This window comes from Myroides indicus, from assembly GCF_004364575.1.
Lineage (GTDB): Bacteria > Bacteroidota > Bacteroidia > Flavobacteriales > Flavobacteriaceae > Flavobacterium > Flavobacterium indicum_A.
On record NZ_SOAG01000024.1, the window covers coordinates 1 to 49,966 of the forward strand.

Sequence of the window (49,966 nt, forward strand, 5' to 3'; positions counted from 1 at the left end):
TTAAAGCAAGACTTATCAATTCCAAATCCTTCAATTTTGGTGTTCGTCTTTGGTAGGGCAATAAATTTTCATTTGATATTTTTCGTAAAACTTCCAAAATTCTTTCGTAATTTGCACCTAAGTTGTTCATTGTAAATGGTTTTGTAGTTAATTCAATTTACTGATTTTAAATCAAATGAACAACTTTTCTCTTCTTTAATTCATAATGCACAACGGGTAGCTACTATTAAGATTTACTTCAAACTTACCATTATTAAAAACACCAGTCAATACGTAAAAACACGTACCCCACTGTTAATTAGTAATTTAAATATAGCTTATACGTAAAAACACGTACTTAAAGCTTTATCATTTTGTGTTTGATGGCATACAGCACTACACCCATAAAGCTTTTGGAGTTAGTTTTGTCTATCAATTTTGCTTTAAAAGTTTCTATTGTTCTATAGCTTATTCCCAGTTCTTCTGCCACTTCTTTAGTACTGTAATCTTTAGCTGATAAACGGATTATCTGATGTTCGCGTTTGGTAAAATCAACCACAACATCGTCGTTGTCCAATGCATTTAATGTGGCAGCTACTTCTTTGTCCAGATAAAACCCATTTATATTTATCCGTTCCAATGCCAGTTTTAAAACAGAAGGTTCTGTGTTTTTGGTCAAATAGCCATCTGCGCCCCATTGCAAAGTTTTGAGAACAGATTCTTTGTCGTTGAGCAAGGTTAGTACCAATATTTTTATTTGGGGGTAAAGCAACCGCAGCTGCTGCCCTGTTTCAAAACCGTCCATTACGGGCATTTGCAAATCCAGTAATACCACATCAACCGAGATGTTTTTTAGCTTTTGCAGTAATTCTGCTCCGTTTTCTGCTTCTAAAACCACCTGCATACCTCCAAAATAATCAATGAGCATTCTTAAGCTTTTTCTAAACAAGGCGTGGTCATCTGCAAGGGCTATCCGTATCATATACTTTTTGTTTTTGTATTACAATTATGTTTCCAGTGTTAGACTGTTGTTGCTTTAAAGTTGCTTTTGAATTAGATAACCGTGTTATTATATTTTTAATTCCCATTCCTTTGCTTTCTTTTTCTGCTGTATAAAAATCGTATGCTTCGCCGTCATCTTTAAAAGTAAATATATATTGGTCTGCGGTCTGCTCTACAATAAAAGTTATATGCTTGGCTTTGCCGTGTTGCAACGCGTTATCTGTTAGTTCTTGTATAATTCGGTATAAATCATAACTTTCAGAATGGGACAGACGGAGTTCCTGCACTTGATAATCTTCGCGTACGGGAATACCGTACCAATTTTGTGTTCGGTGAAAAAAATCTTTTAATACCGGAAGCAAGCCCTGTTTTTCTAATAAAGGAGGCATCAAGGTTATAGCTAATTCGCTGTACACCGTTTAGCGAGGTCTCTAAAGCTTTTTTTATTTCTTTAGTCAGCTCTACGACAGCCTCTTTTTTTTCTGTTACTTCCAGCAATCTCACAAGATTAAGAATAGCACTGAGATTTCCGCTGATACCGTCATGTAAATCCGCTGCCACCCTATTTCGCTCCTTTTCTTCAGCTTTTAAAGCTGCTTTTATACTTACGGCTGTTTCTCGTTGCGTTATTTCAAAAACCTTTCGTTGATAAAATACAGCCAAAAATATTACGCTTACAGCCAAAAACGACATCATTAATGTGCCTAACCAAAATACCCACTCTAAACTTTGTCCATTTTCCATACACCAAAACTTAATAAAGCTCGTAAAAACAACGTAGCTACAACATTTATCATCCAGTAATCGTAAAAATAAGACGTTGTTTCCAGCAAAAAACTACTCAATATAAACAAACAAAATGTAGAAGCATAATAAATGAATAATCCCGATACAAAATAAAAATCTGCACTTTGCCAAAGATTCTTAATCTCTACTTTCTCAAACAATTGTTTAAACCATAAAAATGTGGCAGTAAAAACTAGTAAAGAAATTACAGTTTTATTAATTGTTTTTGCTAACAATGCATTTTGTTCACTCCAATAGCTGAAAGAATAGATATAAAAAAGAATAAAAACAATTCTATATACATTAAAATAAATTTTATACTTTTTATCCAAAGAAGATATATAAAAATAAAATATTGTAACAAATTCAAGAAGGGAATATACCTGAGTCCAATATGAAGTATTTAGTTGTAACCACTCTGTTCCTATTTGCTCATATAACGTTGCTAAAGCCGTTAACAGTAGAAAAGGGAATATTGCCTCCGTACACAACTTTTGTTTTTTGCTTACAAAATACAGCAGTGCCGGAAGCAATCCCGCATAAAGTGCTATATAGTACAGAATGCTATACAACAAACAATTTTTATATTTTAATTAAAACACTTTTTTTAGGACAATGAGGTGGGCAAATACTTAAATCCTCCAGAATAACGCCTTCTGTCATATCTTCTCCTGTACTGTCAACTCCCACTAAAACCAAATTGTTTTTTGACGAATTACCGTCTGTACCATTGTATATTCTTATTCCTTTACAATCTTCTTGTTCCAAAATCAACATCAGTTTATCCTTAGACACAGTATATGCCTTTATACTGTCCGGATTATTTTCCTGAAATGTATGCGTAAATTCAATTGCCTCTTCTAAAGTAATTACTTCTCCGTATGTATTCATTTTTTATGATATTAAATATTACAGTAATCAAAGTTGCACATTGTTTACTTCTTTTGAGTAAGTAAAAACACGTACCTGCTGTGTTAAAAGCAGATTTAAAAAGTATATTACCAATCTAACCTCATCTTTTCCCTTTCAAAACACTTTATTTGAAAAATAAAAGTCCCGCCATTTTTAAGATGGCGGGACTTTGGTATAGTTTAAAAAGTATACTATTTATTTTGCTATTCTGGAGCTAACTCTACAATTAGCCCAGCCAAAGCCGGTTCTATTGCCAGCTGACATCCCAATCTGCTATTGTCTTTCACGTTAAACGCTTCTGACAACATTGCCTCTTCATCCGGGTTCATTTCAGGCAATTCTACCTCGTCGCCATTAATTACATAACACTGACAAGAGGCGCACATTGCCATTCCGCCACAAATACCTATTGTTCCTTCCGGAGCTAATTCATAAGCTCTGACCAACTCCATTATGTTCATATTCATATCTGTTGGCGCGTCTACCTCGTGCTTTTCCCCCTCTCTGTCAATAATAGTTATTTTTATATCTTGCAGCATACAGTCTTATATTATTGATTTAACAACGGCTTTTTCTGCCTCTTTTCTGCTTCCGTCAAAACCATTGATACCCGAAACAGTTGTATATTTCAATACATATTTTTTACCGGGATTCAGCATATTATAAACACTTTGACACATGAGAGTAGCTTCGTGGAAACCGCATAAAATAAGCTTTAATTTGCCCGGGTAGGTATTTACATCGCCAATTGCATAAATACCCGGAATATTAGTTTGATAATCCAGCGCATTGTTTACTTTGATGGCATTTTTTTCTATTTCCAAGCCCCAGTTAGCTATTGGTCCCAGTTTAGGCGTCAACCCAAACAGGGGAATAAAATAATCACATGCTATCTGTTCCTGCACTCCTTCTTTTTCTATTACCAAAGAATTTAACCTTTCTTCTCCCTGTAACGCTATAACTTCGGCAGGAGTAACTAAATTTATCTTGCCTCTGTTTTTCAAGTCCTGTACTTTTTCCACCGAATCTAAAGCTCCTCTAAATTCGTTTCGGCGGTGTACCAGATGTACCTCTTTGGCTATATCTGCCAGATAAATACTCCAGTCCAAAGCAGAATCTCCGCCTCCGGCAATTACGATTCTTTTGTCTTGAAACATGTCGGGATTTTTCACAAAATATTCCACTCCTCTTTCTTCGAAGAAAGCAAGGTTTTCCAGTTCCGGTTTTCGTGGCTCAAAAGATCCTAATCCCCCGGCAATTGCTACTGCTTTTCCGTGGTGTTTAGTGCCTTTGTTAGTAGTTACAATAAAAGTTCCGTCTTCTAATTTTTCAATTTCCTCGGCAACTTCATTTAAGGTAAACCCCGGTTGAAATTGTTTAATTTGCTCCATCAGGTTATCTATGAGTTCTGCTGCTCCCACAGAAGGATAACCCGGAATATCAAAGATTGGTTTTTTGGGGTACAGCTCTGTCAGCTGTCCTCCCGGCTGGGGTAAGCCATCTATCAGATGGCATTTTAACTTTAAAAGTCCAGCTTCAAAAACAGCAAAAAGCCCCGTTGGACCTGCTCCAATGATTATTATATCGGTTTGAATCATGATGTAGTTCTTTTGTGCAAAGTTCAACTTTGCGGAAGTTATTAAAAATGATAAAAATCAATTTTAATCTCTTAGTACAGAAATTAAAATTGATTTCTATTTTTTTATCCGACATTAACTACAGTTTCAATCTCCGGTGCATATTTTTTTATGGTAGTTTCTACACCGATACTAAGCGTCATCTGATTAACACTGCATGAGGTACAAGCGCCTTCCAAACGCACCTTAACGTGTTTATCATCTTCAATTGCTATCAAAACAATATCTCCACCATCTGTTTGAAGAAACGGACGGATTTCGTCCAACGCTTTTTCTACATTTTGTTTGATTGTTTCTGATGTCATATCTTTTTATCTATTTTTCGGATTAATTTTTCTTTACAGCAGAGCAACCTGCCATCGTAGTTATTTTTATAGCTTCAGTCGGAGGTAAAGATTCGTTTCTTGCTACCACTTGCTCCACCACATTACGGGATACTTCTTCAAAAACTTTAGCTACCACAGTATTGTCCTGAAACGCTGCCGGACGACCGTAATCGCCTGCTTCACGTATACTTTGCACAATCGGAATCTCTCCCAAAAATGGTACTTGTAAATCTTCCGCTAGATTTTTAGCACCGTTTTCTCCAAAGATATAATATTTATTATTAGGCAGTTCTGCCGGTGTAAAATATGCCATATTTTCAATAATTCCCAACACGGGAACGTTGATACTTTCTGACATAAACATCGACACTCCTTTTTTAGCGTCTGCCAGTGCTACTGCCTGAGGAGTTGATACAACGACTGCTCCGGTAATCGGCAACGACTGCATGATAGACAAGTGAATATCTCCTGTTCCCGGAGGAAGGTCTAACAACAAAAAGTCCAATTCGCCCCAATCTGCATCAAAAATCATTTGATTTAAAGCTTTGGAAGCCATTGGTCCTCTCCAGATAATTGCCTGATCCGGTTTTGTAAAAAAACCTATAGACAATATTTCTACGCCATAGGAAGAAATAGGTTTCATTTTGGATTTTCCGTTTACCTCAACCGTAATAGGTTTGGCATTCTCCACATCAAACATTATCGGCATAGAGGGTCCGTAAATATCGGCGTCCAGAACTCCTACTCTAAATCCCATATTTGCCAAGCTACCCGCAATGTTAGCGGTTACCGTTGATTTTCCAACTCCTCCTTTTCCGGAGGAAATAGCTACTATATTTTTAATCCCGGGAATTGCTTTTCCTTTAATTTCAGGTTTTTCAGGTGCATCTACCCGAATATTTACTTTTACTTTTGCTTTGTCATATACTTGGTCGTGAATGACTTTCATCACATCCACTTCTGCTCTTTTTTTAATGTGTAATGCAGGCGTGCTCAAAACCAGATCAACCACAACCTCATCACCAAATGTCATAACATTACTAACCGCACCGCTTTCGACCATATTTTTTCCTTCTCCAGCTACAGAAATGGTTTCCAGTGCTTTTAGTATTTCCTTTCTATCAAGTTTCATTATATACAATTAGTTTTCAATAAATTAATACAATATAGGTATCGTACAAAGATAGTGGGAAATATTGAGACTTTAGTGTTAATATATTCTAAATAAGAATAACATAAATAGGCTGTTAAAGCGCATTTGTATTGTTTAATTTGAGTCTCTTTTGCAGTAAAGAGCGCGTCAGATTATTTTTGATAAGTGCAAATTGAGAGTTAAGCAATTCATTTTTTGCCTGATTAAATGAAAAAACATCTGCTTTTCCATTTTCGTATTTTACTTGTGTAGTAGCAAAGGATTTTTGTGCAAGATCAATACTGCTAATCAATTTGTCCGCCATTAACCCTAACTGCTTTATTTCCGTTTCTATTTCTTTATTCTGGTTGTTTAACTGTGATTTACTTTCCTCTATTTTCAGTTCACTGAGCTGTTGCTCCATCTGGTTTTTGCACAATTTCCGAATCACTGATCCTCCCTGAAAAACAGGAATAGATAATCTAAAGCCAACATAGTGACTTTTATTATCATGCAGTTGATCGCTAAATGAAGGAGCGGATATAAGATTATCGCTATTCACCAATTTGGAATAAAACGATCCAAAAGAATAATTTGCCTGTAATCTTGGTGCTTTCTCCGCTTTTAATAGCTGTCTTTCTTTTTGCAGAATCCGCTGATTTATTTTAAATTTCTCCACTGTTGGATTATACAAATAGTCCGTTTCGCCCTCTTCGAATTCTTCTGTTAAAACCAGATTAAAATCTGAAGGGGTCAATTCTGTTTCATTCAGCCAATGCAGCAATTTTAGTTTTTGATTGTATAGCAAATTTTCCGTTTCTTTTATATTGATTTCATCGCGTTTAAAAAGGTAATCTATGTCATACAAATCACTTTGAGGTTTAGCGCCAGCATCTACTTCCTTAAAAATTCTACTTAAATTATTACTGCTGTTTATCATCTGTTGTCGCTGAATGATAAGCCACTCCTGTGTAGTCAGCACTTCATAAAACTGAATTAATAATTCAGTCTGGTAATTATAGGCTACCTCTTCTTCTGACATTTGAGCTAATTCTGTATCTAATTTTTGCCGTTGTAAAATATATAGATTTTGCAAATTGAACAAATCCATAGAAGCGTCTATCGAAAACTGATCAGACAATATATTGGATGCAACTCTGCTATTGGTGCTTGGATCTATTGTAGATCCAAAATTATAAGAGTGTATTCCGTTTAATGTAACATCGGGCAGATAAAGTGAAGTCAGTGATTGTTTTCGCTTTTCGGCAACTTTGGTTTCCAACGCAGCAACTTTAAGCGGATAACTATTTACTTCTCCCTTTTCCACACAGTTTTTTAACGTCCAGCTTTGCTGTGCAAAAACAGTACTAGAAATCAAGGTGAATATCAGCAAAAATATAAGCTTATTCATAATTGATATATTTTAAAATGTTAACGCGCGTAGCGCTGTAAGCTCTGCTTAAAACAACTCCTAAAACTAATACCATGATACTGATAAAGCTATATACATAAGTTTCCCATCCTATAGATATGCGATAGGCATAATTATTTAACCATTGATTTAAAAAATAATAACTTGGAAAAACGGACAATACAAATCCAACGACGCAATAAACCATGTATTGATACGACAATTTTTTAAGCATACTTTGAGTATCTGCTCCCAATACTTTTCGGATAGCAATTTCTTTTAAACGGGTGCCGATTGTAAAGGAAGAAACTGCAAATAAACCAAACAATGCCACCATCAATACAATATAATTAAGTATTGAAAACACTTTTTTCTCTAACAGAATCTTGTCAAAAGTTTTTGCAAACTGCTTATCAGTAAACTCGTACTTAAATAGCTCCTTAGATTCAATATTCCATTTGTCCCAGACTGTTTCAATCCGCTTTATTGTATTTTCAAAATTGTCCATATCCAATTTTGCCGACACATAATTAAACTGTCCTTTTGAATTTGATAAAACATTGTGGTGTGCAAAAAGCAATGGAGGAACTTCTTGATCCAAGCCTTTAATATTAAAATCGTTAACTACACCAATTACTGTGTATTTATTTTTACCGCTTTCTATCTGTTTTCCCAAAATATCCGATTCATTTACTGCTCTTACAAAACTTTCGTTTACCACAACATTATCAATGCTGTCCGTTGAAAATCCCTCTGAAATATTTCTACCATGCTTTATCTGAATCTGATGAGTATCAAAATATTCATAATCCATGGCCACTGTCCCCGTTAACTGTTTTTCATCTTTATACGTACAAAAAGTAAAAACACCCGGATTACCATATATGCCAAAATGGGAAGTAGCTGCAACTACTTGTTCTACTCCTTTTACATGAAGCAATTCTTCTTTAAAACGATAATATTTATCCAATCGTTCTTCTCCGTAATCACTGTTTTCCAGAAATGAAAAATTAATAATCTGGTCACCTTTAAAACCTAAGTCTTTATTCAGCATATAGCTTACTTGCTTATTGACCAACAAGGTACTTACAATAAAAAAGCAAGCAATAGTAAACTGCAAGACCAAAAACGTATTTTTGATTGCCGTTCCCACTTTATTTCTGTGAAAGTTGCCTTTTAATACCTTCAAAACCTTATAATTTGCAATATACACAGCGGGCAATATACCTACCAGAAATACAATTCCGATAAAAACCGGCAATAATACGGGAACAAAATAAGACAGCGAAAACGCCATATTAGAATTGACAAACACATTGACAAAAGGCAAAATTAATTCTACAATAGTAAGGCTTACCACAAAAGCTATTAGCGTTGTTATACAAGACTCAAAAAGACTTTGCAAAATAATGTTTTGCCTCGTGGCTCCTATTGTTTTTCTTATACCAACTTCTTTTGCCCGATGAAGCATCTGCGAAAGCGTTAGATTAATGTAGTTAAAAACCGATAAAATCAATATTAAGGCTGACAATCCAATCATAATATGCATCATCTGCATATTCGCAGTTCCTTCCGGTGTAGTAAAATAAACTGAAGTGTTTGTTCTCACATTTTCCAATGGATTCATTAAAACTTCCATTCTGCCGTTTTCTTCAATAAATTTTTCTACCGAAACTCCTGTAGCTTCTGCTTGAGGTTTATAATAGTTATCCAAAAACAGCATGTCAATCACATGCTTCACCGCATCAGGTTTTTTTGTTTTTATAAATATATTACCATAAAACGAGAACCAATCATCATTTTCCAGCGCCTTCTGCGTATAAACATCTCTTACAATATCGGGTTGCACGGAACTTCTATTGTCGTTAAGCGTATATACACCCGAAACCACATAAAGTTTATCTTCTATCACAACCTGTTCGCCAACCGGATTTACATCCTTTCCAAATAGCAGTTCTGCCGTATTTAACTCTATAGCTATATCATTAGGATTAAGCAATGCGGATGCTTTGCTGCCATACACAAACTCAAAGGGGAAAAACGAGAAAAAGTTTTTTTGACCGTCAAAAATCTTATCAATTTTAAACGTTTTATCTCCGTATTCTACTTTTTCATCAACATATCCTCCAAAAAAATACATGTAATCTTCCAACTCAGCACACTGCTCTTTTAAGTTATGTCCCAAAGCATACGGAAAAGCTGAAAATGCAGTATATTTATCTTTGTTACTTCCTACAAAAACTTCACTTTTGTAAGGATTCCACTGGTCATAAGAATGCTCTTCCAGATAAAACAATACCGACAGAACAACCGAAGCAATACCGATGGCAAGACTTAAAACGGTCAACAAAAAGTAAAATTTGTTTTTGAACAGATGGTAAATGTATATTTTAAACCAATTTTTAATCATTTTTTAATCATTTTTTAAGTTTTAGAAACAAATTATAGGTTCTGAATCCTGTTTAAAGCTTTTGAATTTTTCCCGAAGAAGAAGTTTTGGCACTTATAATCTGTGCCTGTCCGGTAAATTCTATTTTTCCAGAGGAAGAAGCTCTACCCGTTACTTTTTCAGACACATCGAAAGTCATTTTTCCGGAGGATGAAGCTTTTCCGTTTAGCGTTTTAACCTGAAAACCGACTGCGTTGATACGCGCTGAACTTGAAACAGATGCACTTGCTTCATTTGCTTTGCCATTTACCGTTATAGACGAAGAGCTTCCACCATCAAATTCTGCTGTTTTTGTATTTAACGCTATATTTATTTTTGATGAAGAACTCGCACTTAAAACACTTTTATTCATCACTTCAAAGCCACCTTCTACTTTAGAGGATGAGCTTGAAGAAAGGTATAAATCGTCTGCCTGAACGGAACCCGAAAAGGAAGAGGAAGAGCTGGCAAACAGGTTAAACGTTTTTGCCTTTACTGTATTATTCAATATTGCTTTTGCAGAGGATGATATTAATATACTTTCTAAAACAGGATTGCTTACCCGAACTACAATATTTTTAAACGTGAGCCTCTTCATATTTCTAGGTGTATCGATAAAAATTTTCAATTCTCCTTCCGGATTTACTTCTGTATTAATGTACTTAAGCAATTCCTTAGAATCCGCACTAACTTCCATACTTTTGGCTTCGCCATAAATAAATTGCAACTGAATGCCCTGCGAAACACTTATCACTGAAAAATCTTTAATCTGACGTGATTCTTTTACCTGAGCCCAAGCCGAACCGCAGGCTAACAATAATAACAATACTATTTTTATCATGATTTTTTTATGTTTAACAACTTATATTTTATCTTATAAGGCTATTAATTACTCATATTTAATGTATTTCAATATACTCAATTGGGTTGCAGCATACGCTTTTAACAACACAATCAATAAAGTGAGCCCGAGAATAACGACTAAACACACGATAAACGGCAAGACGCTGACATCAATTCGGAAAGCGTAATCGCTGAGCCATTGATTTAAAAAGTAATAACTTGGGAAAACGGCAATAACAAAACCTATAAAACAAAAAACAACATATTGTTTTGACAATTGTTTTAGTAATTCTAGTGTTGATGCACCCAGCACTTTTCGGATAGCCACTTCTTTTAAACGTGTATTTATCGTAAAGGAAGCTAAACTGTATAATCCGAAAAGAGCTATAAAAATAACAATGGAATTTAATACCAAAAATACATTTCGCTCCTGAATGGTATTAGTAAAAGTTCGGGCAAAATCCTGATCTACAAAACTGTAATCAAAAGGCACATCCGAAATATCGCGCTGTTTCCAAATCGCTTCCAATTCTTTTATCGTCTGCTCTGCGTTTTCTCCTTTTATTTTTACTGATATATGTTGAATATTTTCACCTGCCCAGGGTTGTGTTTTTAAGGATAGAAAAATAATAGGCGGATAGTTTGCCTGCAAACCGTAAAGGTTAAAATCCTTAACCACACCTACCACATTATACGTATCGTCATTCCACGCAATTTGTTTGCCTAAGACGTCAGGCTCTTGCATCATTCGTACTGCTGTTTCGTTGAGTAAGATGTTATTAATACTGTCTGATGCTAAACTTTCGGTAAGCTGTCTCCCTTCTTTTAAGTCAACCTCAAATACTTCCAAAAAATTGTAATCCATAGCGCCAATTACTGCCTGAACATTATTTCCGTTGTGTACAAAACTACTTGAAGCTCCATTACCACTTCCCATTTGAATAGCTGCAGTAGTCACTCCTTCAACGCCTTTTACCTTTAAAAACTGTTCTTTTACGGACTCGTACACCTTCACTTTATCTTCTCTTTTTCCTTTGTAATAATATCCGATTCTGACAACTTGGTCGCCTTTAAAACCCAAATCTTTATTGAGCATATAATTTACCTGCTGATAAACAATATAAGCTCCTATCATAAAAAAACAGGCGACACCAAACTGAATAATTAAAATTGCATTTTTAAAACCGGTTCCTTTTTTGCTTCTGCCGATCTGCCCTTTTAAAACTTCGAGCGTTTTAAAACTTGCGGTAAACAGTGCCGGAATAATCCCAACCAACAAAACAATCAACACCAAAATGACCAAAATAAGCGGCAAAAATTCCCAAAAATTCAATTCCATTTTAGAGCTAAAAAATACCTGCATCCACGGCAACGTTATTTCTGCCAACATCAAACCTATCAACATGGAAAGCAGAGAAGTCAACAACGCTTCAAACATTCCCTGACAAGCCAAATTAAATTTACCTGCGCCTAATGTTTTTCGTATTCCCACTTCTTTTCCTCTGCCCATCGCTCGTGCAGTGGTTAAATTAATATAGTTAAACACCGATAAAATCAATATTAAAACAGACAATCCCATCATAATATACATCCGCTGTACACTTGCTGCACCTTGCTCCGTTCCGTTTAAGTTCGGATTAGCTATCATTCGCTGTCCTGCCAAATCATGTAAATAGTACATTTTATTCTCCATGCCCCATTCTTTCATGAGCTCTTCAGTCGTGATTCCCTTTTCTTTGGCTATTGGTTTAAATTGATATTCTATTCGTACATCAAACATCAATTGCTCTATATCCTTTTTATATGCCGGATCATCTAATTTTATCCACGCTACATAATTATGATTTCCCCAATTTTGATTTTCCACTCCTTCTTGTACTCGTTTATCAAGATTGTTAATAATCAATTCGGTTTGATAAGAACTTCGTTCGTTACCCAAAGTATATACTCCGGAAACTATATATTTATCTTCGCCAATCGAAAAAACTTCGCCAATCGGGTCTTTGTCACCAAACAAATATGCGGCATACGTATCCTTAACAACCGCACTATTAGGCATAGCAAAAGCTTGCGCTCTGTTGCCTTTGACAAATTCAAACGGGAAAAAATCAAAAAAGTTTGATTGTGTGAATAAAATTTTCTGCACAGGCTTTTTTTGATCTTTGTAAAATAAAGTGCTCCCACCGTAATAACCTAAATAACAAACATCCACCACATGTGGTGAATTTTCTTTGAGAGCAGTACCAAAAGGAGACGGCAGTTTCATCCAGCTTAGATCTTCTTCAATTCTGGATTCCGCCACAAAAATGTTATTTCTGTTAGGATTCCATTGGTCATATCGCGCTTCTTCCTGATAATGAATAACTGACAACAAAACTGCTGCAATACCTATAGCAAGGCTTAAAATCGTCAAGAAAAAATATATCTTGTTTTTGAGGAGGTGATGAACATATATTTTAAACCAGTTTTTTATCATATTTTTATTTATTTTTTGTTTCAGCTTTCAAAAGCAGTATTCATTACGGATTTTGCTTTACTGTGCAAAAACATCTACAATTTTGGAATTATTTTTCTCAGACAAAATCATTCCGTCTTTCATCAGAATTGTTCTTTCAGAATAAGAGGCGTCATGATGTGAGTGCGTAACCATAATAATTGTTGCTCCCTGCTGATGTAGACCCGTAAGCAACTCCATGACTTCATTTCCGTTTTTACTGTCCAGATTCCCCGTTGGTTCGTCAGCCAAGATTATTTTTGGGGCGTTAACCAATGCTCTGCCAACCGCCACGCGCTGCTGCTGACCTCCCGATAATTGCTGAGGATAATGTTTTAGACGATGCATAATATTTAACCGCTCTGCAATTTCCGTCACTCTTTCTTTTCTTTCTGCAGATTTTATTTTATTATAAATCAAAGGCAACTCAATATTGTCGTAAACAGTAAGCTCATCTATCAGATTAAAATTCTGAAATATAAATCCTACATTCTCTTTGCGCACCTTGGAGCGTTGGGCTTCCGTTAAACCAACCATCTGCTGACCCAGCAATTGATAACTGCCCGACGTGGCACTGTCAAGTAAACCAATAAGGTTTAACAGTGTGGATTTCCCGCACCCCGAGGGTCCCATCACAGAGAGAAACTCTCCTTTGCGCACTTCCAGATTTACTTTATTCAATGCCGTTGTTTCCACCTCTTCTGTCTGAAAAACTCTGGACAGATCTTTAATTTCTATTACCATAATCGCTATCTTTATTATTGGATATTTAATGTTTTTACCTGTAAAAAATCTTTGTAAGTGGACACAATCACTTGTTCACCTTTCTCCAAGCCTGAAATTATTTCATAATATGCCGGATTTTCTCTTCCTAATTCAACTATTCGGCGCTCGGCTTTATTGTCTTTTAAAACATATACCCACTCTCCTTTGGTATCTGCGTAAAAATTGCCTTTAGGAAGCAGTAATTTTTTTTCTTTTCCGGATAAAAACAACCGTACTCCATAACTTGTTCCTTCCTGTAATTTTAATTCTTTATCACCTGAAAACTCCAACTGTACTTCAAACCGTCCGTTTTTTACTTCTGGCAGAATTTTTTTTACTTCAACTTTGGTTATTTGCCCTTTTAAATCTATTTGTCCGGTTTGTCCTTCAATTACTTTATCCAGATAAAATTCATCTACCTGTGCTACTAGCTTATATCCTTTGAGCACATCTATTTTACCGATACTTTCTCCACCCTGATATGTTTTCCCCAACAGAGCTTCAAAAGACGACAATCTTCCTGAAATCGGAGCTGAAAGTAAAAAATTCTCTTTGTTTTCTCTTAGTTTTTGTAAACTTTGATTCATTACTTCCAGCGCCTGACTAACTTGCTGCATTTGTAAATCATTAGTCTGTTTTTCTTTTTCTATACTTTCTTCCATTAATGTTTTGCGCTGCTGTTGATATCGATAGGCTTCTTTTGTTTTGTCCCAATCGCTTTTAGACAACACTTCCTGTTCATACATTTTTTTATGAAGATTGTAAAGCAGTTCCGCATCCTTATAGTCATGCTCAATACTGATCAAATCTTTAGTAAGGTTTAACTCCTGACTTCGGATATTTAGTTTAGCTACGTTTAGATTATTCATCTGTTCTATTATAGATGTTTCCTGAGACAAATAATTAAATTCTGTATTAGGATTATATAGCCTAACCAGAGGTTGTCCTATTTTTACCATTGCTCCGTTTTCGACAAAAATCTCCTGAACTGCCCCTCCTTCTACAATATTAACCAGCACAGAATGCAGGGGTTCAACCTGTCCTTGAAAAGAAATATATTCTTCAAAATTATCCTGAATAACCTCTCTAATCCTAATATCATTCTTAGAAACATTGAGAACTACTTGTCGGAAAAAAGTAAAATAAGTTACTGCTAATAAGGCAAAGGTTCCAACAATTACTATTGTTACTTTAAACTTTTTCTTATTTCTGTTTGGCAATGCTCTGTCCATGTTAACACCTTTTACATATGCAATGGAAATAACGTACCAAAATCTAAAAAAAGCACAAAAAACTAATATACAGATGTTTATTAAAAATAAATTTAAAGAGATGTTCGTTATCGAACAGCAAAGTGTCCGCTTTTAAAACAAGCTGTATTTTCTTTTTCAAAATGTACTCCATATCAGTCACTTATTTGTATTAATTCTAAAAAAACAGCTTAATATCTGATAATCAATTTTATTTACTTTTTCGTACCCTTGTTTATGTTATTCCTTTTAAGATTTGATTTTTTGATATTTTATAATCTGCTTTTAATCCGTACATTTACATCTAGCAATAGAAGCTAAAAACGGCATTATTTTAAAGCTAATTAGCTTTTCAATAAAATTCCGGTTTTAGTTTAGGACAATAAATTATGGTTATAAATAGCTAATGTCATGCGTAAACAATTTGTTATCTTTTCAAGCCTACTTTTGGCTATAACTCTCGCTCTTTCTATATTTTTAAACAGAAACTGGAGTGTTCTTTTTGCAATCATTCTTGTATTTGTCATCATGGGCTATCAGGATATGTACCAGAAAAAACATACTCTCAGGCGAATCTATCCTCTTTTTGGAAGACTCCGTTATGTAATGGAAGAACTCCGCCCGAAGATGTATCAGTACTTTATTGAATCAGATACCGATGGAAAACCAATCAGCCGCATAGATCGTGCTACCATTTATCAGCGAGCCAAAAAAGAACTGGAAACGATTCCATTTGGAACTCAATTAGATGTATATGCAGAAGGCTATGAATGGATGTGTCACTCTGTTTCGCCAAAAGCTTTTGAAAAATTAAATCATAATCCCAGAGTTGTTTTTGGGAATAAAGACTGCAAACAACCTTATTCTGCAAGTATTCTCAATATTTCGGCAATGAGTTTCGGATCTCTGAGTGCTCAGGCAGTAGAAGCAATGAACGGGGGTGCAAAATTAGGAAGCTTTGCGCACAATACAGGCGAAGGAGGTATAAGCCCCTATCATTTAAAAAACGGCGGGGATCTAATCTGGCAGGTTGGCACCGGGTACTTTGGCTGCAGAGACGAAGAAGGGAATTTTAACCCCGATTTATTTGCCGAAAAAGCTAAGTTGTCTAGCGTAAAAATGATTGAACTCAAAATCTCTCAAGGAGCTAAGCCGGGGCACGGAGGAATTCTGCCTGCCTCTAAAAACACTGAAGAAATTGCTCAAATCAGACATGTAAAACCACATACGGTCGTAGCCTCCCCACCCTATCATTCTGCTTTTAACTCTCCATTGGAACTAGTTCAGTTTATCCAAAAATTAAGAGAGCTTTCAGACGGAAAACCAGTAGGATTTAAGCTGTGTATCGGTCACAAGGCAGAATTTGTTTCTATTTGCAAAGCGATGGTTCACTTAGATATTTATCCGGACTTTATCACCGTTGACGGCGGGGAAGGCGGAACAGGAGCTGCTCCTCAGGAATTTTCTAATTATCTGGGAGCACCAATGTTGGATGGATTGGCTTTTGTCCATAATATTTTAACGGGAATGGGAATTAGGCAACACATAAAACTAATTGCTTCCGGAAAAATAACATCTTCTTTCCACATTGCTCGGGCTATGGCCTTGGGAGCAGACACTTGTAATGCAGCACGCGCCATGATGATTGCCATCGGATGTATTCAGGCTCTATTGTGCAACACCAACCGATGTCCGACCGGAATTGCTACTCAGGATCCGAAACTTACAATCGGTTTAGACGTTGCAGATAAAAAGGTGCGAATGGCTAATTATCACAAAGGAACTGTTGAAAGCTTTGTAGAACTATTAGGAGCTTCGGGACTGGATGACATGAAAAACATTACCCGTTCTCATATCTATAGACGCGTTTCATTAAACGATATGCTCACGTACGAAGAAATTTTCCCTTCTATGGAGGTAGGTTCCATGCTAAGAGGCGAAATTCCGGACAGATACAAATGGGATTTTGCACATGCCGATATGAACCGCTGGGGAATTTCGGAAATAAAACCAACCGTTTAATTTATAATCAAGATAGGGTTTTCTTTTTCAATTGAAAACCCTTTTTTTTAATACAACTTTTTATCTATTTTTACATCTATCCACTTTCAGGAATAACTTTACTCATGAAAAAGACCAGTGCGCAAATATTAATTTTAGATGATAATCCTGAAATATTAATTGCTGCCAAAATGCTTTTAAAACGGCAATTTGAAACTGTTTTAACAAATACAAATCCTCAAAAAATAATTTCGATTTTATCTGAAAATAACATTGATGTTATTCTCTTGGATATGAATTACCGCACGGGCTATGAAGATGGGAAAGAAGGAATTTTTTGGTTTAAAGAAATAAAAAAGATAAATCCCGACATCCAGATTATTCTTATGACATCCTATGGAAATATTGAAACGGCTGTAGAGGGCATTAAATTAGGTGCGATAGACTATATCCTAAAACCGTGGAACAATGAAATTTTAGTACAAACCGTTAAAGAAGCTGTAAAACAAATCCGAAAAAAAACGAGATCTCCTCTCAAGTACAAGCAAGCTAAAGATCAAATTTTTACTGGACAATCCGCAAATATCCAAAAAACTTACAAAATGGCGGAAAGAGTTGCGAAAACGGATGTAAATACCCTGATTTTAGGAGAAAACGGAACGGGAAAATATATTTTGGCAAAGTATATACACCTTCATTCAGAGCGAAAAGATTATCCTTTTGTTCACGTTGATTTAGGAGCTTTAAACGAAAATCTCTTTGAAAGTGAACTTTTTGGCTATGCCACAGGAGCTTTTACAGATGCAAAAAAAGATACTAAGGGGCGCTTTGAACTTGCGGAAGGAGGAACACTTTTTTTGGATGAGATAGGCAATGTACCCCTTTACCTTCAGACTAAACTTTTACAGGTTATTCAGTCCAGAAATGTTATCCGACTAGGAGAATCTAAGCCTCGCCCTGTAAATATTCGCATCATTACCGCTACAAATTTGAATATTGAAAAAGAAGTTGCCAACAAACTTTTTAGAGAAGACCTTTTTTACCGCATAAATACTGTAATTTTAAATTTACCTCCTTTGCGTGAGCGCAAAGAAGACATTGTTCCGCTCATTAGCTTCTTTTTAGAACACTATGCTCAAAAATACAATCGTCCGACTCCCAATATTGCTGTGGAAGCCTTAAAGACCCTTGAGCAATACGACTGGAAAGGAAATATCAGGGAGTTACAAAACAGGGTAGAACGCGCTTTAATTTTATCAGAAGAAAACACATTAAAACTGTCAGATTTTGGAATAACAGGATCAATGATTTATCCGGTTGATGAAGAAAGTACGCTTTTAGAAAAAGAAAAGAATTCTATTTTAAGGTCATTGGAAAAATACAACGGCAATATTTCGCAAACAGCGGAAGAATTGGGACTATCACGTGCCGCATTATACAGACGTTTAGAAAAATTCAATCTAAAAAACAGACTATGAATTTTCTGTCTTCTTATTACTTCAAAATTTTTGTCCGCATTTCCATCCTACTTGCTTTGTGTATAATAATCCTTGTTACTTATCAAGAACATTTATATTACAGCGTTGCCTTTCTGGCGCTTCTTATTTTAGCATTATTAGCCGAAATTTATTATTTCTCTAAAAAATACTACGGTAATATCGACCGTATTGTACTTGCTATGATACACGACGATTTTTCTTTAAAATCTGATAAAGAACAGTCAAATCCAACGTTGCAGAACCTCCAATCTCTTTATAAAAAATTGCAGCAAGAACAGCAAAAAAATGAAATAAAAGAGTTGGTTTACCTCAATATTCTGAATAATATAGAAACCGGAATTATTATTTTGGAACAAAAGACAAAACAATGGGATGTCTTTTTTATAAATGATTATTTTGCAAAGTATTTTGATATTCCAAAAATAAAATCGTGGAATAATCTGGTTCGCCTGCTTCCGGGATTGGGGCGTCATCTGCAAGATCACCTGCACTTTAAAGAATCTAAAGGCGCCATTGATATTCAGATAGAAAATGAAGAAAAACAAACCTTTTTACTGCAAACTTCTGTTACCAAAAGCAATAACCAAACTTTTTTTATCGTTTTACTGGATTCTATTCAACGCGTACTGGACAAAAAAGAGCGAGATGCTTGGCAGAGTCTGATGAAAATTATTTCACATGAAATCATGAATTCCCTTACACCTATTCACTCGCTGGCACACAACACCAAGGAAATCTTAGAAGAAAACCAACTCTCCAAAGAAGATTGGAACGATATTAAAACCAGTATAGAAACTATTGTTAACCGCACCAACCACTTGCAAAACTTTATAGAAAACTACCGCAAACTCACCCTGTTACCTGCACCGAAAAAAGAAGTGGTTACTGTTCAATCTGTTTTACAAAACAGTATTCATATACTATTACCTATGTTGCAACAGCAACAAATTCACTTACGCACCTATTTTGAATCTGACATTCAAACCTTTTGGGATAAACAACAAATGGAACAGGTTTTTATCAATATACTTACCAATGCTGTTTTTGCAGTGAAAAATGAAGAAAAAAAGGAAATAGCTATACAGGCAACTGTCCAAAACAATCGCTTACTAATAGAATTTATCGACAGTGGAAAAGGCATTCCCGACGAAATTAAAGACAAAATTTTTATTCCTTTTTATACTACCAGAGAAAACGGAGCCGGAATAGGATTACCGCTTTCCAAAAATATTGTAGAAATGCACAACGGTTATCTAACCTATTTGCGTAAAAATAACCAAACACATTTTGTGGTAAATTTTCCTGTCCTATAAACTCATTCAAACTTTTTATGATCCAAGAATTAATTCAACTTGAAAACAACATTTTAAAACATTTAAACCTCTCAATAACCAATATAACTGCTGAACGGGAATGCGAAGAATATTGTGGTTATAATTTTTGGATTGAAAACCAAAAGATAAAATTCCGGAAATCAAAAATTACGCCTAAAAAATCCGGACAGTTTGTAACGCTATGGAAACGGAATTCCGAAGGAAAAACAGAACCTTTTTGCGAAAACGACTATATTAATTTTATCATTATTTCTACCGAAAGTGAAAGTGCTTTGAGATTTTTTCTTTTCCCAAAAAGAATATTAGTTGAAAAAGGAATACTAGCAAGTGATAGCAAAAAGGGCAAGCGCGGTTTTAGAATTTATTCTGTCTGGGATAAGACAGAAAGCAAACAAGCTGAAAAAACAAAAAGCTGGCAAATGCAGTACTTTTTCGATTCGAGCAATAGCAATACAGAATGTTTTCAAAAATTTCAGCATATTTTTGCTTCCTTCTAACAGTTTATGTATTAAAATCATTTAAAACAGGGGGTATCCACAATAAACTTTCAAAATCCTGTACCTGATTATCAATAACAACAACTCCTTCGCTTTGTAAGAGCTGCTGCATAAGATTTGTTCCGCCAAAGTGATGCTTGCCGCTAAGCAGTCCTTTCCTGTTTACCACCCGATGCGCTGGCACATTCTTATCATTATGCGAAGCATTCATAGCATAGCCAACCATACGTGCAGATCGCGCCGCCCCTATCGCTTTTGCAATTGCTCCGTAAGTGGTTACCCTTCCATATGGAATCTGACGTACAACCTGATACACTTTATCAAAAAAGGAATCTTCATTTTTCATTATTGCAGCAATTTATAAACGGTTATCAAGCTGATTATACCGGTAATTGAGCCGATAATATAATTAATATTCCGCAAAACAAAAGTTTCTTCTACGGATTTCTTTCTAAAAAGAGACACATAAATATAAAACATTAGTGCCGACCCCAAAACTACGCCTCCTGAAAATATTCCTGTAAAAGGAGCTTTAAAAATTGTATAACCGTACGACGATAATGTTACGCTTAAAAACACATAATAAGGAATAGAAAACACATTTACAGCTGCTAAAAACATTCCATAAACAAAAGCTCCGCCCCGTTTTTCTGGTTTTTCTTTTTTTTGCTTATTTTTCCTTTTTGCAAAACCGAGAAAATAAACGGTTAACGCGCCAAAAATAATTAATCCAACTTCATGAAGAATTTCCTTAATTGTGGAACTGGAATCAATTAATTTAGCAAAAAAGATAGCTATGTAAGTTTGTATAAAGATGACTACAAGTGCACCCAGCACATAATATAAAACTTCCTTTTTTCCTTTTTCCTTTGCTATTTTTACTGCTGTCATATTTAGCAATCCGGGAAGTGAAACACCTAAAACAGCAGCCAAGAAGCCAAAAAACAACAAAGTAAAATATTGCATCTGATTCTTTTATTTTATTCTGAATTGAATATAGGTAATGGCTTTTTTCTGCTCCAGATACTGCTGCTCGTAAAACGTTTGTATTTCTGTAACAACTGCCGGCGCACCTTCGTTTTTATATATGTGATGGTTGGCGTAAATGACTTCGTGCCCTTCTCCGTGCAGCAATCCCAACGTATAACCGTGCATAAACTCGCTGTCGGTTTTTAAATTAACTGTCCCTTCTGCGGTCAGAATGTTTTTGTAACGCTGTAAAAATTGTGAATTGGTCAGGCGGTGTTTGGTCCGCTTGTATTTGATTTGAGGATCGGGAAACGTAATCCATATTTCGCTTATTTCTTCTGGAGCAAAAGCATGTTCTATCAATTCAATCTGCGTGCGCAAAAAAGCGACGTTAGTTATATCTTCTTCTATGGCGGTTTTTGCTCCTCTCCAAAAACGAGCGCCTTTTATATCGATTCCTATAAAATTTTTATCGGGAAATCGCTTTCCTAATTCTACTGTATATTCGCCTTTTCCACAACCTAACTCCAAAACAAGCGGATGGTTATTCTTAAACACTTCCTGCCCCCATTTTCCCTTCATGGGATGATTTCCGATCATCTCCTCCCTCGTTGGCTGAAATACGTTAGAAAAAGTCTCATTTTCTTTAAAGCGCTTTAATTTATTTTTGCTTCCCACAATTATAATTATTACAAAGTTTGAGGACAAAATTAAATAAATATACTTAATGAGAAATTTTCAGCTTTAAATACTTACAAATAAAAAACATATATTTGCTAGGCAGACGGCGCTTTTTCGAGTGTAAACGAAAACTCAGAGCCATAACCATAACTGCTTTCCACATAAATGTGTTCGTCATGCGCTTCAACAATGTGTTTTACGATAGAAAGTCCTAAACCTGAACCGCCGATTTCTCTAGAACCGCTTTTGTCAATCCGGTAAAAGCGCTCAAACAACCTCGGAATATTTTCTTTTTTAATGCCTTCTCCGTTATCTGTTATTCTGACAATTAGCTTTTGGTTAACTAAGTCTTCAATACTGACCTCTGTAGTTCCCTTCTCTTTGCCGTACTTAATAGAATTATCAATTAAATTAGTAATCACTTGCCCTATCCTTTCTTTATCTCCAAAAACGAGAATAGGCTGAGCATATTTCATATCAAATATTAAAGATATGCCACGCTTTTTGGCTTTATATTCCAATAAATAAAAAGCGTTCTGAACGGTTTCAACAATATCAAATACCTCAAAATTAAGATGTAAGTCTCCGGATTCCAATTTAGAAATCATATCCAGATCTTTAACGATGTAAATTAAGCGCTCCACACCGCGATTTGCGCGTTCCAAATAGTGATCCCGCACAGATAAATCCTCTATGGCTCCATCCAGCAGTGTTTCTAAATAACTTTGAATTGTAAATAAAGGTGTTTTTAGCTCGTGAGAAATATTGCCCAAAAACTCTCGTCTGTACTCTTCTCTTACCTGAAGGGACTCTATTTCTATTTTTTTGCTCTTTGCGAATTTTTGTATTTCTTCTGTGAGGGTTTTCATATCCGTTGTGACGGCTTTGGCACGGATATCGGCATGTTCTAAAAAGGTAACATTTTTATATATTTTTTGGATGCGCTTATAAATAAAGTATTCCGTTCGATATTGAAGAATAAAAAAAGTGATAAAAAACATCAATATGCCTTGCACAACATATAACCACTTTGGTGTTCCGTCAAAATACAAAACTAAAGGCGTCATTACCAAAAAGAAGAAAAAGGCTATTATAATTGCCGATTTAAAAGCAAATTTATAGGATTTCTTAAATCGAGTAGCCATTACTTACATATCTAGTTTATATCCTACTCCCTTTATTGTTTTAAAACAATCATCTCCTATTTTTTCTCTCAGCTTTCTGATGTGAACATCAATCGTTCTGCCTCCTACAACCACTTCATTTCCCCATACTTTATCCAAAATCTCTTCTCTTTTAAATACTTTTCCCGGTTTAGAAGCTAACAAATAAAACAATTCAAATTCTTTTCGCGGTAAAGTCATTTCTTCTCCATCAATCACGATTTTGTACTCATCTCTGTTTATTTGTACATTACCTACCTGAAGAACATCTCCTTTTGCTTCCTCAGAACTTTTCAATCTCCTCAACAAAGCTTTTACTTTACTCAACAAAACTTTTGGTCTGACAGGTTTTGTAATATAATCATCTGCTCCTGCATCAAATCCTGCTACTTGCGAATAATCTTCCCCACGGGCGGTCAAAAATGTGATAATCGTATTTTTTAGTGTTTCATTTTTACGGATGTGTTCGCAAGCTTCCATCCCATCCATTTCAGGCATCATCACATCCAAAATAATCAAATCCGGGAGTTCTTTTGCCGCTTTTTCAACCGCTTCTCTTCCGTTTGTTGCTGTGATCACCTGGTAGCCTTCCTGCTTCAAATTATAACTGATGATTTCAAGAATATCCTGTTCATCATCAACTAACAAAATCTTAATATCGGAATTTTTCATATTGTTATGTTACGTGTTTTTGCGGTTCAAATATAAAGATAATACGCAATGAAATATTGAGTTTACAATTATTTAATCTGTTAACGGTTTAATAACTTTATAAAGATAATTACTTAAAACCGAATTAACAAGCAGTTCATAAATAGCTAATTTATTTGCACAAAATATTACAACACACATTTATGAAATTAAGAATTTTATTTGTTCTACTTTTAATTAGTAACGGCTTATTTGCCGCTGACGGAATTATTAAAGGAAAACTAACAGACAGCCAAACCAACGAGCCTTTATCTTTTGCTTCGGTAATAATAAAAGGATCTACAATAGGCATAAATACTGACTTTGATGGAAATTATGAATTAGCCGTAAAAGCAGGAACACACACTTTTATATTTCAATACATAGGATACTTATCAATTGAAAAAACGGTTGAAATTAAATCAGGTCAAACACAAACGCTCAACATTACATTAGATTCAGACAGCGTGGAGTTAGAAGGCGTTATCGTGCAAGCAACTCGTTCCAGAGCAAAAGAATCTGCTCTATTGATGGAGCAACAAAAATCGATGGAAATAAAACAAAACATCGGAGCTCAGGAGCTTTCCCGAAAAGGAATCAGTGATGTAGCTGCTGCTGTTGTCAAAACGACAGGAGTATCTAAACAAGAAGGTTCGGGAACTATTTTTGTCCGGGGATTAGGCGATAGATACAACAGTACGCTGTTCAATGGACTGCCACTGTCTTCTGACGATCCTGAAAAGAAAAACATCAGCCTGGATATTTTTAGCACGGACATTGTAGAATACATCTCTATAGACAAAACATATTCCAGCAGAAATTACGGAGATTTTGCGGGAGGGAATATCGATATCATTTCTAAGAAATACAGTGGAGAAGGTTTTTTTGATTTAAGCATAGGCTCAAATATTAATACCAACGCTGTTAGTGAAAATCATTTCAGAGGGCTTTCAGATAGAAGTTTTTTTGGTTTTTCTAACACAAGTATTCCCCAAAATCCCCTAAATGGTTATAACTTCACAAATTCAACTCAAACCAAAATCAAAGATCCGTATGGAATGAGCGTTGGTTTTAATACTGGAAAATCGTTTTATTTTGGAGCTGAATCCGTTTTAAATCTATTTGCAACAGCCTCTTTTAGCAATAATTACAAATATAAAGAAGGGGTGTCCAGAAATGCACAAGCACAAAACTCATTTACCAAAAATTTAAACTTGCAGTCTTTTGAATACAATACGAATGCAACGGGGATGTTTAACGCACATCTTGATATCAATCCAAATCACAACATCAAATACAACTTTTTATTTATCAATGATTCGCAGGAAAAAAACGATGAATATTCTGGTTATATGAGAGACATTACTCAAGACGAAAACGACTTTACTTTTTTAAGGAGACAAAATTACAGGCAAAATCGTTTGTTTGTAAACCAGTTATTAGGACAACACAGGCTTGATGAACAAATCGGATTAAATTGGGGGCTTGCTTATAACAACTCCTCTTCCCAAACTCCAGACAGACAGCAGTATACCCTTAATAAAATAAAAGGCGAAGATTTTTATAAGTTTTCCATCAATTCAAGGTCGGACAACAACCGTTATTTTGAAAATTTAAAAGAAAATGAAATAGCCGGTAATTTATCCGTTGATTATAAATTCGCTCAAAACGAAGAAAATCTATATGACGGAAAACTATCCATTGGCTATAACGTCAGAAAAAAAGAACGCAAATTTAAAGCTACTCAGTTCTTGTTTCAGATCAACAGTGCTTATAATAACAACATAAAAGCAGATGAATTGGATAATTTCTTTAATCAAAATAATTTTGAAAAAGGCTATTTCGAAATCTACACTTTTAGAGGAGGTTTAACCACTCCAAATGCCTTAGACCCACAAATGTATGACGGAGATTTATTTATCAACGCAGGATTTGCTAACTTGGAATACAAATTATCCGAAAAGTTATCTGCCGTAGTTGGCGTTAGGTTTGAAGCACTTTCACAAAAGGTAACCTGGAAAACACAGCTTGACAACGAACAGACTACTGATGAATATACCAAAAATGCTTTTTTACCAAGCTTGTCTATTAAATACGAAATAAACGATAAAAACAACCTTCGATTTGCAGCATCTAAAACATATACCCTGCCTCAATTTAAAGAAAGAGCACGTTTTATTTATGAAGACGTAACCGAAATAAAAGTTGGAAATCCGGATTTATATGCTTCTGACGATTATAACGCAGATTTAAAATGGGAATACTTTCCAACCAATGATGAACTAATCTCTATAACCGGATTTGGAAAATACATCCAAAATCCGATTAACGAAATTGTGTTTGCCTCTTCTGCTAACGATATAACCTATGCCAATACCGGAGATTACGGATATGCTGCGGGAGTAGAAATTGAAGTGCGCAAAAACCTTTTCAGCTTTGACGATGTTGAAACTGATAAAATTACCGGAGGATTGAATGCGGCTTTCATGAAAACTTACCAAAAATTAGACAACGATAAAGTAAACAGAGAAAATCAATTTATTAATACTTTGTTTACCCACGATAACTCAAGTTTTACCGGAGCATCTGACTTCTTATTAAACGCAGACATTTCCTATGTAAGAGAATGGGGAGATAAAAATGTATTAGCCACTTTATCGTATGCTCATTTTTCAGATAAACTATATTCTATCGGAACAGAAGAAAGCGGAAATTTAGTAGACAAAGCTTTTGGAATGTTAGATTTCACCTTTAAGATGAAATTCACAAAAAACTTTGGTATGAGCTTAAATGCCAGAAACCTGTTAGATCCAAAGATAGAACGAAAACAAGAAAATCTCACACAGGATATTTTGGTTCAATCCTATAAATTAGGACGCAATTTTAGTTTAGGTTTTAACTATTCCTTTTAATTGCAATATTCTAACAAAACAACAATCGCGGTGTTGGATAAAATCCAACACCGCGATTGTTTTAAAACCTTCTTTACAATAGTAACATTTATTTAAAATTAAAAAAACCTTTTTTTAATCATTCAATCACAATCACTTAACTTCATTTAAAAACACTTATACCATCTTTGTACCAACAAAATTATAAAACTATTTTATTTATGAAACGATTATTTAGAACAGGGTTTTCAGTAGCATTAGCAACTTTATTTTTGGTTAGCTGCTCTAGTAGTGATGACAACTCTAATAACGGCGGAAACGGTGGAGATGGTGGTAACAACGGAAATGAAACTGAATTAAAGGGAACTTATAAAAAAGGAGACAAATTAGTTTTAGATGGCAGCAAAACTTATAATTTAGTAGGTAAGTTGGTTATAGAAGACGGCGCAACTTTAACCATTCCTGCTGGAACTAAAATTATTGGAACAGGCGGAACATCTGCTTATATTGCAATTGGACAAGGGGGAAAAATATTTGTAGAAGGAACAAAAGACAATCCGGTTGTAATGACAGGATTAGAAAAAAAACGCGGAAGCTGGGGAGGTTTAGTATTGTGCGGTAAAGCACCTATCAACAAAGGAACATCTGCAACGGCAGAAGTTTCGGACTTAACTTATGGAGGAGCTGATGCTGCTGACAACTCAGGATCTATCCGTTATTTGAGAATTGAATATGCCGGGGCAAACTTTAACAGTGAAAAAGAGTTTAACGGTTTATCTTTCTTTGGAGTAGGTAGCGGGACTGTTGTTGAATACGTTCAGGCGCACGAAGGTTCTGACGATGGTTTTGAGTGGTTTGGAGGAACTGTAAATACTAAGTATTTAGTTTCTACCCATAACGACGATGATCAGTTTGACTGGACAGAAGGATGGACAGGAAACAATGAATTTTGGTATTCTAAACAATCCGGCACTCATGATAAGGGATTTGAGGCTGATAACAACTCTAAAAACAGAACAGCTACACCAATTGCCAATCCAACTATCAAAAACATAACTTTAGTTGCCGCATCTAAAGGAGAAGGAACTGCCTTAAAATTGAGAGAAGGAACAAGAGGACAGTTTGAAAATCTTGTATTAGACGGATGGAAAACAGCCTTTGATGTAGAACATGACGAAACCATTAACAATGTAAACGACGGTTCTTTATTTGCTAAAAATGTTAAGTTCGTGGATATTACAACAAAATCAGTAGGACACTTAACAAATCCTAATGCTGAAAAAGATGAAAAAGGAGAAGAAGTAAATGTTAGCAGCGTGTTCCAGGAAGGAGATAACAACGGTGCGGGCAACGGTTCAGAAGCTCCTGAATGGACTAAAGGCTGGACAGTAGGTCTATAATCTACGGTCGATTTTTTGCGAATACATATAAAAATGTTTATCCGTCTCGGATAAACATTTTTTTTATTTATATCTTTTTAGTATCTTTATCTCGTTCAAATTAAGTAGATGACAAAAAAGTACCTATATTCCTTTTTATTATTCATTGTAATCGGTTTTGCATACGCACAAAATAACCCTGCACAGCAACAGCCCAATGAAGCTAAATATTCTTCGCAGAGTATTGACGGCTTATCTATTTATCCGAATCCGGCAATGGTAAATGGGAAAATCTATATAGAAAGTACAAAAAATGACGCTAAATATATTGAGTTATATAACGTAGTAGGTAAAAAAATATTTTCTACTACTATAAATTCAAAAGAGCTTTTATTGCCTAACAGTGTAAATGCGGGAATTTATATTATAAAAATAAAAGAAGGAACCGCTTCATCTACCCGAAAAATAGTAATCAAATAAAAAGTTAGTTATTCATAATTTAAATAGAAGAGAGCACCATGTAATTGGTGCTTTTTTTATTGCTATTTTTGTATTAAATATTTGTAGCGTGTTTAAACCAGAAGACATTATTCAAATCCAATCGCCTAAAGAATTTCACAAACTGTGTATGAAAGTGTTTCGCTTCCAATACGAAAATAATCGCGTATATAAGCAGTTTTGCGATTTACTAAATAAAACGCCTACACAAGTAAACACCTTAGAGGATATTCCCTTTTTACCTATCGAATTTTTTAAAATCAAATCTGTTTTAAGTTCTTCTGATGTTGTCCAAACCACTTTTACCAGCAGTGGTACAACAAACTCCATTACAAGTAGGCATCACGTCACAGATTTACTTTTTTATGAAGCAAGCTTCAGAAAGGGGTTTTCTCATTTTTATGGCAATATTGAAGATTATGTTGTCCTCGCTTTATTGCCTTCATATCTTGAAAGAGAAGGCTCTTCACTTATTTATATGGTTGATGATTTTATAAAATCATCAACGCATCGCGAAAGCGGATTTTACCTGCACAATTACAAAGAGCTCGCACAAAATTTAACCCGGCTCGATCAGGAAGGAAAAAACATTTTGCTTATAGGAGTGACTTATGCATTATTAGATCTTATAGAATTACAATCTTTTGATCTCAAAAATACTATTGTTATGGAAACCGGAGGTATGAAAGGCAAACGTAAGGAAATGATCAGAGAAGAGCTCCATCAGATTTTATGTAATGGCTTTGGCGTATCAAAAATTCATTCTGAATACGGTATGACCGAGCTTTTATCGCAAGGTTATTCTCTGGGGGACGGCATTTTTGAATGTCCGCCGTGGATGGACATACTCATCCGAGACACAGAAGATTCATTAAGCTACATACAAAACGGGAAAACCGGAGGAGTAAATGTAATAGACTTAGCCAATATTAATTCTTGCTCTTTTATAGCCACACAGGATTTAGGCAAAAAATATGACAATTACTCTTTTGAGATATTGGGCAGATTTGACAACTCGGATATCAGGGGATGTAACTTGATGGTCATATAAATATTCAAAAAATAAGCCGCTTGAAAAAGCGGCTATTATTCAATTTTACTTCTGTACCAATTCCATCTTTTCTGCAAAATAATCGCAAAAATCTCGCATAGTGGCAGCCATTTTATCGTCTTCCGTTGCCAGTTCAAAAGTATCTGCCATGGCAACTAAAGTTTGGTGAAAAAACTTTTTCATCTCATCAACCGGCATATCTTTCGTCCATAAATCGATACGCAGCGTCTCTTGAACTTTATGATCCCAGATAGACAATAGCATTGCCTTAGACACTGCTCTTTCTACTCCTCCGTCTTTTGCTGTCCAATACAAACTTTCAGGCACCTTATTTTCATCCAGCTCAACTCTTATCTTAATATCCGAAACGTGTTTTTTACTCATTTTCTACTTTCTTGGTTTATATTTTGACTGTTCAAAAAGCTCTTTAGCCTCTTTTTCAAAAAGCTCCTGCAAAGTTACATTATTATTTTTCATAAAAGAGCGAACAATTTGCCACCCGATCCATGCCCCTGTTCTTCCCGGAGATTCGCTGTCGATTTCAAGATAAAATTTAGAAAAGGGAGCAGGTTCCAAAAAACGAGTATTTAGTTTATTATCTGTATCAAAAAGCGACTTATTATCAATAAAATAACGCCACATTTGAGCTTCATTACTATAGCACCAATCTAACTGTTCCTCTGTATATCCCATAATATCTTCTTCTTTAACCAAAGGCAGCAGTGTTTCTTTGGCATAGAGCAATTTTCCCTGTTGAATCATCCCTCCCAAAAAAGTGCGGTCGGCGGAAGGACGTATTTTCTGAAGTAAAAAACTCTCCGCCAGATTCGGCAAAATTTGATCTGAATCAAATGTTCCTCTAAGATAATCAGGAAATCCTTTATAAAACCGATGATCTCTCCCTAAATAGGTATCCAGGCTAATAATCGCTAAGGTGTCCGCATAAATTGCTTTTGCCGAGACATCAACTTCTGAGATAACAGTAATTACTTTTTTATTTTCCGTTTCTTCCGGATAATAATATTTTACATGCTTAAAAAATTGTTCTAAATCATTCGACAACGATCCCAGATCGCTATATTTTTTTTGAACCTCATCATACAACTCTGCAAAAAGTGTATCGTTCTTTTTTTGCAGCCAGACTTCATCTGCAATATTTTTAGGGAATAAATAGGGATATTTCTGTCTAATGCTCGGCAAATCACTATCAGCAGCTTCATAAAACTCTTTATCAAACCGCAAAATTTCTATCTGAACAGGAACTTGCGACACTTGCTTTTCAATTTCACTTCTTTTTTGCCCGCAACCTGATAAAAAAAGCCCTGACAAGCAAACTAACACTAAAAATAATTTAGTATTTTTGAATAAACACTCCATAATTATAATTTTGTTTTTTGAGGTAACTGCAAAGATAAAAAGATAGAGCAATTTAATAAATTTTCACGATGCAAAACAGCATATTTAAAACAGCAGAAGTAACCGATTATATTGTTCAATGGCTGAAAGACTACGCCTTAACCTCTGGAGTTAAGGGCTATGTCATCGGTATTTCGGGCGGTATAGATTCTGCCGTAACATCTGTTTTGTGCGCCCAAACCGGACTACCTGTTTTGTGTGTAGAAATGCCTATCCATCAAGCACCGAGCCATGTTTCAAGAGCAAAAGAACACATTGCTTTCCTTCAAAATAAATTTTCTAATGTACAAGCCGTTGAAGCAGATCTGACCCCTGCTTTTGAAACGTTTAAAAACGCTGTACCTCCATCAGATAACGAAAATCTTCTCAACCTGACGCTTGCTAATACCCGGGCAAGGCTGCGCATGACTGCCTTATACTATTTTGCTGGTTTACATCAAAGCTTAGTAGCTGGAACGGGTAATAAAATTGAGGATTTTGGCGTAGGTTTTTTTACCAAATACGGTGATGGCGGCGTAGATGTAAGTCCGATTGCTGATTTGATGAAATCCGAAGTAAAGGCAATAGGCAAATATTTACAGATTCCGACAAGTATTATTCAGGCTAAGCCAACGGACGGACTTTTTGGTGACGACCGCTCGGACGAAGATCAATTAGGTGCCAATTACGACGAACTGGAGGAAGCTATGCTTGCGTTTGAAAATGGTATTCAGGCAACAAACTTAACCGGAAGAAAAAGAGAGGTTTTTGATATTTTTTGCCGGTTAAACCGCATCAATCAACACAAAATAAACCCTATACCCGTTTGTAAAATTCCAAAAGAACTAAAATAAAAACAAGCCCTATATAATAGAACTTGTTTCTTTTATTTCTTGTTTTTATACAAAGAATTTAATTAAGCACTTTCTTACCAAAAGTTATTAACGCTAAAATACAAAAACATAATACATAATGATAATACTTTGTTTCTATATTCAAAAGAATACTTAAACCGTATATAGCCATGCATGACAAGAACACACCTATAATAAAATATATTATTTTTTTACTTCCCATAAATTACTTCATTTTAGCTGAATAGTACTAAAAGGCGGTATATCTTCAATTCTTATATTATACCCCCATGGCCACAACTCATCTATAAGTGCTGCTGCTGAAAAACTTGCTGACGTAGCTCCTATAGCTGTACCATATGCTAACTGTCCAGCTCCCGGCGCTGCATTCATCCACCAAGCATAAGCAGCTCCTGCACCGGCTCCCATAGCATCCTGTTTAACTACTCTCAACCCCCAATCTCTTTTAGGAGGCCAACTTTTAATTACTTTTTTAGGATTCTCATTATTCACTTCCATCTCCTGTTCTTTATTTTTAACCTCTAAAATAAGTTGAATCCATTTTAAATTATTTTCATACCAATATTCTAAAGAGCTTTTAGCTACTGAACTAATGCTATAGAAAACGAATAACTCTTTATTTGTTATATCTTTATCTCTATAAATTTCTCTTTCTACTTTTTCAATATCAGAAATAGATGCGTTGTCAACAGCATCCTCTAATTCATTCAAATAAGTTCTTATTGTATTCAAAATAAACTTTGTTTGCTCTCCAAGTTCTTTATTTGAAAAATCAATGTATTGCAATTCTTCCAAATATACAAAGTTTTCATTCGCAATAAAATCTGTAAAATTTTCCCCATATTCCATATTTAGCAGTAATTGCGTATAAAAATTATCTATTTTCAATAATAATTGTTCTTGACTATGAATATCGTTTATTTCTGATGAAATATAATTAAAAGTAGCTTCTAGCTCCTCGTTATGGACTTCTCCAACAAAATTAAAATCTTGAGCATTATATCTGACTGTTTCCTCAAGTTTTTCTTGTTTTACAAAAGACTCATTTAAATTATTTTCTTTCTCACAAGAAATCACCAATGCTAATATCATCGGCAATATTAAACACTTTATTTTTTTCATAATTACATAAATTTAAATATAAAGCCAAAAATAACTTTACAAATTAATAAATAATTAAAAGACCTATCATATCACTAATAGGTTAAAAACAAAAGGTTCTTTTTTAAAAATTAAGTGTGTGTTGCTGCTTTTCTAAAACACTGTTTACTAAAACTTCAACAGTTTATAGACACAATACGACTTAACTTATTTAATAAAAACAAACTCATTTTTATTTCTGCCGGCTTTTTAAAAAAAAGTATTTTTATGCTTTTGTTTTCTGGGACAAACATAAAACAGCAAATAAAAAAGTACAATCTTTTTGCTCTCAAATATCGGACGAATTGTCAATGATTAGGACGAATTGTCAATGATTAGGACGAATTGTCAATGACTACTGAAGTTCAGTTAATTACAAATAAAAAAATCATTAAGGGAAATTTTGTCAATACAACAGACGAATTGTCAATACAACGGACAATTTGTAAATAAACAATAATCGTCAACACTTTACAAGTATTAAAAACAATACTGAGAAATACTATTTTCAACACAAAATAAACCCTATACCTGTTTGCAAAATTCCAAAAGAGTTGAAATAATCGTATATAAAAACTCCTTCCAACAAAGGAAAAATCACTCCTATTTGATTACCTTAATTAATAAAAATAATAACAAAACTTCTATAATAATAACCGGAATATATAAATAGTATTTCTTTGAAAAGAAAACCTCTTTAACAGACAATAAATACTTGTATAAAAAATAATTTTCAATCTGTTAGAATATAACAGAAATATTAAAATAGAAAACAATATAATGATTGTAGGCAATGCCTTTACATCATAAAAAATATTGAGTAACAAAATGTTTAACAATATCAGAAATAATAATAATAGAAGTGAAAGTAATTCCGTTTTTTATGAGTAATAAAAGGACAAGAATTAATTGCGTTACTCAAATTATTATTTCATAATTATGAGAAAAACCATAAAAAGCCCATGTCAATTGTTGTCCTTTAAGCTCTGATAATCTTGAATTTGAAAAATCATTATTAAACTGAGAAAAGAAAATTTTAATAAAACCATAAACAAAGATATTGATGGCTAAAAATATCTTCATGGAAAATATAGTCTAGATATAGAGCTTATTTCTCATGCTGGTGCATTTCCAACAAAAAGAAATTTCAAATTATAAATTTAACAAAGCCTATGATTATACTATATTTTAACCTGTTAAAACCAAAACGTAATGGAATCTTAGTATTAAATACTTTTAACTTGTTGGTCTAAAACGAGAAGTGACCTGTCCCAAGTGTTTTGAAAAGGTTTTTACTAAACCGGAATAATCCATAATAATACCCAAAACTTCAGACGAGCGTTTTTCGTCTGATCCGTCAAGTGTATTTTTATATTTTTCAATAATAGTATTGACAAGATACATTCTTAATGTCAAAATAGTTTCAGTGACATATTGTGCTATTCCCTGCTCTTTTTGTTTGACAAAAATATTCTGCGTTTCCCATTTGTGAAGTGTTTCTCTCTCATCTTCCATAATAATGCTGGTGACCTCCTGCGATAATTCCATATCTAATCTTTTCAAATACTCTTCAAGATTCCACTCATTATGATGAAAGTAGTTCATAATATCGCTGTATATTTTTCTAAACAGCGGATTGGTTAGCTGGGTTTCATCATCCTGTAAACTCAGATAAATGCGCTCGTAAACTTTTTGTATTACTTTTTGCTCTACTTCAATAATTTCATTGTCTTCATTAGTCCCAAACACTAATTCCGTAAACTGTTCCTCTGCATTGCCGTAAAGAAGTAAAATTTCAATTATGCGCCTTTCCAGAATATACAACAAATCAACAGCTGCATATTCTTTTTGTTCAGGAGCAACAACTTCCATCGCTTTACGTTCCTGTACATACTTTTTGTTTACCTCAGCAATTTCTTTGCGGTTAAGCTGTGCCAGTGAATTAAACAATACCTCTTCCGAAATATCCATGATACGCGAACATTCCTGAACGTAAATTTCTCTTTGAATATTATCCGGAATTTTGGAAATACTCGCAATAATATCACGTGTTAATTCTGCTTTTTTTATCGGATCGTTTTTTGCCTCATCCATCAGTATTGAAGCCTTAAAACGAATAAAATCGGTAGCATTTTCCTCAAAATACGACTGCAATTGTTCCAATGTATGTTTTCGGGCAAAACTATCCGGATCTTCTCCTTCCGGCAGCGAACAAACTCTTACGTTCATTCCGGCCTCCAAAATTAAATCCACTCCGCGAAAAGAGGCTCTTATTCCGGCAGCGTCTCCGTCAAAGAGCATAGTAATATTTTTAGTCAGACGGTTTATCAACCGTATTTGCTCCGGTGTTAATGCTGTACCGGAAGAGGCTACAACATTTTTTACTCCTGCCTGATACATCTGGATTACATCAGTATATCCTTCCACCAGAAAACAATTATCCTGCTTGGCAATTTCTTGTTTTGCATGTGAAATACCGTACAAAACTTTACTTTTATGGTAAATATCGCTTTCAGGTGAGTTTAAATATTTGGCAGCTTTTTTATCATTGGTCAGTATCCTTCCGCCAAATCCTAAAATCCGCCCCGACATACTCGTAATCGGAAACATAACGCGTCCTTTAAAACGGTCAAATTTTTTGTCTTCTTTTACAATAGTCAATCCCGTTTTTTCCAAATATTCCAATGAATATCCTTTGCCCAATGCTTCGTCTGTAAATGCGCTCCATTTGTCCGGTGAATATCCCAATCCAAATTCTTTAATCGTTTCATTCGTAAACCCGCGCTCTTTAAAATATGTCAAACCGATTGCCTTTCCTTCCTCGGATTCAAAAAGAGTAGATTGGAAATACTTTTTGGCAAATTCCGAAACAATATACATACTTTCCTGCTCGTTGAGTAACTCTCGTTCTTCATTGCTCTGTTCCGTTTCCTCAATTTCTATATTGTACTTCTTTGCCAAATAACGGATTGCTTCGGGATATGAAAAATGTTCGTGTTCCATAATAAAAGTAATGGCATTGCCTCCTTTACCGGAACTAAAATCTTTCCAAATCTGCTTTACAGGAGACACCATGAATGAAGGCGTTTTTTCATTTACAAATGGACTGAGTCCCTTGTAATTACTTCCTGCTTTTTTAAGGTTTACAAAGTCTCCTATCACTTCTTCTACACGAGCGGCTTCAAAAACGGCATCAATGGTGGATTTGGAAATCATATTGGTTTTTCTGAAATACAAAGATAAAAAAAGAAGTTGCTTTATAGTCATAACAACTTCTTTATACTTAAAATCTATAAATTCTATATTTTTTAGGTCTTAAGTTATTCTTCTAAAACTCCTTTTGTGTCATTGCGTTATTAATCATTGCTCCTGCAATATTTCCTGCGGATACGGCATTGGCAACTGAGCGCATTGGAGAGGAATTATCTCCACAAGCAAAAATATCCGCTACGGTTGTTTTCTGAAAAACATCTGTTTTGATATGCCCCTGTTCGGTCAACTCGCACCCTAGTAATTCAGGAATATTACAATGTTGTTCAAATGCAGGTCGGGCATAAATAGTCTTTAAATCAAAAGTTGAATTATCTTTGAAAACAACTTGTTTCACATTTCCGTTTTGATGTTTTAAACAGTCTATTTCTTTTTCAATGATTGCAATATTATGCTGTTTAAGCTTAGCAGTTTGTTCTTGGGTAAATTCTGCTTTTCCATTAGTAAATATAGTTATATCCTTAGTCAGATTATGCACCAATTGGGTGTAATGATAAGCAAAATCTCCATTTGCCAGAATTCCTGTTCTTTCATTCTTTACTTCATAACCGTGACAATACGGACAATGAATAACGGATATTCCCCAACATTCGGCAAAACCTCTAATATCTGGCATTATATCTTTTACTCCCGTAGCAAAAACAAGCTGCCTTGCTTTAAATATTAAACCTTTTTCAGTCATAATCTCAAAACCTTGATTAATTTTTGTTCCGCTGATTGCAAGCCCGTTCTGAAATTTTACAGTACTATAATTCAAAACCTGTGCTTTAGCTTTTTCTGCAATTATGCTCGGTTTTTCTCCATCTTGTGTAATAAAGTTATGCGAATGTGGTGTTTGCCGATTACAAGGCAGTCCGTTATCGATGATTAAAACATTACGCAACGAACGTCCCAGCGCCATCGCTGTCGATAATCCGGCATAGCTTCCACCAATGATTATTACATCAAAGCTTTTACTATCTTTCATATTGTCAAATTTTTAAAGGCATGAGCTGAAAACAACTAATGCAATATTGTTGCAAATATAATCACTATATTTGTAATCGCAACAATATTGCAATAAAATATTAGAAAATGAAAAAAACCCGAAACACAGTTGCTAAAACTAAAATACTAAATACTATTTCTGATTCAAAAATAGCCTTATCGCATTCTGAAATCCACGAATTATTAGATGATTTTTGCGATCGAGTTACTATTTACCGCGTTTTGGACAGACTTGTAGATGAGGGACTGATACACAAAGCAGTTACAATAGAAGGTGTTGTAAAATATGCAGCATGCCATACTTGTTCAACAGACGAGCATCATCACAATCATATTCACTTTAGCTGTGAGCAATGCCATACGGTAATCTGTATGGAAAATGTAGAGCCTGTCTTCAATATGCCAAAACAATATAAAGTGCATTCCGTAAACTTTACATTATCAGGAATTTGCCCTCAATGTTCTTAAAATTGGCATAGTGATTGAATACAAAAAGAAGCTGTTTTATTGATAAAACAGCTTCTTTATATACTTGAAATTTGTAAAATGATCATTTTTTTTCTTCCAATTGCTTTAAGATTTGCTCTTCCTTACTGCTAAGCGGTCGAATATTTCGGTTTTTCCAAAACTTTGTTTGGTAATTGCTTTTTTGTGTAAACAAATTACCTTTATATTGCTTTTGTTTAGGAGCTTCTACATTTTTTACTAGTTCATCAACAACTACTTCTACCTGACTCTTTAATCTAAAATTCCCTTTCTTTTTTCTAAATATAGACATATCTATATAACTCGTCTTATAAAACAGATGGTAGCCTTCTATATTATCAGTAAATACAGCATAACCTCCTATATCGTGAGCTTGAGCTTTTACAATCAGCAAATTAATTACTTTGGTATTATCCTTGTACTTGTCTGCTAACTGATATTTGTATTCCAAAACTTTAGTTTGCTCATCATTAAATACTATATATCCTTGAAAATACTTCCATTTTTTTAAGCCTTCTTTGGGTCCAAATTCTACTATAATTTTTGTGTTATCATTATCTACTTTTCTTCTAACTGTACATTCATACATATCTGTATTTTGTAAAGCATCTGTTATAACAGCTATTGCTCTTCCAACTTTTAAAATATCTCTAAAATCATCTCCAAGAGTCATCAAAATCGTTTCCGTTTCTGAATTTTCTTCATCCCTTTCTCCTGCATTCATAAAAGCTCTGTTTTCAATTAAATCTGTCAAAGGAGTTTTACTTGGTTTATTTACATAAAAATGCACAAGACCATCAGCAACATTTATTTTATCTTCGTTTACTACATTAAACTGCCGCACATAGGTTTTATACAAATCTCCTTTTTCCGAAATCTTTAAAGCATTTTGAAAAGCGGTTCCAAAAACTTCATGCAATGGCTTTTTAAAAACCAGTATTTCATCCAGCTCGATATTAGCAAGTGCCATCTTTACCGACATAGTATCATTTGCCTTCTGTTGTTGCGATTGATAATTAATATGACTAAAATGCAATATTTCACCGTCCATTTGCACATTTAATACAAAATAACCTTCTTCATTAGTTATGGTTTGACTACTTTGGTCTTCGGTTACAATCAAAACGCCTGAAATACCTTCCATACTAATTTGATCAATCACTCTGCCCGCGATTTCTCTTGTTTGAGCAAACGTTGCTGTTATTTGAAAACAAAAAACAGCTAAAATGAATAGCTGTTTCGAAAAAAAAGTATTTATATTTTTCATTTTCAATTATTTTTTAGTTTAAATCAAACTTTAATTTTACAAAGAATTTCCCTTTTGTTTCTCTGACAAAGTTTTGATGCGATCCTGAAGCTTTCCACTTGTTATTAAACAGCGGATATTCTGTACCTATCGTCAAAATTACTGGGAAATCCGATTGTTTGGCAATTTTAAAATCCAATGCTGCTCCTGCAAAAAAGTAATTATTTTCCAAATTAAGGGAGTTAGGCATAAATTTTTCATCCTCATCAACTGAATTTGTTCGAGTAATAGAGGCTTTATTTGCGCTAAATCCAAACATGGCAGTTGGTAGCATTTCCCATTTTTCATGGTTAATTACTCGCCATGAAGCATCCATAAAAAGAGCCGTTCCATATTGAGACGCTTCAATTCCATTGGATTTTTTAGGCAAAGAAATCAATAAATCAAGATTAACGCCCCATCTGAAATCACCTTTCTCCCAATTTTCACTCAAACCCATAGTAATCATACTCTGGTTTATTTTTGTAATTCCTTGTTTTTCTAATTCTTTATTAAAATCAAGATCGTTAGCTCTATAACCTACTGAGAACATCAATTTTTTGGTTAATTCCTTGTCCTGAGCATGAGCAGTAAATGCAAATAAAGCAAAAATCGAAAGTAAAATTTTTTTCATTTTTATTGAATTTTTAATAGTCTGTCTAATTTATTTCAGCAAATATAAAATGCCAAAAGCAGTAAAAATTGTAAAACTGAGACATCGTATCTATTTTCTGTAAAACAATTATGAAAAAACATAATTACTTACCTAAAAAACTTTTAGGACTCATCTATACACATAGACCCAACAAAACAACAAAAGATTGTGAAGAGTAGTAAAAAAAATTATTTTTTTCGTTCAATTACATAATTGACCATCGTGTGGAGGGCTTCTTTATAGACTGAATCGGGAAATTGATTTAAAATTTCCAAAGCAGACTGCTGATATTCTATCATTTTTTGAGTAGCGTATTCCAGTCCTCCTTTGACTTTTACAAAAGCGATTACTTCTTTAACCCGTTTTTTATCTTCATTGTGGTTTTTAACCGAGTTAATCAGCCATTTTTTTTCTTTAGGTTCAGAAGTATTGAGCACATAAATCAAAGGAAGTGTCATCTTTTGTTCTTTGATATCTATTCCCGTTGGTTTTCCGATAGGTCCATCGGTATAATCAAACAAATCATCTTTAATTTGAAATGCCATACCGATAAGTTCTCCGAACTTTCTCATTTGCTCAATCAAAATAATATCGTCCGGGCATACAGAAGCAGCACCCAGCGAGCAGCAGGCTGCAATTAAAGTTGCCGTTTTTTGACGGATAATTTCATAATAAATCTCTTCTGTAATATCTAACCTGCGGGCTTTTTCAATCTGAAGCAGTTCACCTTCGCTCATTTCCCGAACTGCAACAGAAATAATACGCAACAAATCAAAATCTCCGTTATCAATAGAGAGCAGTAAGCCTTTTGAAAGCAGGTAATCGCCAACCAAAACGGCAATTTTATTTTTCCACAAAGCGTTTAACGAAAAAAATCCACGGCGCTTATTGCTATCATCCACAACATCGTCGTGGACTAACGTTGCTGTATGAATCAGTTCAATGACAGATGCTCCGCGGTAAGTTCGTTCATTGACCTCTCCCTCCCCTGTCATTTTAGCCACTAAGAAAACAAACATCGGACGCATCTGCTTGCCCTTTCGGTTTACAATATAGTAGGTAATCCGATTGAGCAACGCCACTTTTGTTGCCATAGATTTATGGAATTTTTTTTCAAAAAGTTCCATCTCGTTCTGGATGGGCTGCTGTATTTGCTGTACTATATTCATCACAATCAAAAATACAACTTTACGATTTATTTGCCAACTGTCCGCAAGCAGCATCTATGTCTTTTCCGCGACTTCTGCGCACGACTACAGTAATTCCATTGCTTTCCAGCGCCGCAATGTAGTTTTCCGTAGCAACCACGTCAGCCTGTTGGAACTCTCCGTCATCAATAGGGTTATACTCAATCAAATTGACTTTACACGGAACGTATTTACAGAATTTCACCAAAGCATCAATAGACTTTTTATCGTCATTAATTCCTTCCCAAATCACATATTCATAGGTAATTCTGCTTTTGGTTTTGGAATACCAGTATTGTAAAGCTTCTCTGAGTTCGGTAAGCGGAAAGTTTTTGGAAAAAGGCATAATCCGGTTTCTGATTTCTTCAATTGCCGAATGTAAGGAAACCGCCAGTTTAAATTTCACCTCATCATCAGCAAGTTTTTTTATCATTTTCGGAATTCCCGAAGTAGAAACGGTAATCCGCTTAGGAGACATTCCCAATCCTTCGTCTGACGTAATTTTGTCAATCGCTTTTTGTACATTGTTATAGTTCATCAATGGTTCTCCCATCCCCATAAAGACAATATTGGAAAGCGGACGATTGTAATGCTCTTTACTTTCCTGATGTATCGTCAGCACCTGATCGTAAATTTCGTCAGGATTGAGATTTCTCATTCTTTTTAATCGTGCTGTCGCACAAAACTCGCAATCCAAACTACATCCGACCTGAGAAGAAACGCACGCTGTTGTACGGGTTTCGGTGGGAATTAGCACGGATTCAACAATTAATCCATCGTGTAGTTTTACTGCGTTTTTTATTGTCCCGTCAGAACTACGCTGCATTTTATCTACCCTGATGTGATTAATAACAAAATTTTCCTCCAACATCAATCTGGTCGCTTTTGAAAGATTGCTCATATCGTCAAAAGCATGTGCGCCTTTACTCCAAAGCCATTCATATACCTGATTACCCCGAAAAGCTTTATCCCCAGAAGAAACAAAAAATGTTCTCAATTCCTCTTTAGATAAACTTCTAATATCTTTTTTGTCCGTTTGCATGGGGCAAAGTTAATAGTTTATGTTCAAAGATATTGACTGATTAGAATCAAAATGTTAACTATGAATCTTTTTTAAGGTATAATATTTAAATGTTTATAAAAATTTTTCGCTAAGAAAGCATCTGCTATATTGTTTTTATATATGTTTATGTATCCTATCATTTAAGTTAACACTTCTACCATGATCCAAAATATTATTTACCAATCGGTTTATTTTACAGGACTTATTTCCTAAATACTCAAAACTAATATCATTTTAATAAGACCAACTGAGAAGCCTCAAGAGCATAAAGCCAATGTTTAACCTCTGGTTCTATATTTACATAGTCGCCAGCATTTAACTCCGTTTTTTGTCCTTTTTCATCATGATATTCTATTTTACCGCATATGCATAACAGCAATGCCGGTATTTTTGTAATGTGCTCTTTTAAAGTGCTTTTCTCTTTTAATTGAATAGCCGTTGCAATTCCATCTTCTCCTTTAAACAAACTTATTGCCGATACAACTTTACCTTCTTGATGTAATTCTTTTATGTTCATTGGAAATATTGATGATACGTTTGAAAAGATTGTTGCAATTCTGAAACAAGCGCACTTGTTTTTGCCTTATCTTGTGATTTACTCAACTGATTTATTTTTTCCATATAAGGATGAAGCCATTTATGTAATTCTTCATGACTTTTTCCTTCCATAGTACAACTTTTTATCAACCCCCGAATCTCTTCATTCAGCTGTTGCGCCAATAACTCGTAATCCGATAAGTCTGATGCAATATAATCTTTCAAAATTTCTTCTGATTTTGATATACATGGTTTCATTTCCTCATTGACCATCCATCTTTCATTCCCGTTTAATTCCAAAACGTCTACCTGTTGTTCATCAAGGGGGTTTTCTTGCTGAACAGTCATTTCTCCTTCTATTGTTGTGGAATCGGCGGATTTATTTCCGCAGCTAACTAAAACCAAACTAACTGCTAATACCGATAAAATTGATATATTTATTTTCATAACCAGATTAACTAAACTACAATATTCTATCTCTTCGTAAATATCTTTCTAAAGATACTGCTATTTTGCCAGATATCCGCCTTCTATCGGATAATAGCCACCTGTTGCAAAAGAAGCTTTATCCGAAGCAAGCCACAATACTATTTCTGCCACCTCCTCTGGTTTTCCCAAACGCTGTAATGCATGCTGAGATTCCAGATATTTTTTTACTTCGGCATCCATATCCGACAACAAGGGGGTTTCTATAAATCCAGGACCAACGGCATTTACCCTGATTCCCTTTGTTCCATACTCCCAACCTGCACTTTTGGTTAGCCCTACTACGCCATGTTTTGCCGCAACATACGCTGATGAATTTGCAAAACCAACCTGCCCGAGTATTGATGCCATATTTACAATGCTTCCTTTGCCGTGTTTCAACATTGCCGGTATTTGATAATGCATTCCGTAAAAAACTCCATTCAAGTTAATATCTATTACCTTTTTCCAATCCTCAATACCGTATTCTCCTACTAAAGCGCTTGCTCCGCCTATTCCTGCGTTATTAACCGCTATATCCAATCTTCCAAAATGAGCAAGCGTATCTATTACCAGCCGTTCATTATCTTCAGGCAAAGCTGCATTTACTTTTACAAACATCGTTTCTTTTCCCATTTTTGCAGCTAAATCTCTTCCTGCTTCTTCATTTAAATCTCCGATGACTACTTTTGCTCCTTCTTGTACAAAAAGTTTGACAATTGCTTTACCTATACCGGAAGCACCGCCTGTCACGATAGCGACTTTATTTTCTAATTGTTTCATATATCATTATTTTTTTATGTTAACAAGGTAGTTATTTCTCATAAAAAATCCAATTTCACAGCGCCTTTTAACGAAGTTTTAAACGTTATAAAAAAAATAAGGGCTGATGTTCATCAGCCCTTATTTTTTATCCATTTGATTATCGGATTATTTTAAATCTGCAAAAAAATCATTTCCTTTATCGTCTGTAATAATAAACGCAGGAAAGTTTTTTACTTTAATTTTGCGCACAGCTTCCATTCCTAATTCAGGAAAGTCGACTACTTCTACACTTAAAATATTTTCTTTTGCCAAGATTGCTGCCGGTCCTCCGATAGAGCCTAAATAAAACCCTCCGTATTTTTTGCACGCATCTGTTACAGTTTGTGAACGGTTTCCTTTTGCAAGCATAATCATACTTCCGCCAACTGATTGAAATGCATATACATAAGGATCCATACGCCCGGCTGTAGTTGGTCCAAAACTTCCTGAGGGCATTCCTTCCGGAGTTTTTGCCGGCCCCGCATAATAAATCGGATGATTCTTAAAATACTCCGGCATTTCCTGACCTTCATCCAGCATCTCCTGAATTTTGGCATGAGCAATATCTCTTGCCACAATTACGGTTCCGTTAAGCATCAAACGCGTTTTTATCGGATGTTTTGTCAATTCCGCTAATTGCTCCTTCATCGGTTTATCTAAATCAATAACTACCGGTTCTTCTAGGTGTGGCGGTGTATCTGGCAAAAACTGAGCCGGATTCGTCTCTAACTGCTCTACAAACAAACCTTCTTTGGTAATTTTTGCTTTAATATTTCTATCTGCTGAACAGGAAACTCCTAATCCTACCGGGCAAGAAGCAGCATGGCGCGGCAACCGGATGACACGCACATCATGGGTAAAATATTTTCCTCCAAATTGCGCTCCGATATGAGATTCCTGACAGATTTGCTGTAATTTTTTCTCCCACTCCAAATCGCGAAAAGCTTGTCCGCCCATATTACCGGAAGTAGGCAGATTGTCATAATATCCCGCAGAAGCTTTTTTAACGGCGGCTAAATTTGCTTCTGCCGAAGTTCCGCCAATCACTAATGCTAAATGATATGGCGGGCAAGCTGCGGTTCCTAAATCCATTATTTTTTCTTTGATAAACGCAGTCAGATTTTTTTCATTCAGCAAAGATTTAGTTTTTTGGTACAAAAACGTTTTGTTTGCCGACCCTCCTCCTTTTGCCAAAAACAAAAATTCATATTTATCGCCTTGAGTTGCGTAAATATCAATCTGTGCAGGTAAATTTGATCCAGAATTTTTCTCTTCAAACATACTGATAGGAACGATTTGAGAATATCTTAAATTTTTCTTCTGATAGGTATTGAAAATTCCTTTCGACAAACTCTCTCCATCATTAATTCCCGTATATACATTTTCTCCTTTTTTAGCAACTACTATTGCCGTTCCGGTATCTTGACAGGATGGCAATTGCCCTTCTGCCGCCACAACAGCATTCTGCAATAGATTATAGGCCACAAAACGGTCGTTGTCCGTCGCTTCAGGGTCTTCTAAAATGGTTCTTAGTTTTTTAAGGTGAGAAGTTCGAAGCATAAAAGAAACATCTGTCATTGCTGTTTCTGCCAGCAATTCAATCCCTTTAGGGTCTACTGTCAAAATTTCTCTTTCTCCTAATTTTTCAACTTTTACATAATCTGATGAAATCTGCTTATACACCGTGTCATCCTTTTGAACAGGATACGGATCTTGATATATAAAGTCCATTGAATTGTTAATTTATTTTGTGCTGTAAATTTACAAAATATACTTTAGGCTATCGTGTAGAACCTTTATAAATTAAGACTCAAAAAAAGCTGTATAGGCTATAAACTTCGCATATATGCCTCAAGCGATTCTAACTCCAAATCGCTCATCTTTTTAGTAATAGTCAAATTCGCCTGCATAATTATAAACTGAGAGGGATCTACAACCGGTTCTCCTTCTCCTTTTAAAAAAGAAACTATACTAACCTCATGTTTGTCATAAATCTCAATTATTTCACGAACACTCGGACCTATTACTTTTTTATCTTTTAAATGACAAGAAGCACAATTTCCTTTGCCTTTAAACAGGCTTTCTCCCAATCTTATTTTTTCTAAAGAGGTCATTTCTACTGCTAATCCCTCATGAGAAGATGTTGAGCGATTATCTTTCTTACCACAGGATACAACCAAGTTTAGGAGAAAAAATATTAAAAATGCGATACTTATATTTTTTTTCATCAAATTATACTTTCTTAAACATGACTGAGGTACAAAAGTAAAAATAAGTTTTTACCTTTTAAATTCTACTCTGCACAAATGTTCTTTTTTGTATTTTTGGAGTAAAAGAAGAACATGAAAACACATCCGATACTTTTAGTTTTCTCATTACTTGTAATGCTGGTGAGTTGTGATAACCGAACGCTTAATACTTCTAAAGCAGCCTCTGCTATTACGGTTTATCTGGAAGAAAAACCTATTTATGAGAGTGCTTACCTTACAGTGGGAGAAACTAAATTGCGCACCAAAAAAGACCATGAGCTCATAGACCAATACAAACTGCTGGAAGCAGAAGGATATATTACTTTTACAAGCGAATCATCAAAAAAACGGTGGCTTTCTAAAGACAGTATATGGAATGCAACTCTAAAACTTACTGAAAAAGCACATCCTTATGTTATTGAACAAAAAAACAATAAAATAAAAATTAAAACAATTGAATATAAAGTTGATACTGAAAATGGTTTACAGATAGATAGTAAAGGAAAGAAATCAGCCTTAGTGACTGCTATGTTACAAAAAAAGGCTACCCCTTTTTCTTTTTTGAAACCAGATAAAAATCCTCATACAGAATTTATTACTAAAAAATTTCGTATGAAATTTTCAGATGAAAATGGGTGGAAGATTATCAATTAATTATTTTTCATGAGAAAAAACATAATTATTCTTATCCTCATTCAGCTTATCCTCTCTTTTATTTCGGCATTGCTAATATCTAAAATGTCCTTTATAGGAAGATTAGGTATCAATTTATTTTACAGAGAGTATCTGATTTTTAAAACCGTATGGAAAACCGCACTCGCTATTTTCGCTATTCAGTTTGTTTTAGTACTCGTTCTTAGTTTTTTTAAATACCTTACCCCTAATCACTTTAGCCGTATAATTGCTATTGTAGCTTTGGTAATCGGAATAGCAGGTAGTTATTTTACATTTATAGATTTCACAACTACTTCCCATCGACACATGAAAATGTATTTTCATTCAGGAGGTTATTTATTTTGGATTAGCTGGAGCATTACCTGTATGTTTTTTATTTTCTCTAAAAAGAAAAAAGTGAGTCTTACGGATTTATCAATTATAGAAGAAAAGAACATACAAAAACCTTCAGATAATAAAGTTTAGATTTTTTATAATTTGACAATATTTTAGAAATCCTTAATTTTATTCTTTCTTAAAATATAGCCAGCATGCTTAAAGTCAAATTTTTATTGTTATACACTGTTTTTCTATCTTTATGTTTTTCTTCTTGTAAGGATACATCTAAAAACGCCACTTCGTTAAATAAATCTGAAAAAAGTAGTCAACAAGAAAAAGCGGTTCAAATTCCTATGCATGGGACGGGAGAAAATAGTTCTTCCTCTTCCAACAAGCGATTTGAAATGGATAAAACAACACAAGAAATGCTTCAAAATCAGAAAAAAGAAGAATAATTTTTTATTGTTTTCATTGTTTTCCACCTAAAAATAAGTAAGTTTACCCTTTACCAATTAAAATATTTTAGATTTATGAAAATTCGAGTTTATATTTTATCTGCATTTTTAACTTTAGGGCTGTTTTCTTGTAAAGACACCCAAAAAGAAGCTCCGGCAATTGAAGATACTGAATTGTCATCTACAACATCCGCTCCGGAAACGCCTGCGCAAAATGAAGCTTTGGAAAAAGCTCCGGCAACAAATAATCAGACTGCTGATAATTTAAATCCTGCTCACGGACAACCAGGACACAGATGTGATATTCCGGTAGGTGCTCCTTTAGACACGCCTCCTCAGCAGAATAATATGCAGCAGCAACCTGTCCAAGCAGCCGCTTCGTCTTCTAACGGCAACAGTCCGTTTTTAGTTAATGACCAAGCCAAGAGTAAATTGCAAAATTCAGGAGGTTCGGCAGGAACAACTGCTTCTGGAAAAGTTAATCCTCCTCATGGACAACCCGGACACAGATGTGATATTCCAGTAGGACAACCGCTATAAAAACCATAGTTTTTTTGTTAATTATAACGTTTCATATCGTTAAATTCTTCCGAAACATTATCTTTGACTATCAAATTAATCTTTATAGTAAAATTATAATTACTTTATGAAAAGAATTGTTTTACTTCTTTTGGCTTGTTTTTCTCTGTTCTCTGTATATGGACGGAATACAATTGTAAAAGAAAATATAGCTGATCATATTCAGTATATATTAGACGAGGCTCAGTTTGCGACATATCGACAATCCGTATTGTTTTTTGCACCTGCAAATGACGACTGTACAGATGCGGCGTCTTTAGCGGTTAATCCCGATTTGGACTGCGGTCAAAAACTATCGATTGATTTTACGGGAGCAACCGCTTCCGGAAAAGCAGTTCCCTTTTGTTCGGCAGTAGGATCCTCTCCAAAAGATTTGTGGTTTGAGTTTACCGCTACTTCTGACAAACATGAATTAAGTATTTCCAATGAAAAAAACATGCCCGCTACGCTTTACGGAGCGCTTTACGACAGGGATTGCAGTGCTATAAATGCTACGGCCTCTCAATGTTTTTCATTGACAGCTGCTGTTAAAAAGATAACGCTAGACAAGTTAAAACCGGGCAAAAAATACTATATCCGACTGATGAGCGGAGAAACAACCCCTACCACCACGCTGGATTTGTGTTTGGGTACGGTTCCTCCTCCTATAAAAGTAAGTCCTAGCGGAGAGATGTACACGGTGGAAGAACTGGTAAAAGACGTCTTGGTAACATCAGGGTGTGATTTGGTGTCTAATGTGCGTTATCAGGTGGGAAATGGAAGTCCTGCGACCAAATCAGTAAATACCTTGGGCTATTTTCATAAAAATGGCTCCATGTTTCCTTTTGAAGAGGGCATTGTTTTATCAACTAGTCAAGTACAATTCGTCCCGGGACCTTTTACAAGTTCTAATAAGGGAACAAATCCTCATCGTTGGGTAGGCGATAAAGATTTAGTAGACGCTGTTAATGATACAGGAGGTTTTCCAACAACTCCGATCCCAGCCACAGATATGCGAGTAACACAAGTGGAGTTTGACTTTATTCCGGTAAAGGATACTCTCAAATTTGAATATTTATTTGCATCCAATAGTTATATCAATGGATGTACTTACTCGTGTAATAATGGAGCTTTGTTTGCCGCCTGGTTAATTGATTTAACTACTGGTACAGGAGAAAACTTAGCTAAAATACCGGGAACTACCGTTCCTATTTCTTTAAAAAGCATTTGGGATAATGCAAAAATAACGGGGACGAGTTGTAATTCTTATCCGGAGTTTTTTTGGAACGCCTATCAAGGTGGTAATGCAGATCCTCAGACAGCCCCTATTAATTATGCGGGTTCTACAGTAGGAATGGAATCTGAAACGGTTAAGGTTATTCCCGGCCGTAAATACCACATTAAACTGGCAGTAATGGATTTTTGTCCAACAGACAGTCACTCTTCCGCCGTTTTTTTCAACGCTCGCAGTTTTGATTTGGGTAATCCCGAGATCGGTGAGGACATGAGCATCGAGGGCGGCAATGCGCTTTGTCCTGGGGATACAATTGAGCTCGGTCAGAATCTGGAGGCGAAGGACTATTTAATCCAGTGGACCAAAAACGGCAAAGATCTTATCGGAGAAAACGGTGAGACTTTAAAAGTAAACGAGCCTGGTTTGTACGGTGCCCGCTTGAAGTATAAATACGTAGTTTGCGATGTTGAGCTTGATCCGGTCAAGGTCGAGTTCTACGACGAGATCATCATCGAGAAACAGCCCTCGGATATCGAGCAGTGCCGTTCGAGCACATCAGCCACTACGATCAATTTGGAACAGGCCATGCAAGGCGTGACGCACAATGCGGTTACGTATCAGTATTACGAAAACGAACAAGACGCCAAGGACAACGTAAATCAGATCAATCCCTATTACGGTTTTGACAATACCCTGAGCGCTAAAAAGAT

The 49,966-nt window shown here is 35.1% G+C and carries 49 protein-coding genes and 1 pseudogene; 15 read left to right on the forward strand and 35 right to left on the reverse strand.

Translation table 11 applies throughout. The features are described 5' to 3' along the window. The 16 genes and pseudogenes from C8P70_RS14330 to C8P70_RS10360 all read right to left on the reverse strand — a co-directional run. Window positions 1-130: pseudogene (locus C8P70_RS14330) on the reverse strand (IS982 family transposase); the annotation flags it as partial. Window positions 131-337: 207 nt separating this feature from the next. Next, on the reverse strand, window positions 338-961 hold the full coding sequence (locus C8P70_RS10290; RefSeq protein ID WP_133713239.1) for a response regulator transcription factor: 624 nt from the start codon (window positions 959-961) through the stop codon (window positions 338-340). Continuing rightward, window positions 936-1,268, reverse strand: a complete 333-nt coding sequence (locus C8P70_RS10295) for an ATP-binding protein (RefSeq protein ID WP_166666218.1) — start codon at window positions 1,266-1,268, stop codon at window positions 936-938. The genes C8P70_RS10290 and C8P70_RS10295 overlap by 26 nt, the downstream gene beginning before the upstream one ends. After that, window positions 1,240-1,725 carry a histidine kinase gene (locus C8P70_RS10300; RefSeq protein ID WP_133713241.1) on the reverse strand — a complete coding sequence of 162 codons (486 nt, stop codon included), beginning with the start codon at window positions 1,723-1,725 and terminating at the stop codon, window positions 1,240-1,242. Before C8P70_RS10300 ends, C8P70_RS10295 begins: the two co-directional genes overlap by 29 nt. Next, window positions 1,704-2,342 (reverse strand): hypothetical protein, encoded by a 639-nt coding sequence (locus C8P70_RS10305; protein ID WP_133713242.1) that lies wholly within the window; start codon window positions 2,340-2,342, stop codon window positions 1,704-1,706. Before C8P70_RS10305 ends, C8P70_RS10300 begins: the two co-directional genes overlap by 22 nt. 7 nt (window positions 2,343-2,349) lie before the next feature. Next, entirely contained in the window at window positions 2,350-2,658 is a 309-nt protein-coding gene (locus tag C8P70_RS10310; protein WP_133713243.1) for a hypothetical protein, read from the reverse strand. 224 nt (window positions 2,659-2,882) lie between these two features. After that, a complete protein-coding gene (locus C8P70_RS10315; protein ID WP_133713244.1) occupies window positions 2,883-3,218 on the reverse strand; it encodes a 2Fe-2S iron-sulfur cluster-binding family protein in 336 nt (111 codons plus the stop codon). A gap of 6 nt (window positions 3,219-3,224) precedes the next feature. Then, a complete protein-coding gene (locus tag C8P70_RS10320) occupies window positions 3,225-4,277 on the reverse strand; it encodes an NAD(P)/FAD-dependent oxidoreductase (RefSeq protein WP_133713245.1) in 1,053 nt (350 codons plus the stop codon). A gap of 104 nt (window positions 4,278-4,381) precedes the next feature. Further along, the gene (locus C8P70_RS10325; RefSeq protein WP_133713246.1) at window positions 4,382-4,621 is read right to left on the reverse strand and encodes a NifU family protein; all 240 of its coding nucleotides are present in this window, start codon (window positions 4,619-4,621) and stop codon (window positions 4,382-4,384) included. Between the two features lie 22 nt (window positions 4,622-4,643). Next, window positions 4,644-5,774, reverse strand: a complete 1,131-nt coding sequence (locus C8P70_RS10330; RefSeq protein ID WP_133713247.1) for an Mrp/NBP35 family ATP-binding protein — start codon at window positions 5,772-5,774, stop codon at window positions 4,644-4,646. A gap of 115 nt (window positions 5,775-5,889) precedes the next feature. Next, window positions 5,890-7,185, reverse strand: a complete 1,296-nt coding sequence (locus C8P70_RS10335) for a TolC family protein (RefSeq protein WP_133713248.1) — start codon at window positions 7,183-7,185, stop codon at window positions 5,890-5,892. Next, on the reverse strand, window positions 7,178-9,595 hold the full coding sequence (locus tag C8P70_RS10340; RefSeq protein ID WP_133713249.1) for an ABC transporter permease: 2,418 nt from the start codon (window positions 9,593-9,595) through the stop codon (window positions 7,178-7,180). Before C8P70_RS10340 ends, C8P70_RS10335 begins: the two co-directional genes overlap by 8 nt. Window positions 9,596-9,647: 52 nt before the next feature. Beyond that, window positions 9,648-10,454: a GIN domain-containing protein gene (locus C8P70_RS10345; protein WP_133713250.1), complete on the reverse strand. Its 807-nt coding sequence runs from the start codon at window positions 10,452-10,454 to the stop codon at window positions 9,648-9,650. Window positions 10,455-10,502: 48 nt separating this feature from the next. Continuing rightward, a complete protein-coding gene (locus C8P70_RS10350) occupies window positions 10,503-12,932 on the reverse strand; it encodes an ABC transporter permease (protein WP_133713251.1) in 2,430 nt (809 codons plus the stop codon). 57 nt (window positions 12,933-12,989) lie between these two features. Beyond that, window positions 12,990-13,694, reverse strand: coding sequence for an ABC transporter ATP-binding protein (locus C8P70_RS10355; protein ID WP_133713252.1), 705 nt, complete (start codon window positions 13,692-13,694; stop codon window positions 12,990-12,992). Window positions 13,695-13,708: 14 nt separating this feature from the next. Further along, window positions 13,709-14,947, reverse strand: coding sequence for an efflux RND transporter periplasmic adaptor subunit (locus tag C8P70_RS10360; RefSeq protein ID WP_133713253.1), 1,239 nt, complete (start codon window positions 14,945-14,947; stop codon window positions 13,709-13,711). 429 nt (window positions 14,948-15,376) lie between these two features. Between C8P70_RS10360 and C8P70_RS10365 the strand changes: the two genes are divergently transcribed. The 4 genes from C8P70_RS10365 (at window position 15,377) to C8P70_RS10380 (ending at window position 20,296) form a co-directional block, all read left to right on the forward strand. Then, window positions 15,377-16,987: an FMN-binding glutamate synthase family protein gene (locus tag C8P70_RS10365; RefSeq protein ID WP_133713254.1), complete on the forward strand. Its 1,611-nt coding sequence runs from the start codon at window positions 15,377-15,379 to the stop codon at window positions 16,985-16,987. Between the two features lie 104 nt (window positions 16,988-17,091). Further along, window positions 17,092-18,444 (forward strand): sigma-54-dependent transcriptional regulator, encoded by a 1,353-nt coding sequence (locus C8P70_RS10370; protein WP_133713255.1) that lies wholly within the window; start codon window positions 17,092-17,094, stop codon window positions 18,442-18,444. Further along, complete coding sequence (locus C8P70_RS10375) at window positions 18,441-19,778, forward strand: sensor histidine kinase (RefSeq protein WP_243832697.1); 1,338 nt, start codon at window positions 18,441-18,443, stop codon at window positions 19,776-19,778. The genes C8P70_RS10370 and C8P70_RS10375 overlap by 4 nt, the downstream gene beginning before the upstream one ends. Window positions 19,779-19,795: 17 nt before the next feature. After that, on the forward strand, window positions 19,796-20,296 hold the full coding sequence (locus tag C8P70_RS10380; protein ID WP_133713256.1) for a MepB family protein: 501 nt from the start codon (window positions 19,796-19,798) through the stop codon (window positions 20,294-20,296). A gap of 4 nt (window positions 20,297-20,300) precedes the next feature. Here C8P70_RS10380 and C8P70_RS10385 read toward each other — a convergent pair whose 3' ends face one another. The 5 genes from C8P70_RS10385 to C8P70_RS10405 form a co-directional block, all read right to left on the reverse strand. Next, window positions 20,301-20,642, reverse strand: a complete 342-nt coding sequence (locus tag C8P70_RS10385; protein WP_133713257.1) for an MGMT family protein — start codon at window positions 20,640-20,642, stop codon at window positions 20,301-20,303. Beyond that, window positions 20,642-21,262, reverse strand: a complete 621-nt coding sequence (locus C8P70_RS10390) for an amino acid permease (protein WP_133713258.1) — start codon at window positions 21,260-21,262, stop codon at window positions 20,642-20,644. The genes C8P70_RS10385 and C8P70_RS10390 overlap by 1 nt, the downstream gene beginning before the upstream one ends. A 9-nt stretch (window positions 21,263-21,271) precedes the next feature. Further along, window positions 21,272-21,943: a tRNA (guanosine(46)-N7)-methyltransferase TrmB gene (trmB, locus tag C8P70_RS10395; RefSeq protein ID WP_133713259.1), complete on the reverse strand. Its 672-nt coding sequence runs from the start codon at window positions 21,941-21,943 to the stop codon at window positions 21,272-21,274. Window positions 21,944-22,041: 98 nt separating this feature from the next. Next, window positions 22,042-23,091 (reverse strand): sensor histidine kinase, encoded by a 1,050-nt coding sequence (locus C8P70_RS10400; protein ID WP_133713260.1) that lies wholly within the window; start codon window positions 23,089-23,091, stop codon window positions 22,042-22,044. A gap of 3 nt (window positions 23,092-23,094) precedes the next feature. After that, window positions 23,095-23,781: a response regulator transcription factor gene (locus C8P70_RS10405; RefSeq protein WP_133713261.1), complete on the reverse strand. Its 687-nt coding sequence runs from the start codon at window positions 23,779-23,781 to the stop codon at window positions 23,095-23,097. Window positions 23,782-23,963: 182 nt separating this feature from the next. Between C8P70_RS10405 and C8P70_RS10410 the strand changes: the two genes are divergently transcribed. From C8P70_RS10410 to C8P70_RS10425, 4 genes are all read left to right on the forward strand, one after another. Beyond that, entirely contained in the window at window positions 23,964-26,711 is a 2,748-nt protein-coding gene (locus tag C8P70_RS10410; RefSeq protein ID WP_133713262.1) for a TonB-dependent receptor, read from the forward strand. 200 nt (window positions 26,712-26,911) lie between these two features. After that, window positions 26,912-28,090, forward strand: a complete 1,179-nt coding sequence (locus tag C8P70_RS10415; protein WP_133713263.1) for a hypothetical protein — start codon at window positions 26,912-26,914, stop codon at window positions 28,088-28,090. A gap of 108 nt (window positions 28,091-28,198) precedes the next feature. Next, entirely contained in the window at window positions 28,199-28,549 is a 351-nt protein-coding gene (locus C8P70_RS10420) for a T9SS type A sorting domain-containing protein (RefSeq protein WP_133713264.1), read from the forward strand. 88 nt (window positions 28,550-28,637) lie between these two features. Beyond that, window positions 28,638-29,618 carry a LuxE/PaaK family acyltransferase gene (locus C8P70_RS10425; protein WP_133713265.1) on the forward strand — a complete coding sequence of 327 codons (981 nt, stop codon included), beginning with the start codon at window positions 28,638-28,640 and terminating at the stop codon, window positions 29,616-29,618. A 45-nt stretch (window positions 29,619-29,663) separates the two neighbouring features. Here the strand turns inward: C8P70_RS10425 and gldC are convergent, their stop codons facing one another. Beyond that, complete coding sequence (gene gldC, locus C8P70_RS10430; RefSeq protein ID WP_133713266.1) at window positions 29,664-30,002, reverse strand: gliding motility protein GldC; 339 nt, start codon at window positions 30,000-30,002, stop codon at window positions 29,664-29,666. A gap of 3 nt (window positions 30,003-30,005) precedes the next feature. Continuing rightward, the gene (gldB, locus tag C8P70_RS10435; RefSeq protein WP_133713267.1) at window positions 30,006-30,995 is read right to left on the reverse strand and encodes a gliding motility lipoprotein GldB; all 990 of its coding nucleotides are present in this window, start codon (window positions 30,993-30,995) and stop codon (window positions 30,006-30,008) included. Window positions 30,996-31,063: 68 nt separating this feature from the next. On the opposite strand from gldB, the gene nadE reads away from it, so the two are divergent. Continuing rightward, window positions 31,064-31,867: an NAD(+) synthase gene (nadE, locus tag C8P70_RS10440; RefSeq protein WP_133713268.1), complete on the forward strand. Its 804-nt coding sequence runs from the start codon at window positions 31,064-31,066 to the stop codon at window positions 31,865-31,867. A gap of 231 nt (window positions 31,868-32,098) precedes the next feature. On the opposite strand, the gene C8P70_RS10445 is transcribed toward nadE, so the two are convergent. The 3 genes from C8P70_RS10445 to C8P70_RS10455 form a co-directional block, all read right to left on the reverse strand. Beyond that, window positions 32,099-33,010 (reverse strand): hypothetical protein, encoded by a 912-nt coding sequence (locus C8P70_RS10445; protein ID WP_133713269.1) that lies wholly within the window; start codon window positions 33,008-33,010, stop codon window positions 32,099-32,101. 1,254 nt (window positions 33,011-34,264) lie between these two features. Beyond that, window positions 34,265-36,244, reverse strand: coding sequence for a DNA primase (dnaG, locus tag C8P70_RS10450; RefSeq protein ID WP_133713285.1), 1,980 nt, complete (start codon window positions 36,242-36,244; stop codon window positions 34,265-34,267). Window positions 36,245-36,356: 112 nt separating this feature from the next. After that, window positions 36,357-37,265, reverse strand: coding sequence for an NAD(P)/FAD-dependent oxidoreductase (locus C8P70_RS10455; RefSeq protein ID WP_133713270.1), 909 nt, complete (start codon window positions 37,263-37,265; stop codon window positions 36,357-36,359). 107 nt (window positions 37,266-37,372) lie between these two features. On the opposite strand from C8P70_RS10455, the gene C8P70_RS10460 reads away from it, so the two are divergent. Beyond that, complete coding sequence (locus tag C8P70_RS10460) at window positions 37,373-37,753, forward strand: Fur family transcriptional regulator (protein ID WP_133713271.1); 381 nt, start codon at window positions 37,373-37,375, stop codon at window positions 37,751-37,753. An 82-nt stretch (window positions 37,754-37,835) separates the two neighbouring features. Here C8P70_RS10460 and C8P70_RS10465 read toward each other — a convergent pair whose 3' ends face one another. From C8P70_RS10465 to C8P70_RS10505, 9 genes are all read right to left on the reverse strand, one after another. After that, window positions 37,836-39,038, reverse strand: coding sequence for a carboxypeptidase-like regulatory domain-containing protein (locus C8P70_RS10465; RefSeq protein ID WP_133713272.1), 1,203 nt, complete (start codon window positions 39,036-39,038; stop codon window positions 37,836-37,838). Window positions 39,039-39,051: 13 nt separating this feature from the next. After that, window positions 39,052-39,690 (reverse strand): hypothetical protein, encoded by a 639-nt coding sequence (locus tag C8P70_RS10470; RefSeq protein WP_133713273.1) that lies wholly within the window; start codon window positions 39,688-39,690, stop codon window positions 39,052-39,054. Between the two features lie 209 nt (window positions 39,691-39,899). Then, entirely contained in the window at window positions 39,900-40,880 is a 981-nt protein-coding gene (locus C8P70_RS10475) for a polyprenyl synthetase family protein (protein WP_133713286.1), read from the reverse strand. 19 nt (window positions 40,881-40,899) lie between these two features. Next, entirely contained in the window at window positions 40,900-41,940 is a 1,041-nt protein-coding gene (rlmN, locus tag C8P70_RS10480; protein WP_133713274.1) for a 23S rRNA (adenine(2503)-C(2))-methyltransferase RlmN, read from the reverse strand. 250 nt (window positions 41,941-42,190) lie between these two features. Then, window positions 42,191-42,478, reverse strand: coding sequence for a cupin domain-containing protein (locus tag C8P70_RS10485; RefSeq protein WP_133713275.1), 288 nt, complete (start codon window positions 42,476-42,478; stop codon window positions 42,191-42,193). Next, complete coding sequence (locus C8P70_RS10490; RefSeq protein WP_133713276.1) at window positions 42,475-42,945, reverse strand: hypothetical protein; 471 nt, start codon at window positions 42,943-42,945, stop codon at window positions 42,475-42,477. The genes C8P70_RS10485 and C8P70_RS10490 overlap by 4 nt, the downstream gene beginning before the upstream one ends. 60 nt (window positions 42,946-43,005) lie before the next feature. Continuing rightward, window positions 43,006-43,746: an SDR family NAD(P)-dependent oxidoreductase gene (locus C8P70_RS10495; RefSeq protein WP_133713277.1), complete on the reverse strand. Its 741-nt coding sequence runs from the start codon at window positions 43,744-43,746 to the stop codon at window positions 43,006-43,008. 147 nt (window positions 43,747-43,893) lie between these two features. Further along, complete coding sequence (locus C8P70_RS10500) at window positions 43,894-45,498, reverse strand: fumarate hydratase (RefSeq protein ID WP_133713278.1); 1,605 nt, start codon at window positions 45,496-45,498, stop codon at window positions 43,894-43,896. A gap of 98 nt (window positions 45,499-45,596) precedes the next feature. Further along, window positions 45,597-45,995 carry a c-type cytochrome gene (locus C8P70_RS10505; RefSeq protein WP_133713279.1) on the reverse strand — a complete coding sequence of 133 codons (399 nt, stop codon included), beginning with the start codon at window positions 45,993-45,995 and terminating at the stop codon, window positions 45,597-45,599. Window positions 45,996-46,109: 114 nt separating this feature from the next. Here C8P70_RS10505 and C8P70_RS10510 point away from each other — a divergent pair, with 114 nt between their 5' ends. The 5 genes from C8P70_RS10510 to C8P70_RS10530 all read left to right on the forward strand — a co-directional run. After that, window positions 46,110-46,670 (forward strand): hypothetical protein, encoded by a 561-nt coding sequence (locus C8P70_RS10510; RefSeq protein ID WP_133713280.1) that lies wholly within the window; start codon window positions 46,110-46,112, stop codon window positions 46,668-46,670. Between the two features lie 9 nt (window positions 46,671-46,679). Further along, window positions 46,680-47,156 (forward strand): cytochrome d ubiquinol oxidase subunit II, encoded by a 477-nt coding sequence (locus C8P70_RS10515; RefSeq protein WP_133713281.1) that lies wholly within the window; start codon window positions 46,680-46,682, stop codon window positions 47,154-47,156. A gap of 65 nt (window positions 47,157-47,221) precedes the next feature. After that, on the forward strand, window positions 47,222-47,464 hold the full coding sequence (locus C8P70_RS10520) for a hypothetical protein (protein WP_133713282.1): 243 nt from the start codon (window positions 47,222-47,224) through the stop codon (window positions 47,462-47,464). 75 nt (window positions 47,465-47,539) lie between these two features. Continuing rightward, window positions 47,540-48,004 (forward strand): hypothetical protein, encoded by a 465-nt coding sequence (locus tag C8P70_RS10525; protein WP_133713283.1) that lies wholly within the window; start codon window positions 47,540-47,542, stop codon window positions 48,002-48,004. A 106-nt stretch (window positions 48,005-48,110) separates the two neighbouring features. Continuing rightward, window positions 48,111-49,966, forward strand: a 1,856-nt coding sequence (locus C8P70_RS10530) for a choice-of-anchor L domain-containing protein (RefSeq protein WP_208293399.1), incomplete at its 3' end; no start/stop codon positions are given.

Coding starts and splice junctions, on each gene's coding strand:
- C8P70_RS10380 (WP_133713256.1), top strand. CDS start 19,796: ATGATCCAAGAATTAATTCAACTTGAAAACAACATTTTAAAACATTTA.
- C8P70_RS10325 (WP_133713246.1), bottom strand. CDS start 4,621: ATGACATCAGAAACAATCAAACAAAATGTAGAAAAAGCGTTGGACGAA.
- C8P70_RS10460 (WP_133713271.1), top strand. CDS start 37,373: ATGAAAAAAACCCGAAACACAGTTGCTAAAACTAAAATACTAAATACT.
- C8P70_RS10330 (WP_133713247.1), bottom strand. CDS start 5,774: ATGAAACTTGATAGAAAGGAAATACTAAAAGCACTGGAAACCATTTCT.
- C8P70_RS10400 (WP_133713260.1), bottom strand. CDS start 23,091: ATGGCTACTCGATTTAAGAAATCCTATAAATTTGCTTTTAAATCGGCA.
- gldC (WP_133713266.1), bottom strand. CDS start 30,002: ATGAGTAAAAAACACGTTTCGGATATTAAGATAAGAGTTGAGCTGGAT.
- dnaG (WP_133713285.1), bottom strand. CDS start 36,244: ATGATTTCCAAATCCACCATTGATGCCGTTTTTGAAGCCGCTCGTGTA.
- C8P70_RS10350 (WP_133713251.1), bottom strand. CDS start 12,932: ATGATAAAAAACTGGTTTAAAATATATGTTCATCACCTCCTCAAAAAC.
- C8P70_RS10365 (WP_133713254.1), top strand. CDS start 15,377: ATGCGTAAACAATTTGTTATCTTTTCAAGCCTACTTTTGGCTATAACT.
- C8P70_RS10310 (WP_133713243.1), bottom strand. CDS start 2,658: ATGAATACATACGGAGAAGTAATTACTTTAGAAGAGGCAATTGAATTT.
- C8P70_RS10465 (WP_133713272.1), bottom strand. CDS start 39,038: ATGAAAAATATAAATACTTTTTTTTCGAAACAGCTATTCATTTTAGCT.
- C8P70_RS10300 (WP_133713241.1), bottom strand. CDS start 1,725: ATGGAAAATGGACAAAGTTTAGAGTGGGTATTTTGGTTAGGCACATTA.
- C8P70_RS10320 (WP_133713245.1), bottom strand. CDS start 4,277: ATGATTCAAACCGATATAATAATCATTGGAGCAGGTCCAACGGGGCTT.
- C8P70_RS10410 (WP_133713262.1), top strand. CDS start 23,964: ATGAAATTAAGAATTTTATTTGTTCTACTTTTAATTAGTAACGGCTTA.
- C8P70_RS10375 (WP_243832697.1), top strand. CDS start 18,441: ATGAATTTTCTGTCTTCTTATTACTTCAAAATTTTTGTCCGCATTTCC.
- C8P70_RS10510 (WP_133713280.1), top strand. CDS start 46,110: ATGAAAACACATCCGATACTTTTAGTTTTCTCATTACTTGTAATGCTG.
- gldB (WP_133713267.1), bottom strand. CDS start 30,995: ATGGAGTGTTTATTCAAAAATACTAAATTATTTTTAGTGTTAGTTTGC.
- C8P70_RS10315 (WP_133713244.1), bottom strand. CDS start 3,218: ATGCTGCAAGATATAAAAATAACTATTATTGACAGAGAGGGGGAAAAG.
- C8P70_RS10515 (WP_133713281.1), top strand. CDS start 46,680: ATGAGAAAAAACATAATTATTCTTATCCTCATTCAGCTTATCCTCTCT.
- C8P70_RS10340 (WP_133713249.1), bottom strand. CDS start 9,595: ATGATTAAAAATTGGTTTAAAATATACATTTACCATCTGTTCAAAAAC.
- nadE (WP_133713268.1), top strand. CDS start 31,064: ATGCAAAACAGCATATTTAAAACAGCAGAAGTAACCGATTATATTGTT.
- C8P70_RS10445 (WP_133713269.1), bottom strand. CDS start 33,010: ATGAAAAAAATAAAGTGTTTAATATTGCCGATGATATTAGCATTGGTG.
- C8P70_RS10355 (WP_133713252.1), bottom strand. CDS start 13,694: ATGGTAATAGAAATTAAAGATCTGTCCAGAGTTTTTCAGACAGAAGAG.
- C8P70_RS10385 (WP_133713257.1), bottom strand. CDS start 20,642: ATGAAAAATGAAGATTCCTTTTTTGATAAAGTGTATCAGGTTGTACGT.
- C8P70_RS10370 (WP_133713255.1), top strand. CDS start 17,092: ATGAAAAAGACCAGTGCGCAAATATTAATTTTAGATGATAATCCTGAA.
- C8P70_RS10420 (WP_133713264.1), top strand. CDS start 28,199: ATGACAAAAAAGTACCTATATTCCTTTTTATTATTCATTGTAATCGGT.
- C8P70_RS10390 (WP_133713258.1), bottom strand. CDS start 21,262: ATGCAATATTTTACTTTGTTGTTTTTTGGCTTCTTGGCTGCTGTTTTA.
- C8P70_RS10505 (WP_133713279.1), bottom strand. CDS start 45,995: ATGAAAAAAAATATAAGTATCGCATTTTTAATATTTTTTCTCCTAAAC.
- C8P70_RS10345 (WP_133713250.1), bottom strand. CDS start 10,454: ATGATAAAAATAGTATTGTTATTATTGTTAGCCTGCGGTTCGGCTTGG.
- C8P70_RS10520 (WP_133713282.1), top strand. CDS start 47,222: ATGCTTAAAGTCAAATTTTTATTGTTATACACTGTTTTTCTATCTTTA.
- C8P70_RS10495 (WP_133713277.1), bottom strand. CDS start 43,746: ATGAAACAATTAGAAAATAAAGTCGCTATCGTGACAGGCGGTGCTTCC.
- C8P70_RS10415 (WP_133713263.1), top strand. CDS start 26,912: ATGAAACGATTATTTAGAACAGGGTTTTCAGTAGCATTAGCAACTTTA.
- C8P70_RS10455 (WP_133713270.1), bottom strand. CDS start 37,265: ATGAAAGATAGTAAAAGCTTTGATGTAATAATCATTGGTGGAAGCTAT.
- C8P70_RS10405 (WP_133713261.1), bottom strand. CDS start 23,781: ATGAAAAATTCCGATATTAAGATTTTGTTAGTTGATGATGAACAGGAT.
- C8P70_RS10290 (WP_133713239.1), bottom strand. CDS start 961: ATGATACGGATAGCCCTTGCAGATGACCACGCCTTGTTTAGAAAAAGC.
- C8P70_RS10485 (WP_133713275.1), bottom strand. CDS start 42,478: ATGAACATAAAAGAATTACATCAAGAAGGTAAAGTTGTATCGGCAATA.
- C8P70_RS10470 (WP_133713273.1), bottom strand. CDS start 39,690: ATGAAAAAAATTTTACTTTCGATTTTTGCTTTATTTGCATTTACTGCT.
- C8P70_RS10500 (WP_133713278.1), bottom strand. CDS start 45,498: ATGGACTTTATATATCAAGATCCGTATCCTGTTCAAAAGGATGACACG.
- C8P70_RS10335 (WP_133713248.1), bottom strand. CDS start 7,185: ATGAATAAGCTTATATTTTTGCTGATATTCACCTTGATTTCTAGTACT.
- C8P70_RS10360 (WP_133713253.1), bottom strand. CDS start 14,947: ATGGACAGAGCATTGCCAAACAGAAATAAGAAAAAGTTTAAAGTAACA.
- C8P70_RS10475 (WP_133713286.1), bottom strand. CDS start 40,880: ATGAATATAGTACAGCAAATACAGCAGCCCATCCAGAACGAGATGGAA.
- rlmN (WP_133713274.1), bottom strand. CDS start 41,940: ATGCAAACGGACAAAAAAGATATTAGAAGTTTATCTAAAGAGGAATTG.
- C8P70_RS10490 (WP_133713276.1), bottom strand. CDS start 42,945: ATGAAAATAAATATATCAATTTTATCGGTATTAGCAGTTAGTTTGGTT.
- C8P70_RS10525 (WP_133713283.1), top strand. CDS start 47,540: ATGAAAATTCGAGTTTATATTTTATCTGCATTTTTAACTTTAGGGCTG.